Annotated in this window: 51 protein-coding genes and 1 pseudogene (2 of these 52 running past the window's edge); 34 read left to right on the top strand and 18 right to left on the bottom strand. The window is 65.9% G+C overall.

Features of this window, described 5'->3' with window-relative positions:
- Together AB0J47_RS09850 and AB0J47_RS09845 are read left to right on the top strand one after the other, a co-directional pair.
- Positions 1-657, top strand: partial view of a thiolase family protein gene (locus AB0J47_RS09850; RefSeq protein WP_364342772.1) — the 3' portion only. 504 nt of this gene lie to the left of the window's left edge; the window shows 657 of its 1,161 coding nt (coding positions 505-1,161); its start codon lies beyond the left edge, outside the window; the stop codon is at positions 655-657.
- Positions 654-1,070 (top strand): hypothetical protein, encoded by a 417-nt coding sequence (locus AB0J47_RS09845; RefSeq protein WP_364342769.1) that lies wholly within the window; start codon positions 654-656, stop codon positions 1,068-1,070. Before AB0J47_RS09850 ends, AB0J47_RS09845 begins: the two co-directional genes overlap by 4 nt.
- On the opposite strand, the gene AB0J47_RS09840 is transcribed toward AB0J47_RS09845, so the two are convergent.
- Positions 1,067-2,470 carry an acyl-CoA reductase gene (locus AB0J47_RS09840; RefSeq protein WP_364342766.1) on the bottom strand — a complete coding sequence of 468 codons (1,404 nt, stop codon included), beginning with the start codon at positions 2,468-2,470 and terminating at the stop codon, positions 1,067-1,069. The two genes, AB0J47_RS09845 and AB0J47_RS09840, sit on opposite strands and share 4 nt — an antisense overlap.
- On the bottom strand, positions 2,467-3,816 hold the full coding sequence (locus AB0J47_RS09835) for a hypothetical protein (RefSeq protein ID WP_364342764.1): 1,350 nt from the start codon (positions 3,814-3,816) through the stop codon (positions 2,467-2,469). The genes AB0J47_RS09840 and AB0J47_RS09835 overlap by 4 nt, the downstream gene beginning before the upstream one ends.
- A 110-nt stretch (positions 3,817-3,926) precedes the next feature.
- On the opposite strand from AB0J47_RS09835, the gene AB0J47_RS09830 reads away from it, so the two are divergent.
- Entirely contained in the window at positions 3,927-4,574 is a 648-nt protein-coding gene (locus tag AB0J47_RS09830) for a TetR/AcrR family transcriptional regulator (protein ID WP_364342761.1), read from the top strand.
- Positions 4,575-4,595: 21 nt separating this feature from the next.
- Positions 4,596-5,471 (top strand): SDR family NAD(P)-dependent oxidoreductase, encoded by an 876-nt coding sequence (locus AB0J47_RS09825; RefSeq protein ID WP_364342758.1) that lies wholly within the window; start codon positions 4,596-4,598, stop codon positions 5,469-5,471.
- A 47-nt stretch (positions 5,472-5,518) separates the two neighbouring features.
- Here AB0J47_RS09825 and AB0J47_RS09820 read toward each other — a convergent pair whose 3' ends face one another.
- From AB0J47_RS09820 to AB0J47_RS09810, 3 genes are all read right to left on the bottom strand, one after another.
- Positions 5,519-5,815: a hypothetical protein gene (locus tag AB0J47_RS09820; RefSeq protein WP_364342755.1), complete on the bottom strand. Its 297-nt coding sequence runs from the start codon at positions 5,813-5,815 to the stop codon at positions 5,519-5,521.
- A 12-nt stretch (positions 5,816-5,827) separates the two neighbouring features.
- The gene (locus AB0J47_RS09815; protein ID WP_364342752.1) at positions 5,828-7,081 is read right to left on the bottom strand and encodes an amidohydrolase family protein; all 1,254 of its coding nucleotides are present in this window, start codon (positions 7,079-7,081) and stop codon (positions 5,828-5,830) included.
- Between the two features lie 243 nt (positions 7,082-7,324).
- On the bottom strand, positions 7,325-7,897 hold the full coding sequence (locus tag AB0J47_RS09810) for a helix-turn-helix domain-containing protein (protein WP_364343096.1): 573 nt from the start codon (positions 7,895-7,897) through the stop codon (positions 7,325-7,327).
- A gap of 203 nt (positions 7,898-8,100) precedes the next feature.
- On the opposite strand from AB0J47_RS09810, the gene AB0J47_RS09805 reads away from it, so the two are divergent.
- The 4 genes from AB0J47_RS09805 (at position 8,101) to AB0J47_RS09790 (ending at position 11,733) form a co-directional block, all read left to right on the top strand.
- The gene (locus AB0J47_RS09805; RefSeq protein WP_364342749.1) at positions 8,101-8,934 is read left to right on the top strand and encodes a TauD/TfdA family dioxygenase; all 834 of its coding nucleotides are present in this window, start codon (positions 8,101-8,103) and stop codon (positions 8,932-8,934) included.
- A gap of 116 nt (positions 8,935-9,050) precedes the next feature.
- Positions 9,051-10,046, top strand: a complete 996-nt coding sequence (gene mftC, locus AB0J47_RS09800; RefSeq protein WP_364342746.1) for a mycofactocin radical SAM maturase — start codon at positions 9,051-9,053, stop codon at positions 10,044-10,046.
- On the top strand, positions 10,043-10,861 hold the full coding sequence (locus tag AB0J47_RS09795) for a mycofactocin-coupled SDR family oxidoreductase (protein ID WP_364342743.1): 819 nt from the start codon (positions 10,043-10,045) through the stop codon (positions 10,859-10,861). The genes mftC and AB0J47_RS09795 overlap by 4 nt, the downstream gene beginning before the upstream one ends.
- Complete coding sequence (locus AB0J47_RS09790) at positions 10,858-11,733, top strand: LLM class flavin-dependent oxidoreductase (RefSeq protein ID WP_364342740.1); 876 nt, start codon at positions 10,858-10,860, stop codon at positions 11,731-11,733. The genes AB0J47_RS09795 and AB0J47_RS09790 overlap by 4 nt, the downstream gene beginning before the upstream one ends.
- Here the strand turns inward: AB0J47_RS09790 and AB0J47_RS09785 are convergent.
- Both AB0J47_RS09785 and AB0J47_RS09780 read right to left on the bottom strand, forming a co-directional pair.
- Positions 11,721-13,148, bottom strand: coding sequence for a FadD3 family acyl-CoA ligase (locus tag AB0J47_RS09785; protein ID WP_364342737.1), 1,428 nt, complete (start codon positions 13,146-13,148; stop codon positions 11,721-11,723). The two genes, AB0J47_RS09790 and AB0J47_RS09785, sit on opposite strands and share 13 nt — an antisense overlap.
- Positions 13,149-13,221: 73 nt before the next feature.
- The gene (locus AB0J47_RS09780; protein WP_364342734.1) at positions 13,222-14,406 is read right to left on the bottom strand and encodes an amidohydrolase family protein; all 1,185 of its coding nucleotides are present in this window, start codon (positions 14,404-14,406) and stop codon (positions 13,222-13,224) included.
- Between the two features lie 279 nt (positions 14,407-14,685).
- On the opposite strand from AB0J47_RS09780, the gene AB0J47_RS09775 reads away from it, so the two are divergent.
- The 10 genes from AB0J47_RS09775 (at position 14,686) to AB0J47_RS09730 (ending at position 25,408) form a co-directional block, all read left to right on the top strand.
- The gene (locus AB0J47_RS09775) at positions 14,686-16,062 is read left to right on the top strand and encodes an ABC transporter substrate-binding protein (protein WP_364342731.1); all 1,377 of its coding nucleotides are present in this window, start codon (positions 14,686-14,688) and stop codon (positions 16,060-16,062) included.
- A 15-nt stretch (positions 16,063-16,077) separates the two neighbouring features.
- Complete coding sequence (locus tag AB0J47_RS09770) at positions 16,078-18,198, top strand: ABC transporter permease (protein ID WP_364342728.1); 2,121 nt, start codon at positions 16,078-16,080, stop codon at positions 18,196-18,198.
- Complete coding sequence (locus AB0J47_RS09765; RefSeq protein WP_364342725.1) at positions 18,176-18,889, top strand: ABC transporter ATP-binding protein; 714 nt, start codon at positions 18,176-18,178, stop codon at positions 18,887-18,889. Before AB0J47_RS09770 ends, AB0J47_RS09765 begins: the two co-directional genes overlap by 23 nt.
- An 11-nt stretch (positions 18,890-18,900) precedes the next feature.
- Positions 18,901-19,641: an ABC transporter ATP-binding protein gene (locus AB0J47_RS09760; RefSeq protein ID WP_364343093.1), complete on the top strand. Its 741-nt coding sequence runs from the start codon at positions 18,901-18,903 to the stop codon at positions 19,639-19,641.
- Positions 19,638-20,003 (top strand): hypothetical protein, encoded by a 366-nt coding sequence (locus tag AB0J47_RS09755; protein WP_364342722.1) that lies wholly within the window; start codon positions 19,638-19,640, stop codon positions 20,001-20,003. The genes AB0J47_RS09760 and AB0J47_RS09755 overlap by 4 nt, the downstream gene beginning before the upstream one ends.
- 52 nt (positions 20,004-20,055) lie before the next feature.
- Positions 20,056-20,715, top strand: coding sequence for a PaaI family thioesterase (locus AB0J47_RS09750; protein ID WP_364342719.1), 660 nt, complete (start codon positions 20,056-20,058; stop codon positions 20,713-20,715).
- Positions 20,716-21,063: 348 nt separating this feature from the next.
- The gene (locus AB0J47_RS09745) at positions 21,064-21,570 is read left to right on the top strand and encodes a hypothetical protein (protein WP_364342716.1); all 507 of its coding nucleotides are present in this window, start codon (positions 21,064-21,066) and stop codon (positions 21,568-21,570) included.
- Between the two features lie 24 nt (positions 21,571-21,594).
- On the top strand, positions 21,595-22,320 hold the full coding sequence (locus AB0J47_RS09740) for a hypothetical protein (protein WP_364342713.1): 726 nt from the start codon (positions 21,595-21,597) through the stop codon (positions 22,318-22,320).
- A 377-nt stretch (positions 22,321-22,697) separates the two neighbouring features.
- Positions 22,698-23,753: a zinc-binding dehydrogenase gene (locus AB0J47_RS09735; protein WP_364343090.1), complete on the top strand. Its 1,056-nt coding sequence runs from the start codon at positions 22,698-22,700 to the stop codon at positions 23,751-23,753.
- A gap of 110 nt (positions 23,754-23,863) precedes the next feature.
- Entirely contained in the window at positions 23,864-25,408 is a 1,545-nt protein-coding gene (locus AB0J47_RS09730) for a carboxylesterase family protein (protein ID WP_364342710.1), read from the top strand.
- Positions 25,409-25,438: 30 nt separating this feature from the next.
- Here AB0J47_RS09730 and AB0J47_RS09725 read toward each other — a convergent pair whose 3' ends face one another.
- Positions 25,439-26,215: an enoyl-CoA hydratase gene (locus AB0J47_RS09725; RefSeq protein WP_364342707.1), complete on the bottom strand. Its 777-nt coding sequence runs from the start codon at positions 26,213-26,215 to the stop codon at positions 25,439-25,441.
- Between the two features lie 136 nt (positions 26,216-26,351).
- Here AB0J47_RS09725 and AB0J47_RS09720 point away from each other — a divergent pair, with 136 nt between their 5' ends.
- Genes AB0J47_RS09720 through AB0J47_RS09710 form a run of 3 tightly spaced genes read left to right on the top strand, consistent with a single transcriptional unit; the run spans position 26,352 to position 30,641 of the window.
- Entirely contained in the window at positions 26,352-27,407 is a 1,056-nt protein-coding gene (locus tag AB0J47_RS09720) for an enoyl-CoA hydratase/isomerase family protein (protein WP_364342704.1), read from the top strand.
- Positions 27,404-29,236, top strand: coding sequence for a CoA transferase (locus AB0J47_RS09715; protein ID WP_364342701.1), 1,833 nt, complete (start codon positions 27,404-27,406; stop codon positions 29,234-29,236). Before AB0J47_RS09720 ends, AB0J47_RS09715 begins: the two co-directional genes overlap by 4 nt.
- A 19-nt stretch (positions 29,237-29,255) precedes the next feature.
- Positions 29,256-30,641, top strand: a complete 1,386-nt coding sequence (locus tag AB0J47_RS09710) for an amidohydrolase family protein (RefSeq protein ID WP_364342698.1) — start codon at positions 29,256-29,258, stop codon at positions 30,639-30,641.
- Here the strand turns inward: AB0J47_RS09710 and mftA are convergent.
- A pseudogene (gene mftA, locus AB0J47_RS09705) lies at positions 30,635-30,706 on the bottom strand (mycofactocin precursor MftA); the annotation flags it as partial. The gene AB0J47_RS09710 and the pseudogene mftA overlap by 7 nt on opposite strands.
- Positions 30,707-31,023: 317 nt before the next feature.
- Between mftA and AB0J47_RS09700 the strand changes: the two are divergent.
- Together AB0J47_RS09700 and AB0J47_RS09695 are read left to right on the top strand one after the other, a co-directional pair.
- Positions 31,024-34,467 (top strand): protein kinase, encoded by a 3,444-nt coding sequence (locus AB0J47_RS09700; RefSeq protein WP_364342695.1) that lies wholly within the window; start codon positions 31,024-31,026, stop codon positions 34,465-34,467.
- Between the two features lie 450 nt (positions 34,468-34,917).
- Positions 34,918-35,424, top strand: a complete 507-nt coding sequence (locus AB0J47_RS09695; RefSeq protein WP_364342692.1) for a DoxX family protein — start codon at positions 34,918-34,920, stop codon at positions 35,422-35,424.
- 48 nt (positions 35,425-35,472) lie between these two features.
- Here the strand turns inward: AB0J47_RS09695 and AB0J47_RS09690 are convergent, their stop codons facing one another.
- Together AB0J47_RS09690 and AB0J47_RS09685 are read right to left on the bottom strand one after the other, a co-directional pair.
- Positions 35,473-36,366 (bottom strand): IclR family transcriptional regulator, encoded by an 894-nt coding sequence (locus tag AB0J47_RS09690; RefSeq protein WP_364342688.1) that lies wholly within the window; start codon positions 36,364-36,366, stop codon positions 35,473-35,475.
- Positions 36,367-36,623: 257 nt separating this feature from the next.
- A complete protein-coding gene (locus tag AB0J47_RS09685) occupies positions 36,624-38,225 on the bottom strand; it encodes an FAD-dependent oxidoreductase (RefSeq protein ID WP_364342685.1) in 1,602 nt (533 codons plus the stop codon).
- A 250-nt stretch (positions 38,226-38,475) separates the two neighbouring features.
- Here AB0J47_RS09685 and AB0J47_RS09680 point away from each other — a divergent pair, with 250 nt between their 5' ends.
- The 4 genes from AB0J47_RS09680 (at position 38,476) to AB0J47_RS09665 (ending at position 42,240) form a co-directional block, all read left to right on the top strand.
- A complete protein-coding gene (locus AB0J47_RS09680; protein WP_364342682.1) occupies positions 38,476-39,477 on the top strand; it encodes a VOC family protein in 1,002 nt (333 codons plus the stop codon).
- A complete protein-coding gene (locus AB0J47_RS09675) occupies positions 39,474-40,319 on the top strand; it encodes an alpha/beta fold hydrolase (protein WP_364342679.1) in 846 nt (281 codons plus the stop codon). The genes AB0J47_RS09680 and AB0J47_RS09675 overlap by 4 nt, the downstream gene beginning before the upstream one ends.
- Before the next feature lie 164 nt (positions 40,320-40,483).
- Positions 40,484-41,665, top strand: coding sequence for a hydroxylase (locus AB0J47_RS09670; RefSeq protein ID WP_364342676.1), 1,182 nt, complete (start codon positions 40,484-40,486; stop codon positions 41,663-41,665).
- Positions 41,666-41,691: 26 nt separating this feature from the next.
- On the top strand, positions 41,692-42,240 hold the full coding sequence (locus AB0J47_RS09665) for a flavin reductase family protein (protein WP_364342673.1): 549 nt from the start codon (positions 41,692-41,694) through the stop codon (positions 42,238-42,240).
- Positions 42,241-42,315: 75 nt separating this feature from the next.
- Here AB0J47_RS09665 and hsaA read toward each other — a convergent pair whose 3' ends face one another.
- Entirely contained in the window at positions 42,316-43,482 is a 1,167-nt protein-coding gene (gene hsaA, locus AB0J47_RS09660) for a 3-hydroxy-9,10-secoandrosta-1,3,5(10)-triene-9,17-dione monooxygenase oxygenase subunit (RefSeq protein ID WP_364343087.1), read from the bottom strand.
- A 229-nt stretch (positions 43,483-43,711) separates the two neighbouring features.
- Here hsaA and AB0J47_RS09655 point away from each other — a divergent pair, with 229 nt between their 5' ends.
- A complete protein-coding gene (locus tag AB0J47_RS09655) occupies positions 43,712-44,455 on the top strand; it encodes a hypothetical protein (protein ID WP_364342670.1) in 744 nt (247 codons plus the stop codon).
- A 234-nt stretch (positions 44,456-44,689) separates the two neighbouring features.
- Here AB0J47_RS09655 and AB0J47_RS09650 read toward each other — a convergent pair whose 3' ends face one another.
- The 3 genes from AB0J47_RS09650 to AB0J47_RS09640 form a co-directional block, all read right to left on the bottom strand.
- Positions 44,690-45,439, bottom strand: coding sequence for a glucose 1-dehydrogenase (locus AB0J47_RS09650; protein WP_364342667.1), 750 nt, complete (start codon positions 45,437-45,439; stop codon positions 44,690-44,692).
- Between the two features lie 68 nt (positions 45,440-45,507).
- Positions 45,508-46,278 (bottom strand): SDR family NAD(P)-dependent oxidoreductase, encoded by a 771-nt coding sequence (locus tag AB0J47_RS09645; protein WP_364342664.1) that lies wholly within the window; start codon positions 46,276-46,278, stop codon positions 45,508-45,510.
- 15 nt (positions 46,279-46,293) lie between these two features.
- Complete coding sequence (locus tag AB0J47_RS09640) at positions 46,294-47,412, bottom strand: acyl-CoA dehydrogenase family protein (RefSeq protein WP_364342661.1); 1,119 nt, start codon at positions 47,410-47,412, stop codon at positions 46,294-46,296.
- 131 nt (positions 47,413-47,543) lie between these two features.
- Between AB0J47_RS09640 and AB0J47_RS09635 the strand changes: the two genes are divergently transcribed.
- Together AB0J47_RS09635 and AB0J47_RS09630 are read left to right on the top strand one after the other, a co-directional pair.
- A complete protein-coding gene (locus AB0J47_RS09635; RefSeq protein WP_364342658.1) occupies positions 47,544-48,716 on the top strand; it encodes a thiolase family protein in 1,173 nt (390 codons plus the stop codon).
- Positions 48,717-49,041: 325 nt separating this feature from the next.
- Positions 49,042-49,884, top strand: coding sequence for an enoyl-CoA hydratase-related protein (locus AB0J47_RS09630; RefSeq protein ID WP_364342655.1), 843 nt, complete (start codon positions 49,042-49,044; stop codon positions 49,882-49,884).
- 149 nt (positions 49,885-50,033) lie between these two features.
- Here AB0J47_RS09630 and AB0J47_RS09625 read toward each other — a convergent pair whose 3' ends face one another.
- The gene (locus AB0J47_RS09625) at positions 50,034-50,735 is read right to left on the bottom strand and encodes a hypothetical protein (protein WP_364342652.1); all 702 of its coding nucleotides are present in this window, start codon (positions 50,733-50,735) and stop codon (positions 50,034-50,036) included.
- A 52-nt stretch (positions 50,736-50,787) separates the two neighbouring features.
- Positions 50,788-51,999 carry an ABC transporter substrate-binding protein gene (locus AB0J47_RS09620; protein WP_364342649.1) on the bottom strand — a complete coding sequence of 404 codons (1,212 nt, stop codon included), beginning with the start codon at positions 51,997-51,999 and terminating at the stop codon, positions 50,788-50,790.
- A 231-nt stretch (positions 52,000-52,230) separates the two neighbouring features.
- Here AB0J47_RS09620 and AB0J47_RS09615 point away from each other — a divergent pair, with 231 nt between their 5' ends.
- The 3 genes from AB0J47_RS09615 to AB0J47_RS09605 all read left to right on the top strand — a co-directional run bounded on the left by AB0J47_RS09615 (position 52,231) and on the right by AB0J47_RS09605 (position 55,943).
- Positions 52,231-54,255: an ABC transporter permease gene (locus AB0J47_RS09615; RefSeq protein WP_364342646.1), complete on the top strand. Its 2,025-nt coding sequence runs from the start codon at positions 52,231-52,233 to the stop codon at positions 54,253-54,255.
- Between the two features lie 156 nt (positions 54,256-54,411).
- The gene (locus AB0J47_RS09610) at positions 54,412-55,224 is read left to right on the top strand and encodes an ABC transporter ATP-binding protein (RefSeq protein ID WP_364342643.1); all 813 of its coding nucleotides are present in this window, start codon (positions 54,412-54,414) and stop codon (positions 55,222-55,224) included.
- A complete protein-coding gene (locus tag AB0J47_RS09605) occupies positions 55,221-55,943 on the top strand; it encodes an ABC transporter ATP-binding protein (protein ID WP_364342640.1) in 723 nt (240 codons plus the stop codon). Before AB0J47_RS09610 ends, AB0J47_RS09605 begins: the two co-directional genes overlap by 4 nt.
- A gap of 232 nt (positions 55,944-56,175) precedes the next feature.
- Here AB0J47_RS09605 and AB0J47_RS09600 read toward each other — a convergent pair whose 3' ends face one another.
- Positions 56,176-57,447 carry an amidohydrolase family protein gene (locus AB0J47_RS09600; protein WP_364342637.1) on the bottom strand — a complete coding sequence of 424 codons (1,272 nt, stop codon included), beginning with the start codon at positions 57,445-57,447 and terminating at the stop codon, positions 56,176-56,178.
- A gap of 135 nt (positions 57,448-57,582) precedes the next feature.
- On the opposite strand from AB0J47_RS09600, the gene AB0J47_RS09595 reads away from it, so the two are divergent.
- Positions 57,583-57,671, top strand: the 5' end (the start) of a protein-coding gene (locus AB0J47_RS09595; RefSeq protein ID WP_364342634.1) for a TetR family transcriptional regulator. The gene runs 517 nt beyond the window's last position; 89 of the gene's 606 nt are visible here — the first part of the coding sequence; its start codon is at positions 57,583-57,585; its stop codon lies off the right edge, out of view.

Here is a 57,671-nt window from a genome sequence, read left to right as displayed (position 1 = left end):
GTGAAGAACCATCGGCACGGTGTGCGTAATCCCAAGGCCCGCTTACGTTTCGAGATCAGCATGGAACAGGCGTTGGCGGCGCCGATCGTGGCCGGACCGTTCGGGCTCTACGATTGTGCACCGCAAAGCGATGGTGCGGCGGCGCTTGTACTCGCCGCGGCGGATGTGGTCGACCGCTACACCGATCGCCCGGTGTGGATCCGCGGCGTCGGCCTCGGTCTGGATTCGGTGATGCACCAGCACAAACAGGATATGACGACCTTCCCGGCCAGCGTGCGAGCCGCCAAGGCGGCCTTCGCGATGGCGGGCCTGACGCCCGCCGATGTCGATGTCGCCGAGGTGCACGACTTCTTCACCGGTATCGAACTTATCAGCTACGAGGACCTCGGCTTCGCCGAGCGATTCGGAGCCGCGAAACTGATCGAGAGTGGGGTCACCGAGGTCGGCGGCGCGCTGCCGGTGAATCCGAGCGGCGGCCTGAAAGCAAAGGGGCATCCGCCGGGGGCGACCGGCGTTGCCCAATGCGTCGAGTTGTTCGAGCAGTTGCGCGGCACTGCGGTCAATCAGGTCGATGGAGCGCGTATCGGCTTGGCGCACAACCTAGGCGGGCCGACAGCGGTGTCGGCGGTGACGATCCTGGAAGGACCCGGCGCTTGACGGCGGGGTCGAACGCCGTCGCACTGGTTTCGGGCAGCGCGAAAAGTCGTCGTGCCGTATTGGACTGGGCAGCGCGGTGTGTCGGCCCGGCGGGGACTGTGCACGTGGTCTGTGACGGGGTCTCGCCGTCGATGCTGTTCGGATCCATTGCGCTGAGCGGGCTGTTCGTCGACGCCGTCGGACTCGAGGCGGTGGACTTCACCAGCACCGCCCGCATTCTCGCAGTGCACGGCTGCGGCTGGAGTTGGTGGTGGGGGCCGGTCGGCGCGCACGCCGTCGCGGTGCGGCGGGCCGCGGCACTGGGCGCGGTCATGGCGCTGCCGACACGCTCGCTGACGCTCCAGGTGCGGGTCGCGGTGCGGCTGCCCGATGCCGACCACGACCTCGCGGCAAAGAAAGGTCGGGCCAGCTAGTCCGGCGCGACTCCGTCTTCGTGCGCCATCCAGTGCACGAAACGGTGCAGCGGATACATGGCGTCGTGTGGGTTGCCGATCGTGCTCGGTCCGGCTTCGCCGAGGCGGACGATGCGCTGCGCGCCGCCGCTGGCCAGCCGGTCGCGGTAGTCGGCCATCCGATCGAACGGAAAGAAGCCGACCGTCTGCGTCGCCACATTGACGTATCTCATCGCCGCATCGAGGCTGTCCACGCGAACCACGTTGGCGGTCTTGTTGATCGGATGGAAGTCCACCGGTTCATCGGAACGGATTACCAGTCCTTTGCCGTCGGTGCGGCCCCAGACCCGGAACTCATCGTCGAGCATCGTCAGGGTGTCGATCTGCTCACGCAGGTCGATATCGAGCGGTCGGGTGTCGCCCGTTCCGGCCGCCCGGTCGACGATGCGGGCGTGCAGCCGTGCGCAGAAGCGGTCGGCGTCGGCCTGATCGGCCTCGACATAGACGAAACGGCTTGCGACACAAGCCTCCTGGTTGAGCACCATCACATCGGCGGCGGCGAGTTCGGCTGCGCGGTCGAGCGCCTCGTCCGAAGCGAAGGCCTCCAGGCCGACCATCGAGATCGACGTCTTCGGATCGAAGGACACCAATTGGAAGCCCGGCCCGAGGTATTTGATCACGTTATCGATCGCATCGCCGCCACCCCAGGCGACGATCTTGTCGAAATACTGCGGCCGGTACAGCACCCGTTCCACCGCATCGTCGCCGCCGCGCCAATAGAGCGCGGACATCGACCGCACAATGGCATGGTCGGGATCGATATCGGCCATGGTCCGCAGGATCGCCACCGTGGTGAACGGATCGCTCGAGGACATCTTGAACAGATTGACCGCCTTGACAAGCGCGCCGTGGGCAATAGATTTCACCGCGACGCCGGGGGAGTTGCCGGGCAGCACATGGATCAGTCGGGGTGCGAACGCCCGCACGAAACTCTGGCGACCGGTGAAGTCGTGCTTGGGAATCCACTCGTCCAACGCCCGCGGGTCCGGAAAATTCTGTTCGACCACGGTCTCCAGCAGCCGCTTGTCGAGATATCCTGCCGCACCGATGACCTGCGCCCGCAGCACGGTGCGTGGCAGCACATGGGTGGCCGACATCCGGTCGATACAGTCGCGCACGAAGGGGTTTTCGGGGGCGCGCAGTCGTCGACCGGTCTCGACGAGGAAATCGATGATCTCCGCGAGTGGAACATTCAGCAGCGGCGGCACCGCGCTGCGCGGATGCACCGCACGGTCCATGGGTATGCGCGGTGTCGTGAAGGTGACGCCCAGATCGCGCGAGCGGTGCGTGACGTCCTCGCCCTCGAGTAATTCGCCGCGCAGGAAGAACGGGGCGGCTGCCACGGTGTCTGTGGTGGTCAAGACAGCCCCCGCACGTACGCGTCGACGGTTCCGGCGCAGCCGATCTTGTCGTCGCCCTTGATATCGGCGTATCGGACGATGTCATTGCGGATCGACGGCCCCTTGTTGCCACAGGCACAGGGGTCGACATCGAGTGCGATCTTGTCGCCGGTGATGATTCCACCCCAGCGTCCGTCCAGCGAGAGGTCGAAAAATGCGGCGCGGCCTTCGATTTCGCCGGATTCGTGCGGCAACAGGGTCGCACCGTCTTCGTCGAGGATGAACGGCACGATCCATGGTGGTATGTGATACCGATCGCCCCTGCGGCACTTGGGCATTCCGGAATTCAGTTCTTGCATCGAATAGTTCTGGAAGTCTCGGTCGGCCGGAATATTGAAGGTCTGATGGACGAATTGCTGGTAGTCCGGCGGCAATTGCGCGCGCTTGAGCCCACCGCCGACGTAGAGGCAGTTGTCGGGGTGGAAGTCCGCGGCGGAGTAGCCCAAATCCCGGACGATCACCGCCACCTGATACAGCGCATTCCACATGCCCGAGATGTAGAGCTTGTCCGCGCGATAACGCACGAGCGCCTCGGCCCCGGCAATCATCGCTTTGTCGAGCGCCTCCTGCCGCTGACGAGAGGTCCGGTCGAAATCGGCCAGTTCCTCCGGCCGGGCGGTGCCGTCGGCGATCTTCTTGCGCAGCACCACCATTTTGGTCAGCGAGCCGACGGTGATCGGTGGAATCGGCAGGCGGAAACGCTCTTTGGCCGGATCACCGAACGCCGCCTGCTGAGCCGCTGCGATGACGGTGTTCTTCGGGACGGATGCGGTGGCGGCGATCCCGACCATTCGCCGGTCCTGTGCGGGACGCACACCCGAACCCCAGGAGAAGACATTGACCGTATCCTTGCGCGACCATTCCATATCCCGGCCCGAGGCGAGCAGCATGGCCGACTTGCCCGTCGTTCCGCTGGAACAGGAGACGTAGTGCCCCGCGGCCTGCAACCGTGCGATCCACTCGTCGATATCGGCGATGTCCGAGGTGTCGATCGGGCTGATGGGGTAGGGCGATACGGTGCCGAGCCACTTGCCGAGCCGATCCCACTTCTCCTCGATCAGAAAGCTTTCCGGATAGCTCTTGTAGACCGAGTGCGGGAACAGCAGCTGCACCATATCCGCGCGGTCGCGGATATCGGTGACACCGGCCTCCCGCGCGCGGTGCCCCAGCAGCTTGATCCGGTCGCGGTGCTGCCGGAGCTTTTCGTCGAGTGCCGCCACCTGGGTTTCGCGCAGGTCGGCGGCGCAGTGGTCGAAGCGATCGGCGGCATCGGCCAGCCGTGTCAGAGTTTCGATGGCTGAGCTCACGGGGGAGTCCTTCCCGGTGACGTTGCCCGCTGGAAAAATGGCAACTCATGCGTATCATTATTAGCGATCGGAGGCACGATGACGCAAGCGGCAATTTCGAGGAGGCGGGGATGACGGAGGTCGGTCCGCCGATTCGGCGCGCGGCCGGGCGGCCCACGCGGGCACAGGCCGAGGCGCGGCACGAGGAATTGCTCGATACCGCACTGGATCTGTTCCTGGAGTACGGCTACGAGCTGGCGACGATCGACACGATCGCCGGTCGTGTGAATATGACCAAACGCACCGTCTACGCCCGGTATCCCGATAAGGCATCACTTTTTCTCGCCGCCGTCCGGCGCGCCATCGAGCGACAGGTCGTGCCCCCGGACGTGCTCGCGGGTTTCGATAACGGCGATCTGGCCGAGACACTGACCGCGGTCGCCCGGCTGCGGATCGATCAGGTGATGACGCCGAACGGGCTACGCCTGCAACGCATTATCAATACCGAGAGCTATCGCTTTCCGGAGATCTTCGTCGCCAACTACGAACTCAGCGCCGGACCTGTCGTCGACTTCGTCGCGGGCGTCCTGGACCGCGCGATCGCCGCCGGTACGATCGCACCGACCAACTCCGATCAGGCCGCCCGCGCCTTCATGAGCATGGTCGTCGGCGGCCAGGTGCGCACCATCGTGGCCGGTCGCCCACCCACTCCCGAACAGCTCGAGGAGCGGGTCCAATTCACCGTCGGGCTCCTGCTGGATGGCCTGCGGCCCCGCTGAAATCACTGAGAGGCAACGACTTTGACATTCGAGGTAGGCCGTCCGGTCGCGGTCGTCACCGGAGCCAGTTCCGGCATCGGCGCATCGACCGCCGAAAAGCTGGTGGCACGTGGCTGGCAGGTGATCGGTGTCGGTCGTGACCGACAGCGTTGTGCAGCCGCACGAACGCGGATCATGGCCGCCGTGCGCGACGGCGGCGCATTCGACATGGTGCGCGCCGACTTCACCCTGATGAGGGAGGTGGCGCGTGTGGCTACCGAGATTGCGAGCCGCACAACGCGGTTGGATGTCTTGGTCAACAACGCGGGTGGCGTGCGGGATCGGCGGATCGTCACCGCCGAAGGCACCGAGGCCACCTTCGCGACCAACCACCTCGCCCCGTTCCTGCTCACCAGGGAACTGCTGCCGCTGCTGCGAAAGAGCGCGGCGGGCCTGCCACCTGGATCGGTGCGCGTGCTCGCCGTATCGTCGAGCGCACATCGTGCGACCGAGGGCTTCGATTGGGCGGATCCGCAGAGCCTGAACGACTTTCACCCGGCGACGGCCTACTGCCGCGCGAAACTCGCCAATATTCTGTTCACCCGCGAACTTGCGCGTCGAGCGGCCCCCGACGGCATCATCGCCCAGGCCATGCACCCGGGCGTCGTCGCCAGTAACTTTGCCGCACATGGTGATACGGCGATGCAGGCCCATATGGCCGCCGCCGATACCGTGTCACCGGATGAACCGGCCGAGACTCTGGTGTGGCTGGCAACCGATCCCGAGGGCGGTCGACACGGTGGGCGCTACTTCTACCGGAAGACGGTGGAAACACCGGCAACCGTCGCCCTCGACGATGTCACCGCCGACCGCCTCTGGACCGAAAGCGAGCGCCTGCTCGCGGATTTCGGGTTCTGAAAAGATATGCGCTTGCGCCACGAGCACGGATTGCCTTGCGGCTGTGGTCAGATCGGCTCCCAGATCGTCATCCGAGTATTGGCGGGATCGATAGAGGGGCTCAGCCGCATCCGGCCGTCCTTGGAGCGGGCGATCAGCTCCTTCATGACGATGTCGATATCGCCCTCGATGTCATAGACGGCCAGATATTCGACGGGCTGATCCCCGGTGGTCCGCAAACGATGGCGCGTACAGGATTTCACTCCATCGATCGCGAGCATATCGGGGACGTGGACGTCGTGCTGCCAGGTGTTGTATTCCTCGTCCCGGCCGGGCTGCGGGCGGGAGAAAACCATCAACTTCATATCGTCCCTCGGTCAGTGTGCCTGCTGGGCATAGGCTTCGGCGTATTGTTTGCGCGACTTCGTCGAAATATCCCAACCCGCGGCCTTCGCCCGCAGCGCGCCGACGGTGGCCTGCTCCTTCGGGGTGTGCTCGAACGGATCGAAATTCAGGAACCGGCAGGCGTTCTGCCAGGTGATCTTGTTGATATCGGTGTCGTCGGCGTGGGCGGCATTCAATTCCTTCAGCACGAATTCGGGTGCGTCGGGCCACAGCGAGTCCGAGTGCGGGTAGTCGCATTCCCACGCGATGATGTCCATACCGACCGCGTCCCGATAGGTGAGTGCGGTCGGGTCGGTGACATAGCAGGCGATGACGTGCTCGCGGAAGACCTCGCTCGGCAGCTTGCCGCCGAAGTCGCGCCGCAGCCACCTCTGGTTGGTGTAGTGGCGATCGGAGCGATCCAGGAAGAACGGGATCCAGCCGATGCCCCCTTCCGACAGCGCCACCTTCAGATTGGGGTAGGAGCGAAACGCGGGACCCCACAGTAGATCCTGGACGGTGATCTGGGAGACAGTCGGCGCCAGGCACATTAGATTGTCGATCGGCGCGTCCGGCGCCAGCTTGAGCGCCCCGAATCCGGTGCCGATATGCAGGTTCATGACCAGACCGGTTTCGTTCAGCGCCGCGAAGACCGGTCCCCAGAAGTCCTCGTCGAAATAGCTGGGGCTGCCCTGCAGGTGCGGTAGTTCCGCCATTGTGACCCCGTGGAAGCCCTTCGCCGCGACACGCCGGATCTCGGCGACGGCCAGTTGCGGATCCCACAGCGGCAGAATGGCGTTCGGGATGAACCGGCCAGGGTAGACCTCGCACCAGCCCTCGAGATGCCAGTCGTTGTATGCCTGGATCATCGCGACGGTGATCTCGTCCTTGAAGTGACTCAGGTGGCCGGCGCTGAATCCGGCGAAGGTGGGAAAGCACATCGAGGCCAGGATGCCGTTCGCGTTCATATCCCGTACGCGGGCGTGGATGTCGTAGACACCGGGCCGCATTTCCGCGTAACCAGCCGGGTCGTACCCCCACTCCTCCGCCGGCCAGGAAACGACCGCGTTGAGCCCGGTGACCCCCGTCGGTTTCCCGCGGTAGACCCACCGGTCGACACCCTTGTCGTCGACGATCACCTTCGGTGCCAGGTCGGCCCACTTCTTCGGTACCCGGCCGTCGAACATATCGAGCGGCTCGACGACGTGGTCGTCGATGCTCACCAGAATCATGTCGTCGATGTTCACGTGACTCCTCGCTGTTCGTGGGAACGCCGGGGGTGCGCCTCCACCCCGATCTCGACAAGCGGAGAGATGGTCAGTCTTCATTTCAGAGAATGTCACTCTCGCTGTGAGGTCGACCATACACCCTGCGTGCGGGCGCGGTCGACAAATTCCCACCGGGATATCGGCGGCGAGCTGTCGCAGCCGAGTAATGCCCCTGCTGGATGCTGAACTAGTGCTCAAACTCTGACTGAGCGTACGCACGGATCACGAATCTGCGGCCTCGATTGTGGTCGCGGCAGATTCGGTTGCGGTCGCCTCGAACCTGGCCAGGTACTGCTCGACGAATGCGACCAAATCGGCGTGGCCGAGCGTGACGCCCACGGCATTTTCGGTCGCGATGACGCCGGAGATGCTGGCGATCAGCAGTGATATCACCACCGGTGGCAGCGCGGTGAGGTCGAGCCCGTTGGCGCGGGCGATAAAAGTCAGCGCGGTGACCTGGATATCGCGGAAACGTTCGATATAGGCGGCGATTTCGGTGCGGATGGCCGGGCGCTGGTTGGCCAGGGCCATGAATTCCTGCTGTAGCCGGGTGCCGTGCGGTTCCCGGCTGAGCTGCCACAGCGCATGCAGCGGCTGCTCGGAGAACACGGCTTGGCGCTGCCGTTCCAGATTGGCCTCCGCCCCACGGCGGAATACCGCCAGGAACAGGTCGTCCATGGTCGGGAAGTAGTAGTGCACCAGCGCGGGTTTGACCCCGGCCAGCGCGGCGACCCGCCGTGACGTCGCCGCGGCATGTCCCTGCTCGAGCATGATCCGCGCGGTGGCGTCCAGGATGGCGAGTCGGGTGGACGAATCCTGCGCGCCGACCCGGCGTGACCGGGTGGTGGTGGTGCCGGCTGTCGACTCGTGCGCGCTCGAACGGCTCCTTGACCTGTCATCCGTCACGGTGTTAAGCATATGCATATCTTGAGTTTGGGCAGTAGTTCAGCATGCCGAGGCGCAACGACTCGCGTGCTGCCGTACCGAAGAGGCGCATCATGACCGTCACGGCCATCCCCGTCACCGACCACATCGGACTGGAAATCACTGGACTGTCCGGCTATCAACTCGCCGACCGGCGCGTTGCCGACGATCTGCGCGCCGCGCTCGACCGATACGGGGTGGTGATCTACCGCGACGCCCACATCGACGACGACGCGCTCGTTGCGCTGAGTCGCCTGCTCGGCGAGGTCGTGGTCGCGCCGTTCGGCGGGGAGAAGTCGCATCCGGAGGTATCGGCCATCACCCGCGATCCGGCCAAGAGCGTGCTTGCCGCCTATCGGGAGGGCACATTTTTCTGGCATATCGATGGCGCGACCGATGCCATCCCACAGCTGGCCACCCTGCTGACCGCGCTCGAGGTGGCCACCGATGGCGGTGGCACCGAATTCGCCAATACCTTTGCCGCCTATGTGGCGCTGTCGGACGCGGAGCGAGCCGAACTCGAAACCCTGCGCGTGGTACACAGTTTCGCGCATGCGCAGTCGCTGGCCAATCCGGATCCGACGGATCGGGAGCGGGCCGCCTGGGCGAAGGTGCCGACCCGGGTGCATCCGCTGGTGTGGACGCGCAAGAACGGCCGCAAGTCGCTGCTGATCGGTGCGACCGCGGCGCAGGTCGTCGGCATGTCGGCGGACGAGAGCCGGGCGCTGCTGGATCGGTTGCTCGAATGGTCGACCCAGTCGCGGTTCGCCTTGCGGCATCAATGGCGGCCCGGCGATCTGGTGGTGTGGGACAACACCGGCATGCTGCACCGTGCCCAGCACTATGAGGTGAGCTCACGCCGGTTGATGCACCGCACCACCCTGGTCGGCGAGGAAGCCGTCGCCTGACGGCGGCGGTATCGACCGGCCCGCCTCCTTGTTTCCGCCGCAGAATGTCATTATCGTAAGACGAGAATTGCATTTCCATTCGAGTTGGTAGCGCAAGCGATGACGCGGGAGTCCCCATGATCGACAACACCAGCGAAGCGCCGATCGACCTGATCTGGGAGCTGACCCACGCCTGCGATCTGTCCTGCATCCACTGCTCGTCCAGCACACCTGGCCGCGATCCGCGCGAGCTGAGCACCGCCGAATGCAAGGCGCTGATCGACGAACTCGAACGGATGCGGATCTGCCGTATCGATATCGGCGGCGGCGAGCCCACCGTGCGCCCCGACTTCTGGGAACTGGTCGACTACGCCACCGCCAAGCGCATCGGAGTGAAATTCTCCACCAACGGAATTCGGATCACGCCCCATGCCGCGCGGCGGATCGCCGGGAACAGCCACATCGATGTGCGGATCTGCCTCGATGGCGCGACCGAGGCGGTCAATGATGCGATGCGCGGCACCGGGGCGTACCGGGCGGCGGTGCGCGCGATGGAGTTGCTTGCTTCGTCAGGCGTCTATGGATTCGAGCTGTCCGTCACGATGACCAGCCGAAATATCGGCCAGATCCATGCTTTCAAGGCAATCGCCGATATGTTCGGTGCGCAGCTTCGGCTGACCCGGCCATCTGGCCGCGTCTCGGACGAATTGCACCCCGCGGCGGACCAGGAGCGGATGCTCGATGACTGGCTGCGCCAGCACGAAACCGATGTCCTGACCGGAGCGTTCTTCCACCTGTCCGGCTACGGCGAATCGTCGCAAGGGTCGAACTTCGGCCGGGTGATGTGTGTGATCGACCCGGTCGGCGGTGTCTGCGCGTTCGCCGACCACAACCAGTTCCACACCGCAAACATCCGTGCCGCAGGCGGATTCGAATTCATCTGGCGGAACTCGGAACTGTTAACCGAACTGCGTAGCCAGCAGAGCAGCACGGCGTATACGGAATGTATGGATGGAGATGGTGATTCGGCGCTGGCGGGGGTCGGCCGCATAGCCGGGTCGAAGCTGTCGGAGGACTATTCGCATCGGCGGCGACCGGTTGCCGAATATCCGGCGGTTCGGAGGTCGGCGTGACTTCGCGTTCGGAGCATCGGCGAGTCGCGCTCGTCACCGGTGCGGCGCGGGGGATCGGTGCGGCAACGGTACGGGAACTGGCGTCTCGCGGCTGGTCTGTGCTCGCGGTGGATCTGGCGACCGATGATCCCGCGCTGCCCTATCCGATGGGCAGCAAACGTGAACTCGTCGCGGTGGCGACCGAGGCGAGCAGTCGAGTGAACCGGGTAGGTGCCGTGCGGCCGTATGTTGCCGACGTACGCGAGCCCTCGGCGCTACAGGCCGCGGTGGCCGAGGCGGTCGGGACCTGGGGCGGGCTGGATGCGGTGGTCGCGGCGGCCGGGGTGATCGCCGGTGGAGTTCCGCTGTGGGAGATGCCGATCGAGCAGGAGCGCGCGGTGCTGGATGTCTGCCTGGGCGGGGTCGTGAACCTGGCGCGGGCGGCCGTACCGGCGCTGCTGGCCCGACCCGCACCGCGATCAGGGCGGTTCCTGGCCGTCGCCTCCGCGGCCGCGACCAAGGGTCTGCCCCAGCTGGCCGCCTACTGTGCGGCGAAAGCCGGTGTGACAGGGCTGATTCGAGCACTCGGTGCCGAACTCGGCGGCACCGGGGTAACCGCGAACGCGGTGAGTCCGGGCTCCGCGGATACCGCGCTCCTGGCCGAGATAGCGCGCCTGTACCGAATGCCCGATCCGACGGGTTTCGCGGGCCGGCAGCCGATCGGACGGTTGCTCGACCCGGGGGAGATCGCCAGTGTCCTGGCCTTTCTGGCGGGGCCGGACAGCAGTGCGATGATCGGTGCGACGGTCGCCGTCGATGGTGGCCTCGCGCTGTGAACAATCCAGCGCCCGAGTGGTTTCTGTTCTTGCCGCAGATCAAGCTGCGCGTCGAGGACATCGTGGAACGGGCTCACGTGGCCGAGGACAGCGGGTTCGACGGCATCGCTTTCATAGACCACCTGGTCGCGCCCGGCGCCGAACAGTTGCCCCTGTGGGAGGCCATGACGGTAGCCGCATGGGTGGCTGCGCGGACCGAGCGACTGCGGATCGGACATCTGGTCCTGTGCGACTCGTTCCGGCATCCGGCGGTGCTCGCCAAGGAGGCGGTGACGCTACAGGAGGCATCGGGCGGCAGATTCGAACTCGGCCTCGGTGCCGGTTCGGTGCCGCACGAGCTGGTGGGATTCGATATCACCCGGGACCGCGCGGCCGCGCGACGCGATCGGCTGCGGCGCAGTCTCGAACTGCTGCATCAGTATTGGGGTGCACCGAATACCGAGGGACCGGCGCAGGTGCCGTCGCCGAGCACACCGATTCCGATTGTCATCGGAGGTACCAGCGCACCCCTGCTGGAATTGGTGCGTGGCTATGCGACCTGGTGGAATCTGCCTGCACCGCAACTGAATCGGCTGTCCGAACTACTGCCCGAGATCGGATCGGCGCGGATATCGATTCAGCAGATGGTCGGCTTCGTCGGTCATGGGCAGGATGCCGCGGAGGTCCGTGCGCGCAGCAGTCGGCGATTCGGTCAGCTGGGTGACGGCCTTGTCGTCGGTGACGCCGCACAACTCAGCACGCACTTCGGCGAGCTCGTCGAGCATGGCGTCGAGCGGTTCTATGTGTGGTTCACCGATTTCGCCGCGCCGGAGACTTTGGCGGAATTCGGCGCGACGGTCATCCGGGAGATGCCGCGCGCCTACCGCAGCTGATCCTTCATCACCTTCCCGGTGGCGTTCAACGGCAAAGCTTTCCGGAACTCCACGACGCGCGGCACCTTGTAACCCGCCATGCGGGTCTTGACCCACACGATCAGTTCTTGTTCGGAGATCGGGTCGATGGTCACGACGAACGCCTTGCCGACCTGCCCGAGCCGCTCGTCGGGAACACCGACCACCGCCACCTGAGCAACCGCCGGATGCTGTAGGAGAACGCCTTCGATCTCGGCCGGATAGGCATTGAAGCCGCCGACGATGAACATATCCTTCTTGCGGCCGATGATCCGCAGCCGGCCGTCGGCATCGAGACTGCCGAGATCACCGGTGTGCAGCCAACCTTCGGGGTCGATCGCCGCGGCGGTCGCCTCAGGATCGTCGAGGTAGCCCTGCATGACGGAGTATCCGCGGACGAGCACCTCCCCGTCATCGGCGATGTGCACCTCGACGCCATCGCAGGCGGTCCCGACGGTCGTCGCGATCTGCTCGAAGGTGTCGCCCGGGCGCGACGCCGTCGCGGTGCCCGCCTCGGTGAGCCCGTATCCGGTCATGATGGATCGGAACGGCAGCTCCTCGTGCACCCGGCGGATCAGTTCGACCGGAATATCGGCGGCCCCGGTGACCGCCGCACGCAGCGACGACAGCTCGTATCGGTCCTTGGCCTCCAACAGCGAGTGATAAAGGGTCGGCGGTCCAGGCAGCATCGTCACCCGCTCGCGCTCGACCAGCTCGAGCACCCGATCGACATGGAAGACCGGGACCGGCAGGATGGTCGCGCCGCGAATGAGCGACGCGATGATCCCGGCTTTGTATCCGAAGGTGTGGAAGAACGGATTGACGATCAGATAGCGGTCGCCCTCCCGCAGATCGGCCAGTTCGCACCATTCCGCATACAGCCGCAGCGTCTGCAGATGAGTCATCATGACGCCCTTGGGCTTTCCGGTCGTGCCCGAGGTGTAGATGATGTCGGCGATATCCGTCCCGCGCACCCGCCGTTCGAAGGGTGCGCCGCTGGACAGGAAGTCCGACTTCATATCGATCACCGGCACACCGTCCGGACCCGTGTAGTCCACGCCGAGGAAGCCCTGCTGCACCAGCAGCAATTTCGCGCCGCTACGGCGCACGATATCGTCGGCCTCCTCCGCCGTGAACCTTGTGTTGACCGGAACGAGCACACCGCCCGCACTCAGCAACCCGAACGCCGCGATGATCCACTCGGCGGAATTGGGCGCCCAGATCGCCACCCGATCGCCCGCGCCGACACCCGCCGCCGTGAATGCGCCTGCGGCGCGGCGGACCCGGTCGGCGAGTTCGGTGAAGCTCAATCGCAGTGACCCATCGACGACCGCTTCGGCCGAACCGAAGCGGTCGGCCGCCGACAGGACCATCTGCGGGATGGTCTCCCAGCTCATACGCTGTGCCTTCTTGGCGTATGTGTGGGGCCCTGCGTGGTTATGCTTCGCTGCCGTCTCCGGGCCTGACCACTCATACGCCGAGCAGACCCGCCAGGTTGCCGCCCATGATCTTGGCCTGATCCTCGACCGGCAGATGGGTGAGCATGTCGGCGAAGTGCGTGGGCTGGGCCAGGCCTTCGGGGTGCGGGTAGTCGGATCCGAACAGCACCCGATCCACGCCGATGAGATCGATCAGGTCGCTCACTCCCTCCTCGTAGAAGGGACTGACGAAGATCTGGTTTTTGATGGTTTCGATCGGGTTCTGCATGCCGAAGCCTTCGGGCGCCTTCTTGAAGGTTTCGGACAGTTTGTTCATGAGCGGGCCCAGCCAGGCGGCGCCGCTTTCGATGATGGCTACCTTCAGATCCGGATGCCGCAGCAGCGCACCGTGGCACAGCAGTGAGGTCACGGCGTCCTCCACGGGCCGCCATTCGTTGACCATGCTGAAGGCATTGGTGACGAAGGGCAGCATCTCGGCGTTGGCACCGTCCCATTCCTGGGTGTAGCGGGCGTAGCCGCTGTCGGAGGTGTGCATGGTCACCGCGACGCCCAGCTCGACCACCCGCTTCCAGAACGGATCGAATTCCGGCAGCGCGAAGGAGCGCGGACCGCGGAAGCCCGGCACCGGAGCGGGGCGGATCAGAATGGCCTTGGCGCCGTGCTCGACCACCCACTCCAGTTCCCTGATGGCCTCCTCGACGATCGGCAGGGTGATCACCGGAACCGCGAAGATCCGGTCCTTGTAGTTGAACGACCAGGTCTCGTGCATCCACTGGTTGAGTGCGTGCACGATGGCGTGGATGGCTTCCGGATCATCGCGCAGGCGCTCCTCCACCAGGCTGGCCAGGGTAGGGAACATCAAGCTCCGGTCGACCTTCAGCTCGTCCATGAGCGCCAGGCGCGGCCCGGGCTCACGGAAGGCGTCGATGGCCTTCATCGGCTCGCCGAAGATCTCGCGGCGGCTCTTGCCCTCCGGGTTGCCGTTCTTGAAGTAGTCCTCCATGGCGCCCGGACGCGCGACCACCGAGAAGGTGGGATTGGGGATGTACTGGCTGATCTGCCCCCGTACCGCGATCTTGGTCCGGCCGTTGACCTCGACGTACTGGATGATGCCCTCGTACCGCTTGGGTAGGTGGCGAGTCAGTGCTTCCTTGGTCTCGTACAGGTGGTTGTCCGCGTCGAACAGCGGATACGGCAGCGGAGTTTGTGCCGACATGAAATCCTCCTTCGCTATTTGAGAGAATCTTATTCTCATTCTCGGTTGGTGGCAATCGGTCGTGGGACGGTCGCCGCAGGGTCGGCTTGGTCGCGCGATACGGAAGGTCGACGTAGAACACATTTCCCGAATCAGTGACCTTAATTCTCCAAATATGGAAAGCTGCCTTCCCAGCGGCGAGAGCGCCAGATCCGGTGGGGCGCCGCTCGATGTAGAACAAGGACTCGGCCTCGACCGATCTCGGATCGGTGTCGCGGTGGCGTCCGTAGAGGAGGAAACGTGAAATCGCAGCGAATACTCGTTGCTCTGCTGGCAGCCACGCTGCTGGCGGCCGGCTGTAGTCGTGGTGGTGAGGAAGTCGAGGGCACCAACACCACCAGCTCGACTGCGTCGGGCGACTTCGGTGATCTGAAGAATGTCTGCCAGGGCGGCAAGCCATCGAGTTCGCCCGCGCAGGGCGTGACCGCGGGCGAGCTCGAGGTCGGTGTCTTCAGTGACGTCGGGTTCACCAAGAACACCGAATTCGTCGATGCGGCAAACGTTTTCACCTCCTGGTGCAATGCCGCCGGCGGTATCGGCGGGCGCAAGCTGGTGGCCACCGTGCGTGATGCGAAGCTCAGGGAAGTCCGCCAGCGGATGATCGAGGCCTGCCGCGAGGACTTCGCGCTGGTCGGTGGCGGCGCCGCGCTGGATTCGCTCGGCACCGAGGATCGGTTGAAGTGCCTGCTGCCGGACTTTCCGGCGCAGGTAGTCGACGTCAAGAACACCGGGTCCGACCTGCAGGCTTCCGGGTCCGGGGCGTCGGCATCTCGCCCGTACAACCCCTACACCGGCTACCACCAGTGGCTGATCACCACCTATCCGGCCTCCGCCGGTGCGGTCGGCATCATCACCGGCGATTCGCCGTCGACCAAGGTGATGGTGCCCAAATTCCAGGAATCGATGACCGCGATGAACGCGTCGGTCGTCTACAACGAGCTTTATCCGGCCACCGGCGTCGCGGACTGGACACCGTACGCGCAGTCGATCAAGAGCAAGGGCGTCAAAGGACTGCTCTTCCTCGGCGATTTCCGCAGCCTGGCCAAGCTGGAGGATGTGCTGACCGGGATGGATTACAAGCTGGACTGGATTGACGCCAACAGCAACGCCTACAACTCGCAGTTCCTGGAGCTGGGCGGCAAATCCCTTGCGGGACAGAATAATTTCGCCGATCTGGCCGGCATCGCGCCGGTCGAGGCGGGCGCGACGGTACCGACCGTCAAGCTGGTGAAGGACCTGTTCGCCAAGTACGCCCCCGGTAAGGATGTCACCTACCCGGTACTGCGTGCGTTCTCCGCGTGGCTGCTTTTCGCCAAATCGGCGGCGGGCTGCGGTGACCAGTTGACCCGCAAGTGCGTGTACGACGCCGCAACCAAGGAGACGGTGTGGACCGCGGGCGGTCTGCAGGCACCAGCGGACGTGCGGCCGACCGGGGGAGCACTGCCGAAGTGCTACAACATCGTGCAGGCAACACCGCAGGGCTGGCAGCAGCCCGCGGAATTCAAGCCCGATAACGGCCCGTACCGCTGCGATATGAACGCCTACGTGTACAAGAACGACTACGGCAAGGGACTGACCCTCGCCGACGTCGGACTCAGCATCAACGACTTCAAGTAGCGGAGTCGTTCGGCAATGGAGCAATTCCTCGCCTTCGGCATCGTCGGGCTGAGCACCGCGGCGATCTACGCGATCATCGGCAGCGGCCTGGTGCTCACCTACACCACCACCGGCGTATTCAATTTCGCGCACGGTGCGGCGGGCATGGTGTCGGCGTTCGTGTACTGGCAGTTGCATATCGGCTGGGGCGTGCAAGCGCCGCTGGCGATCGCCGCGGTACTGCTGGTATTCGCGCCGCTGTTCGGCCTGGTCTTCGCGTGGGCGTTGGCCCCCACCCAGGGCCTCGGTGACGCGGAGAAGTTGGTGATGACCATTGCCCTACTGAGTGGTCTGATCCTGCTCGCCCAATGGGTGTGGGACCCCAACACGGCCCGCACCCTGCCGAAGTTCTTCGACGAACAGCGACCGCTGCACTTCGGCGTCGTCACCGTCACCTGGCATCAGGCATTGACGATGGTGGTCGCGATCGCGGTGGCCTTTGGCCTGCGGATCCTGTTGTACCGCACCAGGACCGGGGCCGAGATGCGGGCCACGGTCGACGATCGTGCGCTCGTCGGTTTGACCGGCGCCGACCCGCGGCGGGCGAACCGAGTGGCGTGGATTCTGGGCATCGAGTTGGCGGCGATCGGCGGCATTCTGGTGGCGCCGACCGTCGCCCTCGATGCGCCCCAGCTGTCGCTGCTGATCGTCAGCGCCTACACCGCGGCGATCTTCGGTCGGTTGCGCAGCCTGCCGATGACCTTCCTCGGTGCGATTGTGGTCGGCTGTCTGGAGAGCTACCTCACCGGCTATCTGCCGCAGAACGAGTATTTGCCGGGCCTGCGGCTGGCCGCGCCCGCGCTGTTGTTGTTCATCGCGCTGCTGCTGTTCCCGCACGGACGGCTGCGCGGGCGCGATCGGCGGCTCAGTCCGGTTCCGCTGCCGACGATTTCGGGATCGGCCGCCTTCGCGGCGGCGGTCGTGGCGCTGGGCGTGGTGCTGGCCACCGTGCTCGGTGAGGCCGATCTGATCACCTACGGGCAGATCTTCGGTTTCGGCGTGATCGGATTGTCGTTCGTGCCATTGGCCGGATACGCCGGGCAGATCTCGCTGTGCCAACTCAGCATCGCCGGAGTCGGGGCGGTCATCTATGCCCAGTACGGCGCGGACGGGCAATGGTGGGCATTGCTGCTGGCAATGGCGGTCGCGGGTGCGGTGGGTGCGGTGATCGCATTGCCCGCGCTGCGGCTGTCCGGGGTCTACCTGGCTCTGGCGACGGTGGCCTTCTCCGTCGTCCTGGACCGGTGGGTCTTCACCTTGCCGACCGTGCACATATTCGGCGTGAAGATCACCTTCTTCGAACAGGGTTCGCTGAATCTGGTCGGGCCACGACTGTTCGGCTGGCATCTCGACAGCACCGCCCAGGTGACCGTATTCGCGGCGGTATGCCTCGCGATGGCGAGCTTCGCGATTGCGATGTTGCGGCGCAGCCGGTTCGGGCGGCGATTGATCGCGATGCGTGACAGTGAGGCCGCCTACGCGACCCTTGGTGGCAATCTGTTGATGGCGAAGGTGCTGGTGTTCGCGCTCTCGGCGGCGATCGCCGGACTCGGCGGTGCGCTGTACGGCATGCAGTTGCGTGCGGTCACCTCCGATCACTTCAACCTGGTGTCCGGATTGCCGATCTTCCTGATCGTGGTGATCGCCGGTCTCGGCGCGGTCGGCAGTGGCTTCTTCGCCGGTGTCGCGTATGCCGGGCCGCTGCTGGTGATTCCGGTGCTGTGGCCATCGCTGTTGAACCTGTCGCAGGTGTTGCCGTCGCTCGGCGGTATCGCCTTCGCGGGCGGCATGCTCGGTCAGGGTGCGATTGCCGCCATGCGGGAGGAATGGCTGCCGATGTTCCGCGATCGCGTGGTGGGGCCGGTGGTGCTGGTCGCCTCGGTGCTGCTGTGGGTGCTTCGAGTTGCTGATGTGATCACCGGCTGGCATTTCTTCTTCGGCCTGGTGCTCATGGTGATCGGTGCCCGCGTCTGGATCGCGCGGCAGCAGCGCGTGGCCGCCGAACCCGAAGTGCCGCTCGAATGGTGGGGGATTCGGCGACCATGGCGCACACAGGACGAGGAGGTGTTGGGCCGTGCCACCGCTGCTGCGAGTTGAGGATGTGAGCGTCATCTTCGGGGGCCACCGCGCGCTCGATGGCGCCGGGTTGGTGGCCGAAGCCGGTCGGGTCACCGGCTTGATCGGGCCGAACGGTGCAGGCAAGAGCACATTCTTCGATGTGATCTGCGGTCTGCGTAAACCGGCCTCGGGGCGCGTGCTCATCAATGGGCGCGATGTCACCCGACTCGGCACGGCCCGTCGTGCTCGGCTCGGGATGGCTCGCACCTTCCAGCGTCTGGAATTGTTCGGCCGGTTGAGTGTTCGTGACAATCTGCTGGTCGCCGCGGAACTCGGTCCGCAGCGTCGGCACGGCGCCCGGGTCGTCGACGAGATCATCGAACGGTTGGATCTGCGCGAAGTCGCCGACAGCAGTGCCGATGCGCTACCAACGGGAACTGGCCGATTGATCGAGGTGGGCCGGGCGCTGGCCGCGCGACCCGAGCTCATCCTGCTCGATGAACCCGCCGCCGGTCAGGACCGAAGCGAGACCGAACGATTCGCGGCGCTACTGCGTTCGCTGGCCGCCGACGGCACGGCGGTGCTGCTGGTCGAACACGATATGGGCTTGGTCATGAATGTCTGTGACGAGGTCTATGTGCTCGACCTCGGCAAGGTCATCGCCTCTGGACCACCCGAGGTGATCCGGCGCGACGAAACCGTGCTCGCGGCCTATCTGGGGGCGGCTTGACTGTGGACAGCATCGAAACAGCCACGGCGACAACCGATCTTGCCGCCGCCCCACTATTGGAACTGCGCGAGGTGCGCGCGGCCTATGACGCGATCACGGTGCTGCACGGTATCGATCTGAGCGTCGTCGCGGGTCAGGTGGTCGCTCTGCTCGGGCCGAACGGCGCGGGCAAGACCACCACCCTGCAGGTCGCCGCCGGTGTCCATCCGGTCGCCTCCGGCCAACTGCGGTTGGGTGGACGGGATATGACCGGTGCCCACCCGCGCGACCTGGCCAGGGCCGGGGTCTGCCTGATCCCGGAGGGGCGCGGTGTCTTTCCCAACCTGTCGGTGCGCGACAACCTGCTGATGATGACCTTCACGGGCCGCTCTCGTGAGGAGATCCAGGAGATCGCCTTCACCCGATTCCCGATTCTCGGGAAGCGGGCCGATCAGACGGCGGGCACCATGTCCGGCGGTGAACAGCAGATGCTCGCGCTGGCCCGCGGCCTGGCCACCGATCCGGCGGTACTCATGCTCGACGAGTTGTCGATGGGGTTGGCGCCGCTGGTGGTCGGCCAGCTCTACGAGCAGGTCGCTGAAATCGCCCGGCAGGGCGTGGCCGTCCTGGTCGTCGAGCAGTTCGCCGCGGCGGTGCTGGATATCGCCGACCACGCGGCCGTGCTGGTGCGCGGTCGCATCGAAAAACATGGCCACCCCGACAGCGGTATCCGCGACGAATTGGCGGCCCTCTACTTAGGAAGTTCCGAATGACCGAAACACGCGCGGACCGATTCGTCCGCGAACTCAGTGAAGCCAAGATTCCCGATCCCGCTGCCGGGCGGGCCGTGCTGTGGCTGCGCGCCGGCGTGACCCTGATGGTGCTCGGCCTGGTGCTGGCCGTGCTGGCCTACTTCATGTCGCACGGTACCAAAGACCCACTGGCGCAACGCGATGCGATAACCCTCGCAATCGGCGGCGTGGCCGCGAGCGTGGTGGGATCGGCGCTGTTCCTGCGGTATTCGCTGACCGGATTCTTGCGCTTCTGGCTGGCCAGACAGTCCTACGATCTCGCCCAGCTGGGGGACCGGTTGAACGGAAAGGCGATCACCCACGACGGTGCCGCCGCCCCCTAGTGTGGCGGCAGCGGTCCGTGGTGCCGCAGGCCCGAACGATAATGTAATTCTCATGAATGAGAGCCTGGAGCCGTTGCCCACCGAGGAGCACCACGAAGGTGGGTTTCGGCCGGCGCGGTCTCAGTCGGTGGATCGCACGCCCGACATCTCCCGTGGCGGTCCGCATTACGGCGAGTTCATCGAACAGGTTCGGGGACTGATGGACCGTGTTCGACTGGCCTCCCCTTCCGATGACGTGGCATTGGAGGCCATCACGGCGCTGAAGGAACTCAACGGCCTGTTGGACACGGTCCTGGTCGATGAGTGGTCGGTGCCCGGTTGGGTCCGACCCGACGTGCCCGCGAACGGCAACATCACCCTGCCGCCGTTCGTCGTCGATCGCTCCGACCGCGACGGTGTGTCGGCTCGAATTACCTTCCGCCGGTTCCATGTCGGCGGCAATTCGGCGGTGCACGGCGGTCATATCGCGCTCGCCTTCGATACCGTGCTCGGCATGAGTGGGGTCGCCTATTCGGGGGCGGCGATCCGCACCGCATCACTGACCGTCGACTACCGATCCATTACCCCGCTCGACACGGAGCTGACCATTCGTGCCAGGGTCGAGCGGCAGGAGGCGCGCAAGATCTTCTTGGTCGCGACCCTGCACGACGGCGACCGGTTGTGCGCCGAGGCGCGCGCACTATTCCTCACCTTGCGGCCCGGACAGCAGTAGTCGCCAATATTCGCAAAACCCCTCTGGTTGCCCGCATCCGTTGTAAGAATGACATTCTCCATATGGAGAGAGAGATTCGCGCAGTGCAGAAGGAAGTTATCCCGCAGATGAGGAACCTCGCCGCGGTGGCCGTTCACCGGCAGAACCGCTGAGGGGCAGAAGTTGTGAACCGCCTCAGCCGACGTGTATCAGCCTGTCCGTGCCCAGTGGTGCATAGCCATGCCGATCTTGCATGCGGGCATGACGCCTTTCTATTCCTTGGCTGCGCCCTTAGTCGCCTTGGCATTCTCTTTCTGTGAGATCGTGATTCTCTCTTTTTTCCAGCTCGAATATCAGTGAGGCAGCAACATGCATCAGATACCCAAAGCGGCCGGATGGGCGGCCGTCGCGATCGTGGCCAGCACGATTTGCGCCGGAACCGCAACCGCCGAACCGGACCAGGCGACTACCCCGTCCACCGCCGCGGTAGTCGATAGTTCCCAGCAGCAGCCCGGTGCGGCGCCCACAGATCCCGGGCAGGAGTACCTGAACGCGTTCACCTCGATCACTGGCGCCTTCGCCAGCGATTCCACGGCCGGCCGGGTGGTCGGGACGACGATCGGTGTGCTGGTCGGGTGCCCATTGGGTGCGGTGACCGGCGGAGCCCTCACGCTCCCGACGGCCGTATTGACACCGGTAGGGATCGTCGGCGGCTGCATCATCGGTGCGAGCACCCTCGGCTTCCTGGGCGGGACCGTCGGCAGCATCGTCACCGGCTCACCCGCGATGAGCAATGCCCTTGGCCAGCAATACAACTCGCTGCATTCCAAGGGACTGATCGCGCAAGAGGTCCCGAATCCCGATTCGGCCCAGTAGCTCTACACCCGACCCAGGAGATAGATGACAATGAACCTCAAGACTCGTGGCGTGGCCGTCACCACCTTGACCGCGGCAGCGGTCGCGATCGCCGCTGGTACCGCGCGCGCCGACGCGGATACCACGGTCGCCGTCGATGCCCAGCAGAATCAATCCGTCACCACGGACGTAGCGCCCGGCGTGCATTTCAGCGACGATCTCGCCACCGGAAAGTCGGTGCTCAGTACGCCGTTCGGCACTGTAGTCATGCAACAGGGCCAATTCGATGTCCGTGATGCCACGGGCCGGACGGTCGCCGGAGCTCCCATTCAGGACGACGCCACTTCGGCACCGGCTGTCCCCGACTCGAGCGCCACACCTGCGGCGCTTCCGGTCACCGCGGCCGCGGCGCCGGTGGCGGGTGACCCCATGTCGAACTTCAACCAGGCTGTCGAGGCTGCGAATCCGCATATGGGTGCCGCCTTCGCGGTGGGTTCCGCGGTGGGTTCGGTGATCGGCGCGGTGGTGGGCTGTCCGTTCGGCATGGCGACCGGCGGCACCCTGATGACGCTCATGTCGGCGGGCACGCTGACGGTCCCCGCGCTCGCGGCGACCTGCCTGATCGGTGCGGTCGCGGTGGGCGGCTTCGGAGCCACGGTCGGCGGTCTCGCCCTGGCCATCCCGGTCGGTCTCGCTGCCGGAACGCAGAAGTACAACCAGCTGCAGGCTCAGCACGCCACCGATGCACCTGCGGCTCCCGCCCATTCGTAATCCCCGCACGCAGTTACCAGCGGGGCGTTCACCGGCTGTGCTCCGATGATCGCCCCGCCGGTGCCGCGACCGCGCTGGTTCCTCGAGACCCGGGGTGTCGTCGTTCCCCGCCGCTCGCCATCCGCGAACTCGCCGGTGCGGCGGCTCGCGGGTCGGTAGGTCGGTTCCGGTCTGTGATCGAGACCGACGACTGAATCCGAAAAGTGCTCGCCCAGCGATCGACCTGAGTTACGGGGTGGTGGTGTACCCAGGTACACCATCATTTCGGGACCGCACTCCCCTGGGCTCCCTCCTGCGGCGACGGCATTGTTGATCTCAACGAACCCGTCGGCCTCGCACCGAGCCGATATCCAGAGAGGACAGCCAGCATGGCAACGATGAAGTCGGTTCAGACCAGCACACCAGGCGCGGTCACGGTGGTCGAGCAGCAGCTCCCGACGCCCGGCCCCGCGGATGTGCTGGTGCGGATCCGGGCGTGCGGAATCTGCGGTACCGACGCGACTTTCGTGCACATGGGTGGTATGCCCAAGGTGCTCGGGCCACAAGTCAAGGCCGAGGCTCTGACGCCGGACCAGATGCGGCCGGTGGTGCTCGGCCACGAACCCGCAGGCGAGATCGTCGAGGTCGGCGCGGACGTCACCGGACTGCGAGTGGGTGATCACGTCGTGGTCAATCCGCAGGCCGCCCCGTCGGGCATCATCGGTTGCGGCGGACCGCTGGGCGGTATGAGCGAATATCTGCTCATCGAGAATGCCGAGGTCGGCTCCAGCGTCGCCATCGTGCCGGATTCCGTGCCCTTCGCCGTGGCCGCGCTCAACGAGCCGATGGCTGTATCGCGGCATGCGGTGAACCGCTCCGAGGCCGAGCCCGGTGATAAGGCGATCGTCTTCGGTGCGGGCCCGATCGGGCTGGGTGCGGTGATCTGGCTGAAGCTGCGCGGTGTCGAGCACGTCGTCGTCGCCGACGTGATTGCCTCGAGGCTCGACACCGCGCTCGCGGTCGGGGCCGACGCGGTCATCAACTCCGCCACCGAGGATGTCGCTGCCCGTCTCGGTGAACTGCACGGTCACGGTCGCAATGCCCTCGGCGCACCGCGCCCCGACACCGACATCTACATCGATGCGGCAGGCGTCGCCGCTGTCGTCAATACCGCACTCGCCAACGGCAAGTGGGGTGCCAAGCTGGTTACCGTCGCCGTGCACAAGCGGCCCGAACCGATCGACCTGGGTGCCATCCTGCGTAATGAGATGACCATCATCGGCTCCCAGGGCTACCCCTCCGAGATCTTCGAAGTGACTTCCGAAATCGCCGAGCACGCCGACCGCTTCGCCCGGCTCATCAGTCACCAGGTGCCCTTCTCCGACGTGCAGAAGGCCTTCGAATTGGCCCTCACCCCGGGCGCGGCGGAAAAGGTGGTCGTCACCTACGAGTGAGCCGCAGTGTGCTCCCGCTGGACGGGAACGACGCTGGTGGGCCATCGACCTGCGAAATAGCATTCTTAAATTCGAGAACTACTCTCCCGTCCGATCGACAAGGACTGTGAATGACCGAAGTTACGGCGCGACCGTCCGAACACGCCGAGCCCACAGTGCGCACCGCCGCGGGGTCGGTCCGTGGTCGACGGGAGCACGACGTGGTCGTCTTCCGTGGGATCCCTTTCGCGCAACCACCGATCGGTACCGCGCGCTTCGCGGCACCGCAGCCGGTCGCGAAGTGGGACGGTGTCCGGGACGCCTTCGAATTCGGCCCACCGCCGCCGCAGGAAACCTCGTTCGGCAACCGCTCCGGCACTGTCGCGCTGCCGGACGGCGACGACTGGCTCACGGTGAACGTCTGGACACCCGATCCCGATCCGGCTGCACGTCGGCCGGTGCTGGTGTGGATCTACGGCGGCGCATACAAGCTCGGTTTCTCCGGCAGTCCCGGCTACGACGCGCAACACATCGCGCGGGACGGCGACCTCGTTGTCGTCACGCTGAACTACCGGGTCGGTATCGAGGGCTTCGCGCACATCGACGGCGCACCAGCCAACCGCGGTCTGCTCGACCAAGTCGCCGCCCTCGAGTGGGTGCGGGAGAACATCACCGCATTCGGCGGGGATCCCGATCAGGTCACCGTCTGCGGGGAATCCGCTGGGGCAGGGTCCATCGCGGCGCTGCTCGCCATGCCGAGGGCGGCCGGACTGTTTCGGCAAGCGATCCTGCAGAGCATGCCGGGCACCTTTTTCTCCGATGAGCTCGGCACCGATATCGCGAGGGCCATCGCCGCGCACGTCGGCCTGCGACCGACGGTGGCGGACCTGTCGGGTGTGGATCCACGGCAGTTGACCGACGCGGGAGCCGAAGTCGGCGCATCGATGCGGCAGTACGAGCGATGGGGTGCGGTGGCCCACACTATTACCGCGTTCTCGCCCGTGGTCGACGGCGAGGTACTGCCGAAGGCGCCGTGGCAAGCGCTCGCCGGCGGCTCTGCCCGCGACGTCACGGTGGTCATTGGGCACAACCGGGACGAATTCCGGCTGTTCCTCGCCCTCGGCGGCCAACTCGGCACGATCGATGACACGCAGGCGGCCGGTGCGCTGCAGGTGTTCGGCCCGGGATCCGACGGTGCGGACGCGTACCGTACGGCATTCCCCTGCGCCGGACCGGAGGAACTGTTCGAACTGGTTCAGACGGACTGGCTGTTCCGGATGCCCGCGCTGCACTTGGCCGATGCCCAGGCCGCAGGCGGTGGCCGAGCCTATATGTACGAGCTGACCTGGCCCGCACCCGGAAACGGCGGTGTCCTGCGCGCCTGCCACGGGCTCGACGGACCGCTGTTGTTCGCCGCCTTCGGTGCCCAGCTCGGCCCGCTGCTGCTCGGTCCCGAACCGTCGGCCGAAGCGCGGGAACTGTCGGCCTATATCCGTGCGCGCTGGAGCGGGTTCGCCAGGACGGGCGAACCAGGTTGGGCCGCTTATGATCCCGAGCAGCGTCTGACCCATATCCTCGATGTGCACCCTTCGGTCGCCCCTTATCCAGAGGAAACCTCCCGAAGTCTGTGGCGCGACCACGTCTTCTCCGCGCTGCCTCTTCGTGGTCAGCGGTAGCCGACGGCGACGAGCACCGCTCTCGGGTAATCAGCGGCCGATGAAGCCCGGCACGCGTTTGGCTTTGAACGCCGCGATGCCCTCGGCGACATCAGCGGTCTCGAAGAGAGCGGACTGGCCTTCGCGCTCCAGATCGAGTGCCTGCTCCAGTTGGGCGAGGGCCATCGCATTGAACGCGCGCTTGGTGCGGGTATATGCCGCCGTCGGCCCATCGGCGAGCTTGGTTGTCAGCCTTGCGATTTCGGCATCGTAGTCGTCATCGGGCACGAACTGGCCGATCAAGCCCCATTCGGCCGCCACCGGTGCGGGAATGCGCTCGGCCAGCATGGCCATGCGTGCGGCGCGGGCATATCCGATCAGACTCGGGACCAGAGCGGTAGCGCCGCCATCGGGCATCAGGCCGATATTGGCGAAGGCGAGCAGGAGATAGGCGGATTCGCGGGCGACGGTGATATCCGCGGCCAGGGCCAGTGAGCAGCCGACGCCGACGGCAGGGCCGTTGATCGCGGCGAGCACGGGTTGTGGTGCGGCGCGCAGGGCGCGGATCAATCGGTTCGCCGCATCGAGGGTCGCGACCTGTGGACCGTTGCTGGCCGAGTTGGAAAGATCCGCTCCCGAACTGAAGGCCCGCCCGTTGCCGGTCAGCACGAATACCCGAACAGTCGAATCGTCGCCGAGTTTTTCGATGACCGCCGCGGCCTCGTTCATCATGTCGGTGTTGAGGGCGTTGAGCCGTTCGGGGCGGTTGAGGGTCAGCCGCACGATCGCGTCGGTTCGTTCCACGAGGACATCGGGCTGGTCGGGCATTGTCGGCCTTCCGGGTCGAGATCGGATCTGAGCTAATCTAACCAGATTAGGTATACTCTTTCCGGTCGAATGCGGCCATGGCCACTGGAGCGTCGATGCAGTTGGCCCGTCTCGCCGGCACGGTTAGTTTTTAGCTATGCCGGATTCGGAGATCGATCTGTTCGACGAGTTCGCGGTGGAACTCACCGCGGACGGAACTCCGACCGCACCCATGGTGGTGGTCTCGCTGGACGCATTCGGCACAGAAACACCGGACCGAATCGCCCGGACCATCGAACGGATGAATCAGGCACTACCGCTGGTGATCGGGGTGCTGCGCGGCCCTGTGACACCGGGCCTTGCGCCGCTGCTGGAGGCGGCCACACTTACCGTCGCGACGGATGCCACGGCGAGTTCGCTGCCGCAGGCCGTCGTGGTGGACGGTGTCGATGCCGCGCTCGATCTGTTACGGGCGGCGGTGCGGCGTTCACCGCGCGCGGCCGTTGCCTGCGGGCAGCTGCTGCGCCAGACGGTGCGATTGCCGACCGTGCCCGCGCTGGCGGCGGAGGCGGCGGTGTACTCGATGCTCCTCGGCGGCACCGAATTCGAGCGTTGGCTGGTCGAGCGCGGCGCGCCGCGCACGGTCGAACCACCATCGCATCCATTGGTCCGGACCTCCCGCGACGACGAGCGCCTGACGATCACGCTGGATCACCCGCAACGCCGCAACGCACTCAGCATGCGGCTGCGTGAGGAGCTGCTGGAGGCGGTGCGCCTGGCGGACCTCGACCCCACGCTCACCACAGTCGAAATCAACGGCGCGGGACCGGTTTTCAGCAGCGGCGGTGATCTGGACGAATTCGGTACAGCGACGGATCTGGTGGCCGCGTACCTGGTCCGGCTGGACCGGGCGCCATGGCGGATCATCGACCGCATTCGGGAGCGCGTCACGGTGCGCGCCCACGGCGCCTGCATCGGGGCGGGCGCGGAGGTCGCCGCCTTCGCGGGCACGGTGATCGCTGCCCCCGACACCTACTTCGCATTCCCGGAAGTGCGAATGGGCCTGGTGCCGGGAGCGGGCGGTACCGTCAGCGTGCCGCGACGGATCGGTCGCTGGCGCGCCGCCTGGTTGATGCTGACCGAACAGCGGTTGGCGGCGGCGGCCGCGTTGGAATGGGGCATGGTCGATGCGGTCGAACGGACGAGGAGGTGATCGCAACGGGTACCTCGGCTACGGCAGCGGTGCTGCGGGATTGGGTGTGCTCGCTGTGCCCGTCCGATGTCCTGTCGCGCCCGCTCGAAACGCAGCCGGAGTGCGCCGCGCTCGCCTGGGCCGCATCCGGCGGCATGGATCTGACCGGACGCCGCGACAGCGCCCCCGCCCTTTCTCCCGCAGCGGCGTACGGACTACTCCTCGAGACTGCCGAGGCCCTGGCGCGAATCACCGCAGAGGTCGGCTCCGAAGTCCGAGCCGACCCAGGGCTGTTACTGACCGGCCGAGCCGGACTCCTGAACCTACGACGCGCCGGTCAGCAAACGGCAGGCGGCGCCGGTCGATTACTGCGAACCTCGGACGGCTGGTGCGCGATCACCTTGAGCCGCCAAGACGACATCGACTCGATACCTGCGATCCTCGGCGTGGATTCGGTGCCCGACGATCCCTGGGAAACACTCACCGAAGCCGCCCGCGAGTGGACCGCAACCGACCTCGCCGACCGAGCACAGCTACTCGGCGTTCCCGCCGCCGCGCTACCCTCCGCTGTCCACCCTGCCGCCGCGCCCCCTGCCGCCACGCGCCCCGCCGCCGCACTTCCTGCCGACCCGCTCCCTAGCGCTGCGCCCCCTGCCGCCGCGCCCCCTGCCGCTACCGAGCTGTCTGCCGCTGCGCGCCCCGCCGCCGCACTTCCTGCCGACCCGCTCCCTAGCGCCGCGCCCCCTGCCGCCGCGTCCGCTGGTGCGCGCCCCGCCGCGGTGCCCGTCGACGCGGACTCTGCCGCCGCGGTGCCCGCTGCCGTGGACCCCGCCGCTGCGCCGTCTGCCGCCGTCCGCCCTGCTGACGTCCGCCCTGCTGACGTCCGCCCTGCTGACGTCCGCCCGGCCGACGCACGTCCTCCCGCTGACGTACGCCCTGGCGCCGCGCCCCCTGCCGCTGCGCTGTCTGCGGCCAGGCGCCCGGCCGACGCGCGTCCCGCTGCTGCGCCGCCTGCTGCTGCGCCCCCTGTCAGTGATTTGCCCGATGACGCGGTACGTCCTGTCGCGGGACCATCAGCCGCACCGTCCGCGACGCCGGGTCCCCAATCCCCCTGGCAGACAAGGCGGATCGCCGAACCGGTCGTCGGAGCACGGCTCGACGGGGCGGTGGTCGTGGACCTGTCCTCGATGTGGGCGGGGCCGCTGTGTGCCCACCTGCTCGGGCGCGCCGGGGCGCGGGTCATCAAGGTAGAAAGCACCCGACGTCCGGATGGCGCACGCCGTGGTGATCCCCGGTTCTTCGATTGGCTCCACGACGGGCACGAACAGCTCGCCGTCGACTTCCATACGCCCGAAGGGCAGGCCAAACTGCGCGAGCTCATATCCACCGCGGATGTGGTGATCGAGGCATCCCGGCCGCGGGCACTGGCAGAACTGGGACTGGCTCCCGGGGAGCGCGTGCATCGCGACGGGCAGGTCTGGCTGAGCCTTACGGGGTATGGTCGCGCCGAGCCGATGCGGGTGGCGTTCGGCGATGACGCCGCGGTGGCGGGCGGGCTGGTCGGCTGGGACGGGGCTGAGCCGGTGTTCTGCGGTGACGCCATCGCCGATCCACTTACCGGAATCTGTGCTGCCCTTGCGGTGTGCTGTGCCGTTCTGGGTGGCGGAGGACAGCTGATTGATCTGTCCATGCGGGCCACCGCCGCCGCCTTTGCTGCGGCCCCCGCGCTCACCCATGGACCGCATCGAGTACTCGCCGATGGCGCGGATTGGGTTGTCGAATGCGCGCGATACGGTCGTTCGCAACGGGTGCTGCGCCCGCGGGTACCGCGCCTGGGTGGCGGGACATGAACGAAATATATTGTTCCCCATGCTGATTCGTGACGCCGAGGTATTCGGTTCCGGTCGGATGGACGTGCGCACTCGCGGCGGTGTCATCGTCGAATGCGCAACCGGATTGGTTCGCCTGCCAGGTGAGGACGAGATCAACGCAGCCGGTGGCTGGTTGTTGCCCGGACTGCACGACCACCACATTCACCTGCGTTCACTCGCGGCGACCTACGAATCCGTTCCGCTGGGCCCACCGCAGGTGCGCACCGCAACGGAGCTTGCGGCGCGACTACGGGAGATTGATCGAAAGCTGAAGCCGGGCAAGTGGATTCGTGGCACCGGCTACCACGAGTCGGTAGCCGGACCCCTCGATCGCGCGGCGCTCGATCGGATAGTCCCGCACCGTCCTGTGCGCGTACAGCACCGCACGGGTGTGCTGTGGCAGCTCAACTCGATGGCGTGCGACCTGGTCGACCTGGACAGTAATGATGCACCGGGTGTGGAACGCGACGAGACCGGTCGGCCGACCGGGCGATTGCGCCGACTGGACTCCTGGCTGGGGGAACGAATCGACTCGCGCACAACGGATCTGGCCGCCGTCAGCGTGGCTGCGGCGGCAATGGGCATCACCGGATTCACCGACGCGACCCCGGGACTCGCACAGGCCGATATCGACCAATTGGCCGAGACGGTCGACGCCGGGCGGATTGTCCAGCGCGTGCACTGCATGGCTCCTCCCGAAGTGTCCGAGCCCGACGGCGCACGTTTCACGTTGGGCCCAACCAAGATCGTGCTCGATGATTTCGATCTGCCTGCCTTCGATGAATTCGCCGACCGGCTGCGCGTGATTCATGCGGCAGGCCGGTCAGTCGCGGTGCACTGCGTCACGCGGGTGCAGTTCATCTTGACCATGGCCGCACTGGATTCGGCCGGTGTGCGCGCGGGGGACCGGATCGAACACGGCGCGGTGATCCCGTACGAATCACTGGATTGGCTACGCGGACAGCATATTTCGGTCGTCACCCAACCGCATTTCGTGGTTGAACGAGCCGAGCAGTACCGCGCCGAGGTGCCCGCCGAGGATCTGCCGGATCTCTGGCGTCTGCGTTCGCTGCTCGATGCCGGGGTAGGGGTCGCAGCCGGATCCGATGCGCCATTCGGCGCGCCCGATCCGTGGTCGGTACTGCGTGCCGCGGTACATCGCCCGCCGGAATTCCATGCCGCGGAAGGAGTGTCGCTCCTCGCAGCGCTGTCACTGTTCTTCGGCGCATCCGACACCCCGGCGACACCGCGCCGGATCACACCAGGCGCGGTCGCTGACTTGACATTGCTGTCGGTGCCGCCGGATCAGGCCGCACACCACATCGATGCCGAGCTCGTCTCGGCGACCATCGTGGCCGGTGAGCTGGTGTATTCGGGTCAGTAGACGCCGCACATACCGTCGATCGAGACCTCTTCGACCAGCCCGTCAGCGTTCACCAGGTCGGACTCGTGCGCAGTGCCCTGTTCCGTACGCCCTTCGAACCGATATTGTCAGTTTGTGACGAATATCGAACGATAGCGATGCCCACTAGCGGGCTCGGTTGGATCCCGGTGAGCGGGATGACCTCGAGTATGCCCGGTCTTCGCGTCGGTAGCCGCTTTCCGTAATCCCGAGACAGCCTCGCCAACCCGACCCGAGCTCGGCTTTCACGACTATGATCGGCAGGTCGGGGTCGGCAGTTCAGCCTCGAGAGGTGATCGTATGTTCCGACATTGCGGCTTCGGGGGTTCGCACGCATCGACGACGGTCGATTAGCCGATTCGCCATGCCCGATTCCGAGAGCGACCGCACCCAGCGCGATATCCAGTTCGGAATCGTCGCGGAACTGACCGCCGCCGGATTCGAGGATGCCGAGGAGATCGGTCGCGGAGGTTTCGGGGTCGTCTACCGGTGTCTGGAGCGCTCGCTCGATCGCACCGTCGCGGTCAAGGTGCTGACCTCGGAGATCACCGGCGACGAACGCGAGCGCTTCGTCCGCGAGCAGCACGCGCTCGGCCGACTCTCGGGCCACCCCAATATCGTTGCGGTCCACCAGGCCGATGTGACCGCCGACGGCCGCCCGTTCATCGTCATGCCGTTCCATTCGCGCGGTTCGCTGGATGCGCGATTGCGCGCGACGGGCCCGCTGCCGTGGCAGGAGTTGCTGTCGATCGGCGTGAAGATCGCCGGGGCGCTGGCCGCGGCGCATGCCGCAGGCACATTGCACCGTGATGTGAAGCCCGCGAACATCTTGGTGACCGACTACGGAGAGCCGCAACTGGCGGACTTCGGCATCGCGCATATCGGCGGTGGATTCGAAACCTCCGACGGACGCATCACCGGCACACCGGCATTCACCGCACCCGAGGTGCTGCGGGGCACGCCGCCGAGCGCGGTTGCGGACATCTACAGCCTCGGCGCCACTTTGTTCACCCTGCTGACCGGGCACGCGGCCGTCGAACGCCGCACTGGTGAGGCCGTGCTCGCGCATTTCGTCCGAGTCACCTCGACTCCCGGGCCAGACCTGGGCGAAGTCGATGTTCCCGCCGAACTCCGCGCCGCGATCGAAGCGGCGATGGCCACCGATCCGGATCGAAGACCGCGTACGGCAGTCGAATTCGGATATCTGCTGCGCGATGTCCAACGCCATAGTGGGCTCGATGTGGACGCCATGGCGGTGCCCGCGGACGCGCAGCAGCCGCGGTCCGGTCCGATAATGGTTCCCGCACAGCGTGGGACCGGCCCGCGCACCACGGCGCCACCGCCGGTCCCGTCGACCAAATATCGCCCGCCGACCTCGGCCCGTCCCCTGGTGGACCGGCCGCGGCTGCTGCGCAAACTGCAGGAGGGCGGCAATCGTCGACTACTGCTCATCCACGCGCCGCCGGGCTTCGGCAAGAGCACGCTGGCCGCGCAGTGGCGCGATGTGCTTACCGCACAAGGGATGTCGGTCGGCTGGTTGACGATCGACCACGACGACAACAATGTCGTCTGGTTCCTCGCCCACTTGGTCGAGGCGATTCGCCGAGCGCGCCCGGATCTGGCCGGCGGGCTGGTGACAATGCTGGAGGAGCGTTCCAGCGATGCCACTCGCTACGTGCTGGCATCGCTCATCGATGAAGTGCACGACAGCGGTGCGCCGATCGCCGTCGTCATCGATGACTGGAACCTGGTCACCGATGCCGGTACCCGCGCCGCCATGGAATTCCTGCTGGATAACGGATGTCATCACCTGCGGGTGATCGTCACCGGCCGAACGCGGGCGGGATTGCCGCTCAGCCGGATGCGGGTCGGTGACGAACTGGTCGAAATAGATTCCGACGACCTGCGGTTCGACGATGCCGAGTCGGCGGCGTTCTTGCTCGATATCAATCGGCTGAGGCTGGACCGATCGCAGGTCGCCGAACTGCTCGACTCGACCGAAGGCTGGATCGCGGCATTACAACTCGCCTCGCTGTCGCTGCGCGGTAGCCGTGACCCCGCCGGATTCATCGATCAACTCTCGGGCCGAAATCAGGCGATCGGCGAATACCTCGTAGAAAACGTGCTCGATACGCTGGATCCGGAGCTGCTCGACTTTCTGCTGGCGACCTCGATCACCGAAAAAATCTGTGCCGGACTGGCCGAAGCACTGTCGGGCCCTGCGGCTGCGCAGCTGTTGCAGCAGGTCAAGGCCCGAGATCTGTTCCTGCGCAATGTCGACTCCCTGGACAATATCGGCGGCGAATTCGAGTGGTTCCGCTATCACCGTATGTTCGGCGACTTCCTGCGTCGCAGGCTCGCCGAACAGGATCCCGACCGATGCCTGCGGCTGCATCGCATCGCGGCCGACTGGTTCGCCGATCACGCGATGTTGAACGAGGCGGTGGATCATGCACTGGCCGCGCATGATTCGGTGGGTGCGCTGCGATTGATCGAGGATCGCGCGACGGAACTGCTCGAGAGTGCCCGCACGGCCACGCTGCTCGGGCTGGTCGCGAAACTGCCGACCGCGGTCGCGGTATCGAGTGCGCGTCTACAACTGTTCGTGGCATGGGCGAATATCTCGCTGCAGCGGCCGGTGCCAGCCGAGGCGGCGTTGGATCGGGCCGACGCGGTGCCGGGTGCTGGTCAGCCGGATATGGACGACATCACCGATCTCCATGTCGAGGCCGCGCTGGCGCGTGCCGCGTGCCGACTCACCTCCGACCGAGTCGCGGAAATGCCGGAGCTCGTCGCGCATCGGCTCGAGACGGAGGTCAACCCATTCATCGCGACCATCGCGGCGGGCGTTGGATCGGCCGCCGCCCTCTATCGGTTCGACTTCGACGAGGTGTACCGGTGGCAGCGGTGGGTGGCGCCGCATCGGGCCCGGGTCAAGGGACCGACCGGCTTGCTGCACAGCTACGGCCTGACCGGTGTGGCTGCCTTCGAACAACTCGATATCGCGGCGGCGCAGGCGCATCTGGAAACCGCTCGGGCGCTGGCACTGGAGACCGGCCGCTATTCCTACATCACGCGCATGACGGGCGCCTTGCTCGGTGCACTGTGTTATTGGCGGGGCGACATCGACGAGGCCAAGGGGCTGCTCGACGAGAGCGTCAAGGCGGGGCCCGAAGGTGGTGCCGTCGAATTCATGTCGGCGACCTATGGCATCGGCACGCGAATCGCGGCACTGCGTGGCGATCTCGAGGCAGCGCGGGAGCGGCTCGCCGAGGGGGCGAAGATGGCGCACAATCTCGCGCTGCCCCGGTTGGCCGCGCGCATTGTCAACGAACGGGTCCGCCTCGGCCTGCCCATCGCCGCGGACGAGGTCGCCGCACTCGAGCGACTGGAGCCCTACCGCGCCGAAGGCGACGGGATCACCATCCTGACCTCGGAAATCCAGTGGGATTCGGCGATCCGGCTGCTATTGGCGGATCGCTCGGCTGGAAGCATCGAGACCGCCACCGTACTGGCCGAGCGGTTGGTCCGTGGCCTCGAACACCAGCGCCGCCCGCGGGCGCTATTGGAGGCGCGACTGCTGTTGGCGTGCTGCCTGGCGAGCGCGGGCCGTTTGGAAGAGGCTGTCGCGGTGCTGGATCCGGTATTGGCGCAGTGCGCTGAACTCGGCCTGCCGCGGTTGGCGGCTGATGCCGGAACTGCCATCGAGCCCGCCGTCGTCGCGCTCATCGGTACCGATCCGGCGCTGCGCCGGACGCCGCTGACATTTCTGACGCAGTTGCTGCCCGCCGGTACCGGGCGGCAGTAGCTCGGGAAAACATTTGTGGCGTGGATCACAGTCGTTCGTCTTGGGTCGGCCGCAGAGGCTATATTGAGTGCACTAAATCTGGCTGTCACTCATTCGCCGGTCATCGCGTGCGAGGAGTGGACACATCGATGTGTTGCATGGCGAGGACACGACAATGGCTCGACACAATTCACCGACGGCGCTCGTATGCCAGCCCGAATGGAACCCGATTTCGCTGCGCCGGTCTCGCCCGTGTGGTGACGATTGCCGCATCCGAGTGCATTTTCACGGGCACCCCACGCTGCAGTATCGTGCGGCGCGGGAGGCCGCCGAGTGTTTCGCTGCGGCCGTGCGCGGATTGGGCGTGGATGTCGACATTGATACCGAGCTCGACGAGGGGCTGCTTCCGCTGCCCTGTGCGCGGCTGTGGACCTCTTAGCCAGATCCCGACAATGAGGAGTCTCTTTTCGCATGACGATGATCGATGCCGCGATCCTGGTACTCCGGCTGGTGGTCGGGCTGACCATGGCCGCGCACGGCTATAACCACCTGTTCGGCCCGGGTGGTGTGGCCGGTACGGCGGGGTGGTTCGCCTCGATGGGACTGCGGCCGCCCCGGGTGCACGCGATATTGAGCGGTGCCGGGGAGTTGGCGGCCGGAATCGCCTTCGCGGCCGGGCTACTCACCGCGCCCGCGGCGGCGTTCATCGTCGGCAGCATGGCGGTGGCCGCGGTCATCGCGCATCGGAAGAACGGCTTCTTCGTATTCAAGGACGGCTACGAGTATGTGCTGATGCTCGCTGTGGTAGCCGGTTGTATCGCGGCCATCGGGCCGGGCACGGCCTCGCTCGATAGCGCGCTCGGCATCGATACGACGCTCGACGGTGGTCTCGGATTGGCCGTCGCGGTAATCGGTGGCGTCGGCGGCGCGGCGATTCTGCTCGCCGTGAGTTGGCGGCCGAAAACGCAAGCAGAATAAGGGAATTCGACGACCCCGCACCGTCGTGATGCGGGGCAGTTCGCTATCTCAGAACCACGCGCCTCGCTCGCCCATGGCGACCAGCTCGCCGAGCGCTTCGCTGGGCAAGGCGATCCGTGGCGTGGCAGGTATATGGCGTGGCCGGTCCGGCTGCGGTGTGACGCCGAACAACTTCTCGGATATCGCGTGCGCGGTATTGGCGACCAACGGCGCCAGTCGTTCGAGTGCGGCCTGGGCGTCGCAGACGATGGATATCGCGCCGATCGGCCCGTCCGGACCGCGCACCGCCGCACCGACACAGGCGATATGCGAATAACATTCGCCGCGCTCGAAGGCCAGGCCGTTGCGCCCGCGGATCCGGCTCAATTCCTGATGCAGGATGCCGATATCGCTGATGCTTCGGGCGGTTCGCCGCTGGATCGCGCCCTTGAACTGTTTGTCGACCCGCTCGGGTGACAACCAGGCGAGCATGCTTTTGCCGATGGCCGTGCAGTGCGCGGGGGCGCGGCCACCGACCCGTGATGGAATCTCCACCGCGGCCCGGCCGCCGAATTTATCCAGGTAGTAGACCTCGGTGCCATCCAGTACGGCCAGGTGCACGACCATCTCGGTGCGCACCGCCAGCGCGTGCAGTAGTGGGAAGGCCGCGGCACGCAATGCGTTGTGGCCGTCTTCTCGACCGCCGAGACCCAATGCTAGGGATCCGAGGCCGTACTCCCGGCCGTCGCGCTCGAGCCAGCGCAGCTGAACGAGATGTTTCAGGATGCGGTGGGTCGAGGACCGGGGTATGTTGGTCCGGCCGCTGACCTCCTCGAGCGTGAGGCGCGTCTGGGCGCCCCCGAACGATTCCATGATCAGTGTCATGCGTTCCACGAGCGAGGGGGATAACGCAGACTGCTCTGCGGCGTCGGCAGCTTCACTGATCCTCAACATCGAGGTCATCTCAGCGCCTCCTAACTTGGCCGGACTCGTACTTCAGCGGCCAGTCTAAACACGCGAAGGCGCCGGATCGGCGGAAATCGCCGAAATTTATACAGATCGGTACAGAGAACTTTTTGGAACAAAGAGGATACTGATCTGCCTCCCGGCTGTTACTCGCCGCCGGGCGTTCCTGGGCTCAGCCGGAAATGGGTGCTTCCGGCCGAGCCTCAGGCTACTGAATATTGCTCGTGCTCAAGCAATCTCGGGTATCGAGCCTGTCATTCGGCGGCGCCCGCGAGGTCGAGTGCCGCGAGGTAGGAGAAGACGAGAGACGACCCGACCGGTGTCCCGGCGCCCGGGTACACCCGGCCGGACATGGCGGCCATCGTGTTACCGCTCGCGTACAGGCCCGCGATCGGCTCGCCGTCCTCGCGCAGCACGCGAGCGTGCTCGTCGGTCTTCACACCACCCTTGGTGCCGATGTCGGCGAGTGCGATGGTGGCGGTGTAGTAGGGCGGAGTGTCGATCGGCGCCACGAGCGGGTTCGGGTAGCCGTTGTCGAGGGGCTGCACGTAGTTCATCACGGGTCCGGCGGGGAACCCGATGACGTACTGGGTCATCTGGTCCCAGGCGGTCTCGCCACGGTGGAACTTCTCGTCGACCCCCTTGTCGGCATAGGAATTGAACTCCTCGATCGACTTACGGAGGTTCTCGGCGGGCACGGCGATGAGATCGGCCAACTCCTCGATGGTGTCGGCCTTGCGCAGCGCACCCGATTCGAACCACTCCGGGCGGGGCGGCACGGCCGGGTCGCCACCGAAGCTGTCCCGGTCGATGTGGCGCTGATCGAAGATCCAGTGGCACGGAGTGTGCGCGACGCCGGTCTCCTTGTGCAGACGCAGCATCTCGCGCCCGGCCCGGTCGTAGGGCAGCAGTTCGTTCATGAAGCGCTCGCCCGCGCTGTTGACCCAGATGCCGCTGCGGCTACCGGTGTGGAAGACCGGTCGTCCGCCGGGTTGCATGAGACCGGGGATGTACCACGCTTGGTCCAGCAACTCGGTGGCCGCTCCGATCGCGACGGCAGCCTGCAGCGCGTCGCCGGTGTTCCCAGGAGCGCCATCGGACCAGTCACCGTGGTACGGGGCGACCTTGTGCTTCTCGCGCAGCTCGCGATTGCGCTCGAATCCGCCCGCGGCGAGGATGACGCCGCGGGTAGCGCGAATCCGGACCCGCTCGCCCTTGCTGACCGCCTCCACGCCGACCACTCGGTCGCCCTCGACGATCAGGCTCTCGAGCGCGGTCTCGAGCTTGTAGGAGCCGTTCCCGGTCTCCAGGAACGCCTTCAGCGTTCGCGCTATGAGCGCGCGGCCGCCGGTGAGCACGGGTGCCGGCTCTCCGCCCCAGATCTCGATGGGCAGCAGGTCGCGGATCAGCGGGGCGAGATCACCGAGTTCGGCGGCGTCGATCTCGGCCGGGAAGATGGTGTTGCCCGCGACCGTCGCGCCCGGCTTCTCCGCGAAGTAGTCGGGCACGGGCTGGTAGAAGAAGGACCCGAACCGCGGGTTCTGCTCGAGTTCGTCGATCAGTATCGGCCCGGTGCGCAGGTAGGCGTCTTGCAGGGCTTCGCGGGACGGGTCGTCGACGATCTCGCGGAGGTAGCCGCGCACCGTTTCGACATCGTTCTCGACGCCCGCGCGGCGCAGCGGGGCACTGCCCGGAAACCACAGTCCCGCACCGGAATAGGCGGTTGTGCCGCCGAGGCGGTCGGTCTTCTCGATGACGAGCGTGCGCAGGCCACGAGACGCGGCGGCGTAGGCGCCGACCAGCCCTCCTCCGGACCCGACGACCACGACGTCGTAGGTTTCCTCGTCAGCGGGCATGAGTATCTCCTTGCTTCCAGACCGCGAATCTCCTGCCATCGCCCGCCCAGTGACCTGGGTCACCCGGGGCGTGGATCTCCTGAGTGTGGGGGCTGCGGCAATCGGGCCGGGATCGGTTTCCGCTGTGCGGAAGGGGTGCCTGCTCCGGCCACGGCGACCGCGCGGCTTCCGGTGGGCGGAAATTCTCCTGGTGGCGCGCGCCACACGAATTAGCGTTCCTGGCCGTCAATCGATTTCAAGGAGAGCTTGCATGACTCTTTCCCACGACTACGATCCCGGCCCGCAGATCGCCCATGCCGGTGGCATCAATCTCGGCACGACGGACCTGGAGCGTTCGCTGGGGTTCTTCCGCGACCTGCTCGGCATGGAGGTCGTCGCGCAGACCGACGACGGTGTGGCCTACCTGCGCGGCTACCAGGAGCTCACCCACCACTCGCTCGTGCTGACCCAGCAGGACGAGGCCACGGTGAACACCTACAGTTTCCGGGTCCAGCGCCCGCAGGACGTCGAGCTCTTCCACAAGCAGCTCGAGCAGCAGGAGATCGAGTCGATCGAACTGCCCGCCGGGCACGAACTCGGCCGCGGCACCGCGATCCGCTTCCTGGTGCCGGGCAGTGAGCACCCGTTCGAGCTGTACTACGACATCGAAAAGCCGGTTGCCCCACCGGAATTACGCTCGAAGCTGCTGAGCAACAGCTCGCGCCGTCGCGGTTTCGGCGTGCGCCGCCTCGACCATCTCAATGTGCAGACCAGCGCGAGCACGGTGAATCAGTCCGAGCAGTGGCTGCGCGAAGCGCTGGGCTTCAAGCGCCGTGAGTTCGCGATGATCCCGCAGTTCCCGGAGACCATCATGGCTTCCTGGCTGTCGGTGACCCCGCAGGTGCACGACATCGCGATCGGTGTGAACGCGGAGGACGCGAAGGCGCGGTTCCACCACATCGCCTTCAATATCGAGAACTACCACGACATTCTGCGGGCCGCGGACGAGATCCGTGATCTCGAGATCGACTTCGGGCACGGTCCGGGCAAGCACGGCATCGGTCAGGCCATGTACCTCTACATCCACGATCCCGGCTCCGGTCACCGCGTCGAGCTCTACTCCGGCGGGTATTTGATCATGGATCCGGATTGGCAGGCGCTCGAGTGGAAGGTGCCCGAGCTGATGTACGGCCAGACCTGGTACGGCGATGTCCTCGACGTCGGCCCCGGCGCCGGATTCCTCACCACCTCGCCGTCCGCGGGCCTGAAATGACGCAGCGGACCGCTGACGTCGATGGGCTCACCGTCAACTACCACGAGGTGGGCGAGGGTGAGCCGCTGATTCTGTTGCACGGTTCGGGGCCCGGCGTCAGCGCCTGGTCGAACTTTCAGCACAATCTGCCGGTCTTCGGCGAGCAGTTCCGGGTGATCGCGCCCGACCTGCCGGGCTTCGGCAGTAGCGCGCTTCCCGAACTCGACGAGATCTACCCGGTGGTCGCCGCGAAGCGAATCGCGCGGCTGATGGATCACCTCGGCATCGATTCCGCGGTGTTCATCGGCAACTCCATGGGCGGAGCGGTAGTGGCAGAACTGGCCGCGCTGCATCCTGAACGGGTGCGCCGGATGGCCATCATGGGCTCCGGCGGACTTTCGGTCGGCATCTTCCAGACCGACCCCAGCGAGGGCTTTCAGCGGCTGTTCGAATTCCTCGGCGATCCCACCCGCGACCGCATGATCGCCTGGATCAAGGCGATGGTCTTCAACCCCGCGCTGATCACCGACGAACTCGTCGACGAACGCATGCGCAATGCCACCGCCGAGGGCGTGGTAGATCGGATGAAGGTGATCTTCGGTTCGATGTTCGATCCGAAGCTGCGTCAGACGTATACGCCGCTGTGGACCAAGGCCGCCACCATCACGACCCCGACGCTGATGCTGTGGGGCCGCGACGACCGGATGCTGCCCTACGACCAGGCGCACTTCGCGAACCGCTGGCTGCCCGATGTCGAACTGCACACCTTCGCCCGCTGCGGGCATTGGGTGCAGATCGAGCGCAAGTCCGATTTCGAGCGGGTGGCGATCGAATTCCTCACCCGCAAACCGTCCGCCACGTAGTCCACTCGACTCCGGCGCACCATGCGTCTTTCCAGTGAGCGGAAAGTCCGTGGTGACCGAATGGACCAAGGAATCACAATGACCCAATCCCCTCGCCAGATCGGCACTTTCGGTGGCCATCGCGGCGGCACCTGTAGTTTCCCAGTAAGTAGGAGGTGTGCGTCGTGGCACACGAAGTAGTCCAACGTGTCGAGGAGCTGGGGCCGGAACTGGCCGCACTCGCCGAGGAGAACGAGAAGCTCGGCAAGCTGAGCGACAAGACCGCCCAACTGCTGCGTTCGGCCGGGGTGATCCGGCTGCTGCAGCCCAAGGAGTTCGGCGGTTATGAAGCGCACCCGCGCGACTTCGCCGAAGCCGTGATGGCGGTCGCCCAGCACGACCCCGCCGCGGGCTGGGTGTGCGGCGTCGTCGGCGTTCATCCGTGGGAGATGGCGCAGATGGATCCCCGTCTGCCGCAAGAGGTTTGGGGCGAGAACCAGGACACCTGGATCGCCTCGCCCTATATGCCGATGGGCGTCGCCGATCCGGTCGACGGCGGTTACCGGCTCACCGGGCGCTGGCCGTTCTCCTCGGGCACCGACCACTGCGACTGGGTCTTCCTCGGCGCACTGCTCGGTGACGGCACCGGCAAGCCCGCCGGGCCGCCGACCGTGTTGCATGTGGTCGTTCCCCGCGCGGACTACAAGATCATCGACGATTCCTGGGACGTGGTCGGCCTGTGCGGCACCGGCAGTAAGGACGTCGTGATCGAGGGGGCGTTCCTGCCCGACTACCACGTCATCGTCCAGGACGAGATCATGCAGGGTGCGGCGGCCGAGAAGCGCGGGCTCACCGATACGGTGTACAAGCTGCCCTTCACCACCATGTTCCCGCTCGGGCTCACCGCCGCGGTCATCGGGATCTGCGAGGGCGGACTGGCCGTGCACCTGGCCCAACAGCGCGACCGCGTCGCGGTGACCGGTGTCCAGGTGCGCGACGATCCGTACACGCTCTACGCCGCGGGCGAAGCGGCTTCGGAGATCGAGGCCTCGCGGATTCAGTTGATCGAAGGCGTCAGTCGGCTCTACGACCAGGTGGAGGCCGGAAAGCCGGTCACGCTGGAGGATCGGTCGAATATCCGGCGCAATCAGGTCCGCTGTGCCTGGCGGGCGGTTTCGGCATTGGACGAGATCTTCGCACGCTCCGGTGGAAACGCCGGTCGGCGTAGTAACCCGATCCAGCGGTACTGGCGTGACGCGCATATGGCACTGCAGCACATGATCCACGTCCCCGGTACGGCCTACCATGCGAATTCCCTGGTCAAGATGGGGCTCGAGCTGCCGCCGTCGATGATCGTGATGGTCTGACGCGAGCGCGGTAGGGAGGACCGATCATGAACGAGATCCGATCGATGCAGGAGACGGTCGTGGCGATCAACGCGCGCCACTTCCGGGATGTGCTCGGCCATTTCCCCACGAGCGTGGTCGCGATCACCACACTCGACGACGATCGGCGCCCGCACGGGTTCATCGTCGGGACGTTCACCTCCGTCTCGCTCGACCCGCCCCTGGTGTCGTTCCTGGTGGACACATCTTCCACCACCCTGCGACGCATCCGCGAGACCGGGCGGTTCTGCGCAAATGCGTTGGCGGGCAACCAGGAACACGTGTCGCGGCGAATGGCGTCCAGGAGCGGCGACCGGTTCGAGGGCGTGCCGTGGCAGTCGTCCGCATTGGGCAATCCGGTATTGGATGGCGTTGTCGCGTGGGTGGACTGCACCGTTGCCCAGATCGTCGAGATCGGTGATCACGTCCTGGTCGTCGGGCAGGTGCACGAACTACGGGTGGAGTCGGTGCGTACTCCGCTGCTGTTCTTCCGCGGCGGGTACGGCGACTATCTCGCGAGCGCGCCGCTGGTATTGGAGCGGCTCGTCGGGTGGTAATCACCTGAACCCGGTGTGGCAGTGCGCAATTCGGCGACCCCGATGGCAGGGCAGGCCATCGGGGTCGCCGTCTGTTCAGACCAGCATTTCGTCGACGTACAACCCGAACGCGCCGCGGCCGCACAGCGCCAGTGACGATTCGACGTCGTTACCGGCGTGGATGCTGCCCGTATGCGCGTCCCGCCAGGCTCTTTCGATCGGATTGCCGCGACGTCGTGACATACCGCCCGCGGCCTGGAAAACCAGATCGATCGCGGTGATCGCGCGCTCGGTGCCGCATACCTGATCCCGGCGGCCGCGCAGTCGTAGCTCCATCGAAATGTCCTCGCGGCGGCGCGCCCGCTCGTACAGATCGTGCAGGTTCCGGTGCAGCTGCAGGACGGCGGCGTCGACATCGGATTCGGCACGTGCGACGGCGATCTGCACGGACCGGTCCGTGCTGAGACCGCCGCCGCCGAAACTCGGTCGGTTGAGATTGCGCATGCGCGTGAGGAATTTCTCCAGACAGCCTTCGGCCAAGCCGATCATCGGCGCGGTGACCGAATAGCTGTACATCGTGCCGAACGGCATGCGATACAGCGGGCCGGTATTCAGTTTCTGGCCGGGACCACGACGATGGGTGACGTCGTAATTGCGCGTCGTTCGATATTCCGGGACGAAAATACGATCGATGTGCAGATCATGGCTGCCCGTGCCGCGCAGGCCGACGGCGTCCCACACCCTATCGATGCGGTAGTCCGCGCGCGGTACCAGCGCGGACACGATATCCACCGGATCACCGTTGTCCGCGTAAACAGTGCCGCCGAGTACTGCCCATGACGCATGCGCGCTGCCGGATGCGAAGCGCCAATGTCCACTGAGTTCATAGCCACCTTCGACCGGCGTCAACCGGCCGACCGGCGCATAGGACGGACAGATCAGCGCATTCGGGTTATCGGACCACACCTCGCGTTGTGCGCGTTCGTCGAAAAGCGCCATATGCCACGGAACGACTCCGAGTACCGAGGTCACCCACCCGGTGGAGCCGCAGGTGCCCGCGATCATTCGGACCACGTCGTAGAACTGATTCGGATCGGCCTCCAGGCCGCCGGTCCATTTCGGTTGCAGCAGCCGAAAGACCCCGGTGGCGATCAGGTCCCTCATCGTCTGTTCCGGAATTTCGCCGGTCACGTCGACCTGGGCCGCGCGTTCGGCCAGTTCCGGCAGCAGCCCGTGTACCGCCTCGGCTACATCGTTGTCCATGCGGTAATCCTGCGCCTCGAGCACCGCGTACTCCAGCCGCACACCTCGGATTCGCACGCGGCTGCCGCTCAACGGGAATACCCGCCGTGGCCGCCGCGGCGGCGGTTCGGCCGTCCCGCTCTGCGGAAGTTCGCCGCCAGTCGAATGTGCGGGTCATCACACTGGTGGAGCTTTCGTCCTCTGGACGGAATTGCTCGCGACGAGTGAACAGATCGAAGGAGATCCGTAGATGAAAAAGTCGGTCTATTTCAGATTGCAACGCTGGTCGGCGTGGAGCGGATTCCTGGTTCTCGTACTCATGCTGACCGCCTACGGGGTCGGCCATTTGCTATCACCCATGAGTCCGACGATGAGCCAGGGCGAGATCGTCGACTTCCTCGTGGAAAACCAGCACGGAATTCTGCTGTGTGTGGCCATCATGGTGCTGACGGTGCCATTCGAATATCCGTACGTGGTCGTGACCAGCATGCAGATGAAGCGGGTCGAAGGCGGCTGGGGCTGGCTATCGATGGTCCAGCTGACCACCGGTGTGGTCGCGCCGACCGGTTTCTTCTACCCCTTGGCGATTCTGGCCGCGGCCGCATACCGGCCCGAAAGCCATTCCCCCGATGTGCTGTCCGCGATGACCGACATTTTCTGGCTGATGTATGTGGGCAATGCCTGTATCTTCGTCCTGCAGGTCTGGTCGATCGGATTCGCTTCCTACTTCGACCAGCGCGCCAAGCCGATTTTCCCGCGCTGGTACGCGCACCTGAGCATGCTCCTGGGTGTACTGCTCATCTCGGGCGCCTTCGTATTCCTCAACAAGACCGGCCCGTTCGCGTGGAATGGCATTCTGGCCCAGGGTATTCCGGCGCTCGCCTACCTCGTGTGGAAGGTCGCCACGCCGCTGGTACTGCTGAAGGCGATCAAGGGCGAGGAAGCCGAACTCGCCGAAAAGGACACCGTCGAGGCGGAGCCTGCGACCGCATAACTCTGGTGCAGGCTGCCGGTTTCGTGCGGGTGGCACGAAACCGGCAGGGCACGTCTTCGAAGCCGCGGGGCACGGCATGTTCCTCGGGACAGCACCGGAGGACCGGGAGAGGGCCGGGGAAATCCGCCGATTCGTCGACGAGCGTTGGGCGGGGCGCTGACCCGAAACTGCGCCGGGTCTCGCAATTCTCATTGCGAGACCCTGCCACAGTCGTTGCTGCGCAGCGTAATTCGGCTAGACGGAGAGTGCGAAACCGCCTGTTACGCGGAGCGTTTCGCCCGTGACGAAGGACGCCTTCGACGAGACCAGATAGAGCAGTGCCTCGACGATGTCGCGCTCCTCGCCCTCGCGCTGCAGAATCTGCTGACCCATGACGCGCTCGGCCTCGTCGCGAGCGAGTTCGGCGCGAATGGTCTCGGTGAAGATCAGGCCCGGTGCGATCGCGTTGACGCGAATGCCGTCGGGGGCGAATTCGCGGGCGAAGGACATGGTCAGGCCGCGCACGGCGAGTTTGGAGACGCCGTAGACGGTTCGGTTGGCGTAGGCCGCAGACGACGAGATATTGACGATCGATGCCCCCTCGCGCCCGGTCATCGCCTTGTGCGCCGCCAGGGTGCAGTTGACCACGCCCATAACATTGACATCGAATACCCGCCGGACCTTGGCCAGGCCGAGTTCGGTGAACGGTCTGTTGTATGCGGCGTGCAGGCCCGCATTGTTGACCAGGATGTCGATACCGCCGTGGCGTTCGGCGACCGCGTCGATCATCGCGGCGACGCCGTCTTCGTCGGCGACATCGCAGGCCACGCCGGTCGCATTGCGGCCCTGCGCGATCAGTTCCGCGGCTGCGGATCCGGCGACCTCGCCGTCGATATCGGCGAGCACGACGTGCGCGCCCAGTTCCGACAATGCGGTGCCGAATGCCTTACCGAAGCCGCGGCCACCTCCGGTGATGACCGCGATCTTGCCTTCGTGGTCGGACATCGCGTCCTCCTTCGAACAGGGCACCGTAATGCGATGCCCGACTTGAACTTTCGCGTTCGGAACCGCGATCACTTCGGGGCGAAGCGCTGGCCCGCGTCCAAGCGCAGGCACTGGCCGTTGAGCATGGGGTTGTCGATGATGGCGAGGGCGAGTTTGGCGTACTCCTCCGGACGGCCGAGCCGCTTGGGGAAGGCGGCGTCCTTGACCAATTGCGTCCGCATCTCGTCCGGGATTTTGACGGTTATACCGGTGTCGAACAGGCTGGGCGCGATGGCGAGCACCCGAATGCCGAGGGAGCCGAGATCACGGGCCATGGTGAGACACATACCCGCGATGGCGGCCTTGGCGGCGCCATAGGCGACCTGACCGATCTGGCCTTCGAAGGCCGCGATCGACGAAGTATTGATGATGACGCCGCGTTCGCCGGTCTCCTCGGGATCCTCCGGTTCGTTGCGGCTCATATGCACTGCGGCGAGCCTACTGATGTTGAAGGTCGCGACGGCGTTGAGGTCGAGCACCTGACGGAAGGTCTCGAGGTCGTGCGGACCTTCCTTGCCGAGCGTGCGCTTGGCCTTGCCGCCGCCCGCCGTGGTGATCGAGACATGCAGTCCGCCAAGGGAATCCACCGCATCGGCGAGTGCCTGCTCGGTCGCTGCGAAGTCGGTGATGTCGACGGGGTGGAAGCTGGCGCCGAGTGCGGCGGCGACCTCGGCGCCCGCCGTACCGGGACGGTCGAGCACCGCGACATCGGCGCCGCGCGCCGCAAGCAGTTCGGCACTGGCCCGGCCCATGCCGGAGGCGCCGCCGAATACGACGACCTTCTTGCCCTTGATTTCCATGGAATTCCTTCTCGCTCAGACGGATGCGGGCGACTCTTGCAGCAGAGTGCACAGCCGGTCCCGATGGACGGTGACGCCGCCGTAGAGGACGGCGTCGGTCTCGGCTCGACGCAGGTAGAGATGCAGGTCGTGCTCCCAGGTGAACCCGATGCCACCGTGTAATTGCAGGGCGCGGGCCGTGACCTCCCCGGCAGCGGAGGAGGTATAGGAGGCGGCTACACATGCCGCGCGCACGGCGTCATCGGCTTCGGCGGCCATCGCCGCGTAGTAGGTGGCCGCGCGAGCGCCGTGCACGAACATCGCCATATCGGCGCACGCGTGCTTGACGGCCTGGAAGGTGCCGATCGGACGCCCGAATTGCACGCGGGCCTCGGTATATTCGACGGTGAGTTCCAGCATGCGCGCCATCGCCCCGAGGGCATCGGCGCATCGCAGTACCGAGGCGTAGTCGAGCAGCCATTGCACCTCGGTGGGCCCGACCTCGAGGCGACGCTCGGCCGGAACGCGCACCTGCTCGAGCCGGACTTCGTAGAACGCGCGCGTCAGATCCAGCACCTGCTGGCGCCGCAGGGTGACCCCGGGACTGTCCCGGTCGACGAGGAATGATGTCGGGAGGCCCTCGTGCCGCGCGGTGACCAGCAGCCAGCGGGCGCCGCCCGCATCCTGCACCGCGGTCTTGACTCCGTCGAGAATGAACCCATCCCCGTCGCCCCGGGCTTCGGCGTGTACCCCGTCCAGAGTCCACGGTGCCCGAGGTTCCGCGAAAGCCCAAGTGGCCCAACCGGATCCCTCGGCAAGTGCGGGCAGCGCCTCGGCTCGCAATGCGGGTGAACCCGCGGCGGCGATCGCGGCACCGACGACGGCGGTCGATATGAACGGGCCGCGCCCGAGCCCGCGCCCGATCTCCTCGGCGACGAGTGTCAGCTCGACCAGGCCCTGGCCAGCACCGCCGTACTCCTCGGGTAGAGCCAGGCCGGGCCAACCGAGCTCGGCGGTGAGCCGCCACAGCTGCGGGTCGACGTCTTCGTCGCGTTCCATCCAGTTCCGTAACGTCTCGATCGGCGCCCGGTCCGACAGTAGGTCGCGCGAGGCAGCGCACAACATCGTCTGCTCGTCGCTGAGCTCGAAGTTCATCAGTCACCACCCGATGCCGAAGACATAAACGTCATTGCGAAGGTATCCTTTTTTACATCTCGAGTCGAGATTCACCACGCTTTTCGCCTCGGATCTTTCAGGCGGCGCAGTAATAGAGTACAACGAATTATATGACTGACGCCGTTTTGCTCTCCGCCTGCCGTACCGCCATCGGCACCGCCCGCAAGGGCACCCTGCGCGATACCAGCGCCTTCGATCTCGCCACCGTTGTCGTCCGGGAGGCGGCGCAACGCAGCGGCCTGCCGCCGGAGCTGATCGATGACGTCGTGCTCGGCGAATCCGTGGCCGGTGGCGGCGATATCGCCAGGTATGCCGCGATCGAGGCCGGGCTCACGCACGTTCCCGGCTTGGCGCACAACCGGCATTGCGCTTCCGGATTGGCCAGTATCGCGACCGGCGCCGGGAGCGTGCTGGCCGGGATGGATCGTGCGGTGATCGCCGGTGGGACCCAGTCGTTCTCGACCGCTCCCGTTTCGCGGCGGCGGATTCCCGGTACCGACGACTGGCAGGACCCGTGGAGCTCGCCGTCGCACGTGTCGACGCCCGAGGCGCCGAGCAACGATATGGCGATGCTCGTCGGTTGGAATACGGCGCGGCTGGCCGGAGTGTCCCGGGAGGAGATGGACGCCTGGGCTCTCGGGTCGCACGAGCGGGCCGTCGCGGCGATCGATGCAGGCCGGTTTCTCGACGAGATCGTCCCGGTCAAGGTCACCGATCGGGACGGCGGGGTGTCGGTCTTCGACGTCGATGAACATCCGCGCCGCGGTTCCAGCATGGCGAAACTCGCGGCGCTGAAGCCGCTGCATCCGGAGATCGAGGGTTTCTCCATCACCGCCGGTAACTCCAGCGGATTGAACGACGGCGCGGCCGCGGTGGTCGTCGCCAGTTCCGAACTGGCCGCCGAACACGGGCTCGCACCGCTGGCCACGGTGCGGTCGTGGGCCAGCATCGGCGTCGATCCGGTACGCACCGGCCTCGCGCCGATCGATGCGATCCGAAAGGCATTGGACCGGGCCGGAATCGGCATCGGCGATGTCGATCTGTTCGAGATCAACGAGGCCTTCGCGTCGGTGACGGTGGCCGCCGTACGCGAGTTGGGCCTGGATCCCGAGCGGGTCAACCCGTTCGGCAGTGGTTGCAGCCTCGGTCACCCCATCGCGACCACCGGCACCCGAATGGTGGTGACCCTGGCCCACGAGTTGCGCCGCCGCGGCGGCGGCACGGCGGTCGCGGCCATGTGCGCGGGCGGCGGCATGGGTTCGGCACTGGTACTGACGGTCTGAACGCCCGTGATCGAGAGGCGGGACGAAGGACTGGGTGCCGCAGGGTCGGACGCTGACAGTCTGACTGTCGAAGGCGTAGGTGTTGAAGCGCCGAATGCCGGTGCTAGTGGGTTGGATGCCGGTGGGTCGGACGCCAGTCGGCTAGGTGCTGGTGGGCTGGACGCTGGTGGGCCGGATGTCGGAGGGCTGGATGCCGGTCGGTTGGATGCTGGTGGGTTTGATCCGGGTCGGTCGGATGCCAGTGGGCTGGCCCCTGGTCGGCGAGACGCCAGTGGGCTGGATGCCGGTGAGCTGAACGCTGGTCGGTTGGATGCCGGTGGGTTGGATGCCGGTCGGGCTGGCCCCTGGTCGGGGGGACGCCAGTGGGCTGGGCGCCGATGCGCTGAATGTCGAAGGGCTGGACTGTCGCTGGGGGGACGGCGTGCTGTGGCTGACCCTGGACCGGCCGCGAGTGCGCAACGCGATGACGATCACCATGCGGCGGGGGCTGATCACGGCGATGCGTGCCGCAGATGCCGATGCGGCGACCCGATTGGTGGTACTCACCGGCACCGATCCGGCATTCTCGGCGGGGATCGATCTGAAGGAGGCGCTGGGCAACGGCGCAGGATCACCGCGCGGCGCACGCACCGACCCGGCGGCGGTCGTGCGCGCGGCCCGTACGCCGGTACTCGGGGTGATCAACGGGTTGTGCTTTACGGGCGCACTGGAATTGGCGCTGTCATGTTCATTCCTCATCGCCTCGGAACACGCGAGTTTCGCCGACACCCATGCCGCGATCGGATTGCCGCCGGGCTGGGGAATGAGCGCACTGCTACCGCGGGCCGTCGGTGTGCGGCTGGCGCGTCAGATGATGCTCACGGGGGAGCGGATCGATGCGACCCGGGCGCTGACGGCGGGGCTGGTGAACGAGGTCCTCCCACATGATCGGCTGCTCGACCGGGCTCGGGAACTCGCGGATCTGATCCGTCTCGCCCATCCGGACGCCGTCGCGGGAACACTCGAACTACTCGCCGACGGAGAAGGCACCAGCCTGGCCCATGCCCTCGCCCTCGAGTCGCGCGCCAAACTCCGCTGGCGCTCAGACGTCATAGACGTAGCCCGCCGCTTCACCTCCCGAACCCGTGCCCAGGGCACGCGAAACAACGACCGAGAATGTACTGGTTGAGTGGCGTTCTCGGCGTTTGCCGCCACCACTACATTCTCGTGAGCCAGTGGGGTGCTTCGCGAGCGAGCACTCTGGTTGTGGCGGCCAGAGTGCTCGCTGTCGGGATGCGGGGGTTCCTGTCTATTTGTTGACAGGTCTTTCCATTTCGGTCACTTCGCCGGTGCGGGCATCGGCGAGTTGATCGTGGTGAAGTACTGCATGGCCGCCATGATCGCGATCGGGGCGGTCACCAGGATTTGCCCGGCCAGGGTGCCCAGCGCACCGATGGCCAAGATCCCGCCGACACAGCCGATGGCCGCGGCAGGAATGAACGCACCGAACAATCCGACGATCGTCGCCGAGGCGACAGTGGCACCGGCGATGCCGCCGAGCACACAGCCGATGGCCCCGCCGGCGATGCCGCCGACCGTGCTGCCGATTGTCGCTCCCATCGTGATGGTGCCCATCATTCGGCCGAATGCGGCCTGTTCCCGGTCGTACTGAGTCTTCCAGGGGGCTTGGTCCTCGAAGGGCAGCGCGACCGGTTTGTACACCGCGTGTTCCCGGTCGAACTGCGGTGTCAACGTCGCGGTACGATCCGTGATCTCCGCAGCGATGGGAAAGACGAAATCGTCTACCCGGAAAGCCAATTCGGCACCGGCGAGGGTGGTCCCATCGGCTGCTTCGATCTTGAATACCCCGTCTTCCACAGCCATCGAACCGGCATCGGTCGTGATGATCGTCGATCTTTCGGTGGCATTCGCCGTGTAGTTCACACCACGGTCGTCGGCCTGTGGTGTGGCGGCCCCGGGGGGTGCGGTAACGGCGAGCGCGGATGCCAGTAACACACCGGCTGCTGCGATCTTCCTCATCCTCTGTTTCTCTTTTCTTTCGGATCCCTCGGACTTCGATGTGGAGGGACGTCTACTTCGGCACGACCTTCAGGTCCGGAATCTGCTCGCCGCAGGCCGGAGCGCCATTGGTGTCCGGGACGAACTTGTCGCCGCGCAGGATCGAGACGAAGGTGCAGTTGCCCGGGGAGCCGACCGAGTAGGAACCCCGGTTCTCGAAATCGGCAGGCTTCGGGAACAATCCACCGGCGGTCCAGGTCTTATCGGTGCGCAGCGCGGACATCAACTGCTCCTGGCTGGCATTGCATCCAGCCTTCTCGAGCCCCTCGATCAGCAGGTCCGCGCTGACCCAGCCGACCGCCATCGAGAAGGACGGGATACCGGTCTCCGAGCCCGCGTATTGCTTCAGTGCCGCCGAAAATGCCCGAGTCGCTTCGGTATTCATCTCCGTCGGTGCGAAGGAGGTCATGAAACCGACGCCCTGGCCCGCCGCGATCGCTGGCGGCGACTTCAGCAGATCGGCCCCGTAGCCGGTGGCCAGCAGCACGGACTTCATCTCGACCCCGGCTTGTCGCAGACCGGTCATGAGCGCGAATCCGGTATCCGGAATGACCGGTGCGTACAGCACATCGGCACCGGATTCCTTGATGCCGAGGACATAGGGGCCGACATCGGTGGTACCGAACGGAATGCGGATGTTGACATAACCGCGGGCGAGCCCGGCGTGCTCGGCCGACAGCGCCGCGCCTTCCGCCGACTTCGTGGCACTGGGGGTGTTGTAGGAGAGCACGGCGACCTTGGTGCCGCCGATCTTCTTCCAGTAGTCACCGAGGGTCGTCGCGGTCTTGTTGTAGTCGGTACCCGCCGTCGCGGCGAAGAGGTTGTCGTACTTCGGGTTGAACCACTGGTCACCGCCGTCGAACCCGGCGCCGAGGAACGGCGTCTTGCTCGCCTGGGTGCCCGCGTACTGCCCCGCGCCGTAGAAGTACGTGCTCACCGGCAGCACCGCGTAGACGTGATCCTGTTGCACCAACTTCTGTGCCGCGGTCAACGCGCCCTGCGGTGTGGACTGGTCATCACCCACAACGACGTCGAAGCCACGCGCGGCGCACTTTCCGTTCGCGGCCTGGTAGGCGGCGAAGCGGGCTTTCACCCCGGGTTCGGTACCTGCGTAGTTGGCGGTCGCGGCACCGCTGAGCGAGGTCAGCACCCCCACCTTGACCGGCCCGCTCGTATTGCCCGCTCCACCGGAGCCGCCGCTGCCGCACGCGGGAACAACAAACATTGCGGCGCATAACCACGCTGCGATCGCACCGACTCTGCGCATCTGCACTCCTCTAGCTATCGCCGGTCCAGCTACGGGTGCCGGACGGCTGTGAGGGCTACAGTGGAGCATATTCAGTACCCTCTGTATCCGATTTTCGGCGAGAATCCGGACAAAATACTTGACGGTGCCCCCCTATTAGCGCACTCTTACCCGTACCTCCAGAGCGTCGAACTTTTAGGGGCCCCACCGTTGCTCTCCTACGTTCTCGCCGGCCTAGCCCTCGGAGCGATTTACGCAATCGCCGCGGCATCGCTGGTCGTCACCTACGTTTCCTCGGGCGTTTTCAACTTCGCCTTCGGCGCCATGGCCTTCGCCGTCGCCCGCTTCTACTTCTTCCTGCACGTCGAGCACGGGTGGTCGATGCCGATCGCGGCCGTGGTCGCGATCGGGCTGTTCGGCCCGGGTCTCGGTATCGCGCTCTACGCGTTGCTGTTTCGCTATCTGCGACTGCGTTCGCCACTGGTCAAGATCGTCGCGACGATCGGCCTATCCGTCGCTTTGCCGCCGCTGGTCAACCTCGTATTGGGGCATCTGGTGAACACCACGGCACCGGGTCTGGCGCCCCAGCCGCTGCGGATATTCCACGTGTTCGGTGCGGTCGTCGATATGAACCAGGTGATCACCTATACCGGGCTGGCGGTGGTGCTACTCGTCGGCACGGGGCTGCTGCGGTATACCGATATCGGCCTACGTGTTCGGGCCTTGGTCGACTCCGAGGCACTGACCGCTATGTCCGGTGTCAGCCCGACGCGGGTGTCGCTCGGCGTGTGGGCATTCAGTGCACTGTTGGCCGGACTTGCGGGTGTGCTGATCGCCCCGACCTCGGGACTGACGGTCGAGGGCATGACCTCCCTGATGTCGGCCGCCTTCGCGGCGGTGGTCGCGGCGCGGCTGCGCAGTCTGCCCATGGCGGTCTCGGTCGCGCTCGCAATGGGTGTGGTCACCAATGTCATCCAGCGCTACCTCGACCCGCAGAGTCCGTTCTCGGCGCAGATCGTGCCCAGCATCCCGTTCATGTTCATGCTGGTCTTCCTGCTGTACTACGCGGTGCGTGGACAGGCGGGCGATACCACGGCGGGCGGCGCGCTCGATCGCGCGATCCGCACGGCGAATGCCGGAGCACCCAGCGCCTCGGTCGGATCACGCACCGGGCGGACCCGACCGACAGCCGCACTGGTCGCAGCCGTGATCACGTTGATCATCGTTGCGGTACTGCCCCTGGTACTCGAGGACTTCTGGGCCGGTCTGGTCGGTGCGGGTATCGCGCTCGCGATCGCGCTGCTGTCCTTCACGCTGGTCACCGGTGAGGGCGGCATGATCTGGCTGTGTCAGATCACCTTCGCCGGACTGGGCGCGATCTTCGCCGCCGATCTGACCACGAACTCCGGATGGTCGCCGCTGGTGGCGGTTCTGGTCAGCGCGCTGTGCATCGTGCCGATCGGTGTGATCCTCGGATTGCTCACGATCCGTTTGGGCAACCTTTACGTCGCCCTGGTCACGCTGACCTTCGGCCTGCTCGCCCAGAACCTGATCTTCATGCGGGATCGGTTCTACAACTCCGGCCAGGGCATCTATATGCCGCGTCCCGAATGGGCCACGGACAACGCGACATTCGCGCTGCTCGCGCTGGTGGTGTTCGTCGGGCTGGGTCTGCTCGTGGTCAATCTGCGGCGTTCGACCGCGGGACTCGCGGTGACCGCGGTCCGGTGGAGCGAGCCCGGTTCGCGCACACTGGGCTTGAGCATTCTTCCGGTCAAGGTGCTGGTATCGGCGCTGGCCACCTTCGTCGCCGCGATCGGTGGCGGCTTCCTCGCGCTGAATTACCAGTCGGCACTGCCCGATTCGTTCAATGCGTTCACCGGCCTGGTGTGGCTGGCCGTCCTGGTCACCCTGGGCTCGCGGTCGATCGTGGGCGCACTGGTCGCGGGAGTGGCTTTCGCCGTGCTGCCCAGCGTATTCCAGACCTACCTGCCGACGAGCTGGGCCGAGATTCCGGTCATTATGTTCGGTTTCGGTGCGATCATGCTCGCCCGCAATCCGGACGGGATCGTCGCCATGCACGCGCGCCAGCTCGACGATGTCATCCGGTGGTGGCAGCACCGACGGCCTGTCACGAGTTCTGAGATGGGAAAGGCAACAACAGATTCCGACACGACAGCGGCTGCGAACGTGCGTGTCGAGGAACCACAACTGACCCCGGGAGAGCTGGCATGAGCGAGCGAAGCGAGCGATCATTCAACACAGCCGCCAACGCGGTCATGCCGGAACCGAGCGTCAGCGAGGTGCGGGCATGAGCGAGCGAAGCGAGCGATCATTCAACACAGCCGCCAACGCGGTCATGCCGGAACCGAGCGTCAGCGAGGTGCGGGCATGACCGCGACCACCGATAGCACCCCAGCGCGAATCGAGGCCAAGGGCGTGACCGTCCGCTTCGGCGGACTCGTCGCCCTCGATGAGGTCGACCTGCGGGTCCCACCTGCCTCCATCGTCGGTCTCGTCGGCCCCAACGGCGCGGGTAAGAGCACCTTGTTCGCGGTGCTGTCCGGACTGTTGAAACCGAGCTCCGGTTCGGTCCTGATGGGCGGTCACGATGTCACCAAGGCGAGTGCGCAGTCGCGCGCCCGACGCGGCCTCGCCCGCACCTTCCAGCATCCGGAACTGTTTCCCGGACTGACCGTCCGCGAACACGTGGTGCTCGGCTACCGGCTCCGGCACGCCCGCAGCCGGATGTGGACCGACCTCGTGACGGCGGGCGGTTTCCGCCGAGCCCCCGCCGACGAGGACCGGCGGGTCGGCGAGATCCTCGCCGCACTGCAGCTGACCGGGCACGCCGATCTGCCGGTGGCCGGACTGCCGCTGGGCACCAGTCGGCTCGTCGAGATCGCCAGGGCGCTGGCCGTAGATCCGTATGTGCTACTGCTCGACGAGCCGTCGTCCGGGCTCGACGCCCGCGAAACCGATGAGCTCGCAGGCACATTCACTCGTGTCGTCGCCGATCACGGTGTATCGCTGCTGCTGGTCGAGCACGATGTCGATCTGGTGCTCGGGCTCAGCGATGTCGTCCATGTGCTCGATTTCGGCGTCAAGATCAGCGAAGGCACCCCAGCCGAGGTCCGCGCGGATCCGGCCGTGCGCGCGGCATATCTGGGCGAGGGCCCCGACGAGGAAAGGACCTCGGCATGACCACAACGTCTTCCCTGCTCGCCGTCCGCGATCTGAGTGTTCGCTACGGCGCCGCGCGCGCACTGCAGGGCGTGACCTTGGACGTGCACCCGAACAGCGCCCTCGCCGTGCTCGGTCCCAACGGTTCCGGAAAAAGCACCCTGGCCAGGGCTCTTTCCGGGCTCGTTGCACCGGCGGGCGGAACCGTCGAGCTAGACGGCCGCGATATCACCGGTGCGACACCGGACCGGATCCGGCGCGCGGGCCTCGTGCATCTGCCCGAAGGGCGCGGCGTATTCCCGACCCTGACCGTGCTGGAGAATCTGCGCATGGCCACCGCGGCCGACCGGCGGCGCAGGGCCGTGGCCATCGATCATGCCTTCGAGATCTTTCCCGTGCTGCGGCAACGGCAGCGTCAGGCCGCGGGGACCCTGTCCGGCGGCGAACAGCAGATGCTGTCGCTGGCCAGGGCGCTGATGGTCGAACCGCGGTTGGTGATCGCCGACGAGATGTCGCTCGGTCTGGCGCCGAAGATGGTCGATGTGGTCTTCGAGAGCCTGCAGCGGGCCAGGGCAGCCGGTGTCGCGGTGATCATGATCGAGCAGTTCGCCAGTCGCGCACTGGCTTTCGCCGACCACTGCATCATCCTGCAGCGCGGCCGGATCGCCTGGTCGGGTGCCGCCGACGAAGCCGGTGACGAACTGCTGCGCGGCTATCTCGGTGACGCCACCGCGGCCTGAGGTATTCGAAAAAGGGACCCAGTTGCCTTGGCCTCCGTCGGATCACGCCGCTTCGATGACGGAAACCGCCTCATAGCACAGGAATTCGATGCCCAGGGAGATGGCCGGCCCGTTCCAGGTGACGATGATGCCGCCGAAGCCGTAGCGCGGGTAATGCGCAGCGAAGACTTGAAAGAAGGTGTTGCCGCATTCCTGGAAAAGCGCCCACCGCAGTGGCGGGGGCGCTGACCAGTCAGGCGACGTCGACCGGGGCCTTCTTCACGCTCTTGTCGAAGCCCACGACATCGGCCAGAGTGCCGCCGAGGATGATCGCCCGCTCGTCGTCGGGGACCCCGTCGAAGTTGAAGTCGATGCATTCCTTGCTACTGCGGAAGGTGCCTTCCGCGTGTGGATAGTCGTTGCCCCAGATGACGGTCGACATTCCGGTGATGTGGCGGGCCTTGACGGCCACCGGGTCGTCGGCGAACTGCACATGGATCTGACGTTGGAGGTATTCGCTGGGCGCGAGCGGGTAGGGCCATTTCCCGTTGATGGCGAACAGTCGTCCCATGGTCGGCTGGTCGTTCGGCGGACGGGTGTCGTCCCAGAACCCGAGCCACCAGTCGGCGTCCTGGCCGATGCCGGTCCGCCAGGACTTGTCCATCATGCCCATGAACGAGACCAGCCAACCGGCCCCGAACTCGGTCAGGTTGAAGTGCAGGTTCGGGAATCGTTCACAGACACCGCCACCGATGAGGGATGCGATGATGGCCTGCGGGCTGGCCGATGCGGTATTACCACCGCCCATGGTCCGGCCCGCGACCATATCGTCGGTGAGCTGTCCCTTGCCCATATTCATGGCCGTCATCAGGCCCTTGACGGTGGTCGCCGTTTCCGACACCGACTCCTTGACCATCACCCCGCCGGTGGCGACGTGGAAGAACACCGGCAAGCCGTGCGCCTGCGCGGCCGCCCACACCGGGTCGTACTCCCGTGACCAGTAGGGCAGCGGCGGGATCTCCGGCAGTAGCAGGGCGCCCAACCCCATGCGCGCACATCGCTCGATCTCGGCAACCGCATCTGGAACGTTGGTGAGCGGGATCGCCGCCGTCGGGCGCATCCGGTCCTTGTACGGGAGATACCGTTCGACGAGATAGTCGTTCCACGCCCGCGCGTGCGCCATCGACAACTCGTGGTCATCGGTGAACAGGACGAACAGCGACAGGTTTGGGAACATCACCGAGGCGTCGACGCCATCGAGATCCATATCCCGGATGATGTTCTCCGGCTCGCCGTCCGGTGTTCGCCCGCCGAGCTGGCGGTACTTGGAGATGGTCCAGCCGTCGAACCCGACGGTGTGCAGTTTCTTGAACTCGGTGTGCCCGCCCGCCACGATCGGTTCGTCGAGGGTGAACTCCTCCTCCCAGAGGGCGCGGTCCCGAAGATGTTTGGGCAGCCGGGTTTTGAACAGGTCGACCGGCTCGATGATGTGCGTATCGCCCGATACGACGAAGAAATCCGACACGTTGACACCTTGCTTTCTTGACAGTTCCGCGCACCGGGCGCGATTAGGAACTTTGCCTCATTAGTGAGACTGAGTGTCAGACTAGCGCGAAAGATTCAGTTATGTCACGAAATTGCAAAGGGTAGCGTCATGCCCATGAGCGGAACCAAGCGCACGAGACTGATCGCCCGCGCCGCAGTGCGAGCCGACCTCGCACAGGTCGCCTATGAACTGACCCGTGAGCG

The organism is Nocardia sp. NPDC049737, assembly GCF_040674755.1.
GTDB lineage: Bacteria > Actinomycetota > Actinomycetes > Mycobacteriales > Mycobacteriaceae > Nocardia.
This window is presented reverse-complemented; position numbering and strand designations above follow the sequence as displayed.

Coding starts and splice junctions, on each gene's coding strand:
- AB0J47_RS09785 (WP_364342737.1), bottom strand. CDS start 13,148: ATGAGCTGGGAGACCATCCCGCAGATGGTCCTGTCGGCGGCCGACCGC.
- AB0J47_RS09665 (WP_364342673.1), top strand. CDS start 41,692: ATGAACGAGATCCGATCGATGCAGGAGACGGTCGTGGCGATCAACGCG.
- AB0J47_RS09650 (WP_364342667.1), bottom strand. CDS start 45,439: ATGTCCGACCACGAAGGCAAGATCGCGGTCATCACCGGAGGTGGCCGC.
- AB0J47_RS09820 (WP_364342755.1), bottom strand. CDS start 5,815: ATGAAGTTGATGGTTTTCTCCCGCCCGCAGCCCGGCCGGGACGAGGAA.
- AB0J47_RS09740 (WP_364342713.1), top strand. CDS start 21,595: ATGACAATGAACCTCAAGACTCGTGGCGTGGCCGTCACCACCTTGACC.
- hsaA (WP_364343087.1), bottom strand. CDS start 43,482: ATGGACAACGATGTAGCCGAGGCGGTACACGGGCTGCTGCCGGAACTG.
- mftC (WP_364342746.1), top strand. CDS start 9,051: ATGATCGACAACACCAGCGAAGCGCCGATCGACCTGATCTGGGAGCTG.
- AB0J47_RS09685 (WP_364342685.1), bottom strand. CDS start 38,225: ATGCCCGCTGACGAGGAAACCTACGACGTCGTGGTCGTCGGGTCCGGA.
- AB0J47_RS09745 (WP_364342716.1), top strand. CDS start 21,064: ATGCATCAGATACCCAAAGCGGCCGGATGGGCGGCCGTCGCGATCGTG.
- AB0J47_RS09830 (WP_364342761.1), top strand. CDS start 3,927: ATGACGGAGGTCGGTCCGCCGATTCGGCGCGCGGCCGGGCGGCCCACG.
- AB0J47_RS09750 (WP_364342719.1), top strand. CDS start 20,056: ATGAATGAGAGCCTGGAGCCGTTGCCCACCGAGGAGCACCACGAAGGT.
- AB0J47_RS09755 (WP_364342722.1), top strand. CDS start 19,638: ATGACCGAAACACGCGCGGACCGATTCGTCCGCGAACTCAGTGAAGCC.
- AB0J47_RS09730 (WP_364342710.1), top strand. CDS start 23,864: ATGACCGAAGTTACGGCGCGACCGTCCGAACACGCCGAGCCCACAGTG.
- AB0J47_RS09605 (WP_364342640.1), top strand. CDS start 55,221: ATGACCACAACGTCTTCCCTGCTCGCCGTCCGCGATCTGAGTGTTCGC.
- AB0J47_RS09625 (WP_364342652.1), bottom strand. CDS start 50,735: ATGAGGAAGATCGCAGCAGCCGGTGTGTTACTGGCATCCGCGCTCGCC.
- AB0J47_RS09640 (WP_364342661.1), bottom strand. CDS start 47,412: ATGAACTTCGAGCTCAGCGACGAGCAGACGATGTTGTGCGCTGCCTCG.
- AB0J47_RS09720 (WP_364342704.1), top strand. CDS start 26,352: ATGCCGGATTCGGAGATCGATCTGTTCGACGAGTTCGCGGTGGAACTC.
- AB0J47_RS09645 (WP_364342664.1), bottom strand. CDS start 46,278: ATGGAAATCAAGGGCAAGAAGGTCGTCGTATTCGGCGGCGCCTCCGGC.
- AB0J47_RS09630 (WP_364342655.1), top strand. CDS start 49,042: ATGCCGGTCGGGCTGGCCCCTGGTCGGGGGGACGCCAGTGGGCTGGGC.
- AB0J47_RS09680 (WP_364342682.1), top strand. CDS start 38,476: ATGACTCTTTCCCACGACTACGATCCCGGCCCGCAGATCGCCCATGCC.
- AB0J47_RS09770 (WP_364342728.1), top strand. CDS start 16,078: ATGGAGCAATTCCTCGCCTTCGGCATCGTCGGGCTGAGCACCGCGGCG.
- AB0J47_RS09655 (WP_364342670.1), top strand. CDS start 43,712: ATGAAAAAGTCGGTCTATTTCAGATTGCAACGCTGGTCGGCGTGGAGC.
- AB0J47_RS09700 (WP_364342695.1), top strand. CDS start 31,024: ATGCCCGATTCCGAGAGCGACCGCACCCAGCGCGATATCCAGTTCGGA.
- AB0J47_RS09725 (WP_364342707.1), bottom strand. CDS start 26,215: ATGCCCGACCAGCCCGATGTCCTCGTGGAACGAACCGACGCGATCGTG.
- AB0J47_RS09780 (WP_364342734.1), bottom strand. CDS start 14,406: ATGTCGGCACAAACTCCGCTGCCGTATCCGCTGTTCGACGCGGACAAC.
- AB0J47_RS09710 (WP_364342698.1), top strand. CDS start 29,256: ATGCTGATTCGTGACGCCGAGGTATTCGGTTCCGGTCGGATGGACGTG.
- AB0J47_RS09610 (WP_364342643.1), top strand. CDS start 54,412: ATGACCGCGACCACCGATAGCACCCCAGCGCGAATCGAGGCCAAGGGC.
- AB0J47_RS09805 (WP_364342749.1), top strand. CDS start 8,101: ATGACCGTCACGGCCATCCCCGTCACCGACCACATCGGACTGGAAATC.
- AB0J47_RS09675 (WP_364342679.1), top strand. CDS start 39,474: ATGACGCAGCGGACCGCTGACGTCGATGGGCTCACCGTCAACTACCAC.
- AB0J47_RS09690 (WP_364342688.1), bottom strand. CDS start 36,366: ATGACCTCGATGTTGAGGATCAGTGAAGCTGCCGACGCCGCAGAGCAG.
- AB0J47_RS09620 (WP_364342649.1), bottom strand. CDS start 51,999: ATGTTTGTTGTTCCCGCGTGCGGCAGCGGCGGCTCCGGTGGAGCGGGC.
- AB0J47_RS09695 (WP_364342692.1), top strand. CDS start 34,918: ATGACGATGATCGATGCCGCGATCCTGGTACTCCGGCTGGTGGTCGGG.
- AB0J47_RS09735 (WP_364343090.1), top strand. CDS start 22,698: ATGAAGTCGGTTCAGACCAGCACACCAGGCGCGGTCACGGTGGTCGAG.
- AB0J47_RS09635 (WP_364342658.1), top strand. CDS start 47,544: ATGACTGACGCCGTTTTGCTCTCCGCCTGCCGTACCGCCATCGGCACC.